Here is a 56738-nt window from a genome sequence, read left to right on the forward strand (position 1 = left end):
GCCACCAGCCGAAACCGAGGTGGCGGTGCGGGACCTGACGGCCTACGACGCCGCGTTCGGAGTCGATCTCGACGGCGGAGCCGCCTGATGGCCACCACCAAAACCAGCACGCCCGGCCGCGATGTCACCGCCGAGCTGGCCTATCTGACCCGCGCCCTGAAAGCACCGACCCTGCGTGACTCGATCGCCCGGCTCGCTGAACGCGCCCGCGCCGAGAACTGGACCCACGAGGAATACCTGGCGGCCTGTCTGCAACGCGAAGTCTCCGCCCGCGAATCCCACGGCGGCGAAGGACGCATCCGCGCAGCCCGCTTCCCGGCCCGCAAGTCGTTGGAGGAGTTCGACTTCGATCACGCCCGCGGACTCAAACGCGACACCATCGCCCACCTCGGAACGCTGGACTTCGTCACCGCCCGAGACAACGTCGTGTTCCTCGGCCCACCCGGCACCGGCAAAACCCACCTGGCCATCGGACTAGCGATGCGAGCGTGTCAGGCCGGCCACCGCGTCCTGTTCGCCACCGCCGCCGAATGGGTCGCCCGGTTAGCCGAAGCACACCACGCCGGACGCATCCACGCCGAACTCACCCGACTCGGGCGCTACCCACTCATCGTCATCGATGAAGTCGGCTACATCCCCTTCGAACCCGAAGCCGCCAACCTGTTCTTCCAACTGGTCTCAGCCCGCTACGAACGCGCCAGCCTCATCGTCACCTCCAACAAAGCCTTCGGCCGCTGGGGCGAAGTATTCGGCGACGACGTCGTCGCCGCCGCCATGATCGACCGCCTCGTCCACCACGCCGAAGTCATCACCCTCAAAGGAGACAGCTACCGACTCAAAGACCGAGACCTCGGCCGCACACCTACCGCGGCCACCACCACTGAGGAATAATCACCAACCACCCCGGCAGGGGGTCAATTTTCACCTGCCGCCAGGGGGTCAAAATTCAGCCGCCGCCGACATGCGGGAGTTGGCGCACCGCGGTGAACTGCCGGGCGTATCGAAATCGAGCTGGTGACGGCGATGGCGAAGAAGAAGACGGTGAGGCGGTCTTCGATACCAGAGGTCAAGCGCGTCAAGCGTAACCCGCTCAAAGCTGCCGGAGTGGAACGCATCGACTACAAGGACATTCACGTGCTCCGGACATTCATTTCGGAGCGAGGAAAAATCCGTTCGCGCCGGGTGACCGGTTTGACCCCACAACAGCAGCGGCAGGTCGCTATTGCAATCAAGAATGCACGCGAAATGGCGCTCCTGCCGTTCGGCACCTCCCGTTGACGGGTGCGCGCGGCATAGGCACCCGGCTTCGACAGCGTCCGCGGCTCGAAGCGGACGGCGCGAGAAGAGTCGGCCAAGAAGTTCTGCCGCTCGTGCGTGGTGCATGCCGAGTGTCTGCGCTACGCGTTGGCATCGTCTGAACCATGGGGAATTTGGGGTGCAACGACGCCGGCTGAGCGGAGAAGGATTGCGAACTGAGGTGGCGACCCTCAAAGAGGCGCTCTGCATGGTCGCGAACACGTGTGGCAGGATCATTTTCGACTGGCGACGGTGACCCGAGGAAGCCGGTGTGAATCCGGTGCGGTCCCGCCACTGTGATCGGTCCGCCCAGGTCCGAGAGCCAGATACTCGACACGGTCGCCTCCTCACGACAACTGGGGCGGATCTCCCCGGCGAGGACGGACTCGGTGTGCCGAGAGGTCTTCCTGCGCTGTGCCCGCCCCCGACAGGAAGGCGAGCCGTTCGATGAGGATCACCGACGAACTCGGCGATGTGGCGAAGCTCGGCGGGTTCTTCGCGATCGGGGTCGGCGAGCCGCCTGGCCGGTGGCAGCCGATCGAACGGTTCTACACAGACGGGTTCGCGGATCTGATCACCCGCACCGCCGAGGGCAGGGGCGCCGGGGCTCTGCGGGTGTCCGCGTCGCTGGTGCAGTTCAGCATCGCCTCGCGGCTGTGGTCACCGGCCCTGGCGTGCGCGGTGATGCACGGTGTGGCACCGGATTTCGTCGGTCTGCAGCGTGCGGGCGATTCCGCGGATCTCGCGATCGTCGAACCGACAGGTGTGCGCGGAAGCGAAAGCGAACTCGTCGAGGTGCTCTACGAGGCGGTGGTGCAGCGCCACCTCGAGCCGCTGGGGGCGGGTTTGGGGGTCAAGCTGGCGCCGGGGCTGCTGTACGGAAACGTGGCGTCGGCGATGGTCGCAGCGACCCGCGCGCTGTACTCGGCCCGGCCACGGCTACGGGACCCCGCGACCCGGCTGGCCCGTGCGCTGTTGGACACCGGCAAGCTCACCGGGACCGGAACGGTCAAATACAACTTGGCGTTTCGTCGCCGCAGCTGTTGCCTGTACTACCGCATCGCCGACGGGGCGAAGTGCGGTGACTGCGGGCTGACCCGACCGGCTAGGTGAACGGCCGGATCTCGACGCCGTCGGCGGTCAGCCGGTCTCGCACCGCGGTGGCGATCTGCACCGCACCGGGCGAATCACCGTGTACGCAAACGGATTCGACCCTGACCACGATCGTGGACCCGTCGACCGCGTCGACCCGGCCGCGGTTGACCATCGAGCTCACCCGCTCGGCGATCTCAGCTGTGTCGTGCAGCAGGGCGTTGCGCTGCCCGCGCGACACGAGCTGACCGTCCGGCCGGTACGCGCGGTCGGCGAACGCCTCGGGTACCGTCTGCAGGCCCAGTTCGGCGGCCTCGCGGAAGAACGCCGAAACCGAGAGTCCGAGCACCGGCAGCCCCGGGTCGACGGCGTGCACCGCCTCGGCGACCGCGCGCGCCTGATCGCGGTGGTTGACAATCGTGTTATACAGCGCGCCATGGGGTTTGACGTACGTGACCGATGTTCCGGCAACCTGCGCGATGGCCTGCAGCGCGCCGATCTGGTAGATGACGTCGGCGGTCAGCTCGTCGGGTGAGATGTCCAGAAAGCGGCGCCCGAACCCGGCGAGGTCGCGGTAGCTCACCTGCGCGCCGATGCGCACACCGCGTTCGGCGGCCGCCCGGCAGGTGCGCAGCAGCAGGGCCGGGTCGCCGGCATGAAACCCGCACGCCATGTTGGCGCTGGTGATGATGTCGAGCATGGCCTCGTCGTCGCCGAGTCGCCACACCCCGAAGCCCTCGCCGAGGTCGGCGTTGAGGTCGACGACGGTCATCAGCGCATCCCCGCCGGCGCCGGCCACCGGTTCTCGCAGACGAACTCGCTCAGCGGCCGCCCCGAGGTCCATTCGTCGATCTCGAGTTGCGGGCGGTCCGGGAACTCGGGCACCGGGCCCAGGCACAGCACCGCGACGGGCTCTGCGCCGTCGGGCATTTCGAGCAGTTCGGCCAGTCCGCGGGGTTCGAAGATCGACACCCAGCCCATGCCGTACCCCTCGGCGCGGGCGGCCAGCCACATGTTCTGGATCGCGCACGACACCGACGCCAGGTCCATCTGGGGCAGGGTGCGGCGGCCGAACACGTGCCGCTGCCGGTCGTCGCCGAGGGCCACCACGAACAGTTCGGCGCAGTCGAGGATGCCTTCGACCTTCAGCGCGAGGAACTCCTGACCGCGTGCGCCCAGCGCCTCGGCGGTGCGGTGCCGCTCGTCGTCGACGAGCCGGTGAATGGCCCGGCGCAACCGAATGTCGGTGATCCGGATGAACCGCCACGGCTGCATCAACCCGACGCTGGGCGCGGCGTGCGCGGCCGCCAGCACCCGCGACAACGCGTCCTCGGGCATGGCGGCGCCCGCGGTGAAACGGCGCATGTCGCGTCGCTCGGCGATGGCGCGGTAGACGGCCCGGCGCTCGGCCGCGCTGAACGCATGCTCGCTCACGCCGCTCAGCTTAAGCGGCGGCCCGGGGACACCCGGATGCGCCGATTAATGGAAACGGTTATCGTTATCGCCATGTTTTACGACCCCAGACTGGTCCGCGTCCTGGCCGCCTGCGCCGTGCTGGCCGTCCCGCTCGCCGGGTGCTCGGACGACGGTGACCGCGCCGCGCCGCAGGGTGCGTGCCCGGTCGCGCCGGTCGATGTCGTGGTCAGCGTCGACCAGTGGGGTGACCTGGTCGAGCGGCTCGGCGGTGACTGTGCGCAGGTCACCACGGTGATCGCGAGCAGCTCGGTCGACCCGCACGACTACGAGCCGACGCCCGCGGACGCGGCGACGTTCGAGGGCGCCCAACTGGTGGTGCTCAATGGCGGTCACTACGACGAGTGGGCGGCCAAGCTGGCGGCCGGCGCTGCGCCGGACGCGCCGGTCGTCGAGGCCCTGGCAGCCGACCACGACCATGACCACGAACATGACCACGACCACGATCACGGTGCCGGCGCCAACCCGCACGCCTGGTACGACCCCGCCGCGGTGACCGCGGTCGCCGACGCCGTGCGCGACCGGCTGAGCGCGCTGGCGCCCGAAGCCGCGGGCTACTTCGCCGAACGTCGCCGGGGGCTGGCCACCGCGCTCACGCCGTACGATGAGCGCATCGAATCCATTCGCGCGGGCGCGTCCCGAAAGACCTACGCGGCCACCGAGACCGTCTTCGACGACATGGCCGCGGCGCTCGGTCTGACCAACCGCACCCCGGCCGGGTACCAGGTCGCCTCGGCCAACGAGTCCGAACCCTCACCCGCGGATCTCGACGCGTTCCTCCGGCTCCTCGAAGACCGCGGCGTCGACGTGTTGATCTACAACGTGCAGACCGAAGGCTCTGTGCCGCAACAGATCCGGGCTGCCGCCGAGCAGGCCGGGGTACCGGTGGTCGAGGTCACCGAAACCGTCCCGCCCGACACCGACTCGTTCGTCACGTGGCAGGTGGACCAGTTGACCGCACTCGCCGAGGCGCTCGGTGTCCGAACCTGACACCGCGGCGCTGAGCTTCGACGACGTCAGCGCGGCGCGCGGCGGCCGGCTCATCTGGTCGGAAGCCACGTTCGACGTGCCCGCGGGCGGCATCGTCGCGGTCATCGGCTCCAACGGCGCGGGCAAGACCACGCTGCTGCAGATCATGCTCGGGCTCATCGCCCCGGCGTCCGGACACGTGAAGGTGTTCGGGCAGCCGCCGGGCGCGCTGAACAAGGCGATCGGCTACGTGCCGCAGAACTACGCGTCGATTTCCGGTGAGGCGATCCGCGCCCGCGACGCCGTGATGCTCGGGCTGACCGGACACCGGTGGGGCTTCGGCCGCCCCAGCCGAGACGACAACCGCCGCGTCGACGAGGCGCTGGCCGCCGTCGACGCGACCGACGTGGCGTGCAAACGGCTTTCGCAACTGTCGGGCGGTCAGCGCCAGCGGGTCGCGCTGGCCGAGGCGCTGGTCTCCAAGCCGCGGATGCTGGTGCTCGACGAACCGCTCGCGGCGCTCGATCTGCGCAGCCAGCGCGAGATCGTCGCGGTGCTGGAGCGGATCAACATCGAGTACGGCGTGACCATCTTCGTCGTCGCCCATGACCTCAACCCGCTGCTGGGCGTGTTGACCAGCGCCATCTACCTTCTCGACGGCCACGCACACTTCGACACCCTCGACGGGGTGGTCGACGAGGAACTGCTCAGCCACCTCTACGGCACCCGCGTGGAGGTCGTGCACACCCCGCAGGGCGAGCTGTACATGCGGAGGACGTGATGACCACCTCCGTCGTCGCGCTGGGCTACCAGGAGAACTGGCTCGACATCCTCACCTCGGCGTTCATGCGCAACGCGCTGATCGGAGGCACGATCGTCGCGCTGGCCGCCGGGCTGATCGGCTACTTCGTCGTCGTGCGCAACACCGCGTTCGCCGCGCACGCGCTGGCCCACATCGGGCTGCCGGGCGCCACCGGCGCTGTGCTGGTCGGCGTGCCCGTGGGGGTGGGGCTCGGCGTGTTCTGCATCGGCGGGGCGCTGGTGATCGGCGCGCTCGGGCGCCGGGCCGCCGACCGTGAGGTCGCGACCGGCACCGTGCTGGCCATGGCGACCGGGCTGGGCCTGTTCTTCAACTCGCTGGCTACCCGCGGCTCGAGCACGATGACCAACGTGCTGTTCGGCAACCTGCTGGCGATCTCCAACCAGCAGATCGCGATGTTCGCGGCGCTGCTGGTGGTATTGGCGCTGTCGATCGGCTTCATCTACCGGCCGCTGCTGTTCAGCTCGGTCAACGCCCAGGTGGCCGACGCCAAAGGGGTTCCGGTGCGGGCGCTGTCGGTGGCGTTCATGGCGCTGCTAGGCCTCGCGGTGACGATGGCGGTTCAGGCCGTCGGCACTCTGCTGCTGTTCGCGCTGGTGGTCACTCCCGCGGCCGCCGCGATCATGCTCACCCCGCGGCCGGCCACGGCGATCGCGCTGTCGACGGGCTTCAGCCTCGCGTCGGTGTGGGCGGGGCTGGGCCTGTCGGCGATGTTCAACGCGCCGCCGAGCTTCGTGATCGTCACCGTCGCCTGCAGCATCTGGGCGGTGGTGTGGGCGGCCGAACGCGGACTGCGGCAAACCGCCGATCAGGTGCTCATCACCTGAGGGCAGCCCCGCGTCCACTACGCTGCGGGAGCATGCCGAGGAGTCCCACGCCCAGACGGCGTGCCACCCTGGCCTCGCTGGCCGCTGAGCTGAAGGTCTCGCGGACCACGATCTCCAACGCCTACAACCGGCCAGACCAGCTGTCGGCCGATCTGCGTGAACGGGTGCTGGCCACCGCCAAGCGACTCGGTTACCCGGGCCCGGACCCGGTCGCGCGCTCGCTGCGGACCCGCAAGGCCGGGGCGGTCGGGCTGATGATCACCGAACCGCTGAACTACTCGTTCAGTGATCCGGCCGCGCTCGATTTCGTTGCCGGGCTTGCGGAGTCGTGCGAGGAGGCCGGCCAGGGCCTGCTGCTGGTGGCCGTCGGACCGAGCCGCGACGTCGGCGACGGCACCGCCGCGGTGCTGGCTGCCGGGGTCGACGGGTTCGTGGTTTACTCGGCCTCCGACGACGACCCGTATCTGGCGGTGGTCCGGCAGCGGCACCTGCCGGTGGTGGTCGTCGACCAGCCGATGGACGTGCCGGGGGCGTCGAGGGTGTGCATCGATGACCGCGCAGCGATGCGGGAGCTCGCCGAATATGTTGTGGGACTGGGCCATCGAGAGATCGGCCTGCTGACGATGCGGCTGGGCCGCGACCGCCCGGCCGGTGAGGTCGGCGCCGCTGTCGCCGATCCGCAGCGGCTGCAGACGCCGCATTTTCACGTGCAGCGCGAACGCATCGCCGGGGTGGTCGACGCGATCACCGCGGCCGGGCTCGCCCGCGACTCGTTGACCGTGGTGGAGAGCTACGAGCACCTACCCACCTCGGGCGGTGCGGCGGCCGAGGTGGCGTTGTCGGCGAACCCGCGGCTGACGGCGCTGATGTGCACGGCCGACGTGCTGGCGCTGTCGGCGATGGACTATCTGCGCGGCCGCGGCATCTACGTGCCGGGGCACATGACGGTCACCGGCTTCGACGGGGTGCCCGAGGCGCTGCGGCGCGGACTGACCACGGTCGCGCAGCCGAGCGTCGAAAAGGGCCGCCGGGCCGGTCGGCTGCTGCACCAGCCGCCGCGCTCGGGCCTGCCGGTGGTCGACGTGCTGGACACCGAGCTGGTCCGTGGCCGCACGTCCGGCCCGCCGGCCTGATCAGAGCCGGGTGATCGGCGGGGCCTCGCGCCAGAGGTCCAGCATCGGCGCGACACCGTCGATCAGCATCGGCAGCTCGGGAGCCATCGCCAACGCCGCGACTATGCCGAGCCGGCCCGCGGCCTCGGTGACTGCCAGCACCCGGGGATCGGTGGGGCGCAACCCCAATCCGACTGCCGCGGCGTCATAGGCGGCGACGGCGTCGGGACCCGTCATCGCCAGGTCGGATTCGACGGCGCCGATCGTCACCAGCTCGAAGTCGGACCACAGCTCGCCGATCATGTTGTGGTACGGCGCGTCGCCGTGAATGGGCTGGACGCCGACGCCGGGAAAAGTCGCCGCGAACACGTCGCGGGAGGTGAGCACCGGCGCGATGACAGCCCATTCTTGTTGCGCGCGTTCGAGATCGGCCGGTGGGAGCACGTCGGGCAGTTCCCGCAGCCGGGTGAGACCCTCGGGGATGTAGGTGCCGAACGGCGCCCAGAAGCCGAGCTCACCGGGGTAATCGCGCAGCGCGGCGTGCAACCGCGCGGTGGCGGCCATGCGGGCGGCCATGTCGGGCTCGGCGGACCGCTGATGCTCGACGTACTGCCAGAACGTCATCGAGAACCCTTCGCGGCGAACAGGTTCGCGCGGCGTCAGCGGACTCGGTGCGACGACGGGGTACCCGCGCTCGGCCAGCCATCCGGTGACGTCGAGTTCGGCGCGCTGCTGCGCGGTCTGCGCCTGCGGGTTTCGCCGGTACGACGGCGGCACGACGGTCGGCACCCGCGCCACGACCGGCGCCGGCCGCAGGTGCACGATGACCGAGAACACGTCGTAGAGCACGCGGGGTTCGTCGACCTGCAGGCCGAGGTCGGTGGCGGCGGCCACGGCGGCGCGGACCGCCCGGTCGGTGCGTGCGGCGAGCTGTTCGGTGCTCAGCATCGCTGGCGACGGGCCTGCAGCAGGTACTGCAGCGCGGCGGCGACGTCCTCGGGGGTGTCGACCCGGTAGCCGGCCAGCGTGTCGCCCGGCCCGACCTTCACACCGACATCGCCGTCGCGCATCCGGCGGAACGCCTTCTCGTCGGTCACGTCGTCACCGAGAAACACGACGGCGGTGGCGTTTTCCTGGTCGCGCAGGATGTCGACGGCCTCACCCTTGTCGGTCTGGATCACGGCGAACTCGAGCACGGCCTTGCCCGCGGTGGCCTGCGCGCCCCACGCGCTCGACGCCTCCTGAGCGGCGGTCAGCGCGGCGTCGCCGTCGGCCGGTGAGGCGTTGCGCACGTGCAGGGCGACGCTGGCGGGTTTGGTCTCCACGGTGACGCCGGGCTTACCGGCCGCGATGGCCTCCAGCTCGGCGGTGATCCGTTGCAGCCGAGCGGTGTCGACGTCGTGTGAGAAGCCGGAGGTGAACTCCGCGCCGTGGCTGCCGACCAGGTGCACGGCCGGCGGCATCCCGGACAGTGCCCGCAGCACCTCCAGCGCGCGCCCGGAGATCAGCGCGCTCGCGGTGTCCGGCAGATCGGCCAGCGCGACCAGGGCGTCGGCGGCGGCGGGCAGCGGTCGCGCGTCGGCCGGGTTGTTCACGATCGGCGCCAGCGTGCCGTCGAAGTCGGAGGTGACCAGCAGTCGCGGCGTCGCAGCGGCCGCGTCCAGCGCCCGCGCCAGGTCGTCCGGTAAGCCCACCGGCTAGATCTTAGGGTGCTCGCCGTCGCCGATGAGCAGACGCACGGCCAGGTCCAGTCGCTTGCTGACGTCGGTGGCCGACGCCCGCCTGGTCAGCCAGGCCAGCAGGTTCGACAGCCAGACATCGGAGATGACGCGGGCGATGTGGTACTGGTCCTCGGTCGGTTCGCCGTCGCTCATCGCGCGGGCGAACATCGAGTCCATCAGCTTGCCGACGTGGTCGACCTCGCCGGCGGCCGAGGCGTCGGCGAACACGAACGCACGGGTCATGGCCTCGGTCAGCAGCGGGTTGCGCTGCATTGCGCGGTTGAGCTTGCCGACCATGATGTTGAGGCGCTGATACGGCGTGCCGCCGGACAGCGACGCGCGGTCGGTCTTGGCGTCGATGCGTTCGAATTCGCGTCCCAGCGCGGAGACCAGCAGGTGCACCTTCGACGGGAAGTAGCGGTAGAGGGTGCCGACCGCGACGTCGGCGCGTTCGGCCACCGCGCGCATCTGGACGGCCTCGTAACCACCCTTGGAGGCGATCGCCAGCGTGGCGTCCAGGATCCGCTTGCGGCGCTCGCGCTGGGCCTCGGAGCCGAGTTCGGACTCCGACAGCACCGCCACGTTCATCACCTGGCGCGGCCGGGATTCCGACTGTGGGTTGGGCGAGGCCGACGGGGACGGGCCAGACATGCGGCAGACAGCTCCTTCATCACGCGTTCTCGCTGAAAACGATACGCATGCCGATCCTTTTTGTGCTCACCTCGGCAGCGGCGACGGCACCGATGTGTCCTGCTGTGACGGCGGTCGACTTGACGGTCGATCGCTGGCACTATTAGAACACGTTCTAGTGGGGAGTACTGCCTTCTCACCCAACGCTAGGAGTGGACGGTGTCGGTCGCATCCCCGGGGACCATTGCTGACGAACAGTTAGCCGTACGCGAGCTGATTCGTGACTGGGCCGCAGCGTCCAACGCCATCGCCGCAGCCCGCGACGTCGAGCAGGGGCAACCCGACGCGTGGCGCGGCCCCTACCGCGGGTTAGCTGAGCTCGGGATCTTCGGCGTTGCGCTGCCCGAGGAACACGGCGGGGCCGACGGCACCGTCGAGGATCTGTGCGCGATGGTCGACGAGGCGGCCGCCGCGCTGGTGCCGGGGCCGGTGGCGACCACCGCGCTGGCCACCCTCGTCATCACCGACCCGGATGTGCTCGCGGCGCTGGCCGCCGGGGACCGGGTCGCCGGTGTGGCGTTGGCCGCGGACCTGCAACTGGCCGACGGGGCGGTCTCGGGCACGGCCGATTACGTGCTGGGCGCCGACGGGGCCGGTGTGCTGGTGCTGCCTGCCGGCGACGGTTTCGTCATGGTCGACGCCACCGCCGCGGGGGTGACGGTCGAACCGCTCGAGCCGACCGACTTCTCCCGGCCGCTGGCGCGCGTCGTGCTGGACTCGGCCCCGGCGCGGCCGATCGACGGTTCGGCGCAGCGGATCGTCGACGTCGCGGCGGCGATGATGGCCGCGGAGGCCGCCGGGCTCGCGCGCTGGGCGCTGCAGACCGCCACCGAGTACGCGAAGGTGCGCGAACAGTTCGGCAAACCGATCGGGAGTTTCCAGGCGATCAAGCACATGTGCGCGGAGATGCTGTTGCGCTCCGAGCAGGCCGCGGTGGCCGCCGGTGACGCGGCGCGCGCGGTGTCCGAGGGCGACGACGCGCAGTTGTCGGTCGCGGCCGCGGTGGCCGCGGCGGTCGGCATCGACGCGGCCAAGAACAACGCCAAAGACTGCATCCAGGTGCTGGGCGGAATCGGGATCACCTGGGAGCACGACGCGCACCTGTACCTGCGCCGGGCCTACGGGTTGGCGCACTTCCTGCGCGGCGAGAAGCACTGGCTGCGCCGGGTGGCGGCGCTGACCCAGCAGGGTGTGCGGCGCGAGCTGAGCATCGACTTGGCCTCGGTGGCCGAGCTGCGGCCCGAAATCGCCTCGGCGGTAGAACAAGTCGCGAAGCTGCCGGTCGAGCAGCGGCAGGCGGCGTTGGCGGACGCCGGGCTGCAGGCGCCGCACTGGCCGAAGCCGCACGGTCGGGGCGCCGGGCCCGCCGAGCAGCTGCTGATCGACCAGGAACTGGCTGCGGCCGGGGTGACGCGCCCGGATCTGGTGATCGGCTGGTGGGCCGCGCCGACGATCCTCGAGCACGGCACCCCCGAACAGATCGAGCGGTTCGTGCCCGCAACGCTGCGCGGTGAGCTGCTGTGGTGTCAGTTGTTCTCCGAGCCGGGAGCCGGTTCGGACCTGGCGGCGCTGCGGACGAAAGCCGTGCGCGCCGAGGGCGGTTGGAAGCTGACCGGCCAGAAGGTGTGGACGTCGGCGGCGCATAAGGCGCAGTGGGGGGTGTGCCTGGCGCGCACGGACCCGGAGGCGCCGAAGCACAAGGGCATCACGTACTTCCTGGTCGACATGTCCTCGCCGGGGATCGACATCCGCCCGCTGCGGGAGATCACCGGCGACAACCTGTTCAACGAGGTCTTCTTCGACGACGTGTTCGTGCCCGACGAGATGGTGGTGGGTCAGGTCAACGACGGCTGGCGGTTGGCCCGCACGACGCTGGCCAACGAGCGGGTCGCGATGGCCGCGGGCACCGCGCTGGGCAATCCGATGGAGGAGTTGCTCAAGCAGGTCGCCACGCTGGACTTCGACGTGGCCGGTCAGGACGAGCTGGGTGCGCTGATCGTGGCCGCGCAGGTCGGCTCGCTGCTGGACCGCAAGATCGCCGAACTGGCTGTGGGAGGACAGGATCCAGGTCCGCAGGCCAGCGTCCGCAAACTCATCGGGGTGCGGTACCGGCAGGCGCTGGCCGAGCTGCGGATGGAACTGTCCGAGGGCGGCGGCGTGGTCGAGAACCAGACGGTGTTCGACTTCCTCAACACCCGCTGCCTGACCATCGCCGGCGGCACCGAGCAGATCCTGCTCACCCTCGCGGGCGAGAGGCTGCTCGGGCTGCCGCGCTAAGCCTCCCCTTCGGGGGTCCCGCCGGATCCGCCCGAGCCGCTGCCGCCGCTGTCGGAGCCGCTGGAGCCCTCATCATCGTCGGTGCCCGACGAGCCGTTGCCGCCGGTCCCGGTACTTCCCGAGCCGCCAGTGCCGCCTGAGCCGCCACCGGCGGCGAGATCGACGATGGTCTGGCCGGTCGACCCCGTGACGGCGTCCGAGGTCAGGACGACTGCCGACGTCCCGTCGAAGCCGCCGACGGAGGCGGTCTCGGCGAAGGTGATGGTGTCGCCGATCCGGGCGCCGCTGTCGAGGTCGACGAATGCGACGTCGTTGAGCATGTTCGACCCGAGCGAGCTCACGAGCGAGGAGATCCCGAGGAAGCGTCCGTCCCCGCTGACGGCGATGCGCGGGGGTTGCCCGGGTTGGGCCGCCAACAGGATCGGGGCACCGACCTGGTTGCCGGCGACGCCGTCGAAGACGGTGATCTGCGACACTGTGCCGTCGTTGTAGGCGACGACGATCCGGTTTCCATTGCCGACCATGAGGACCTGCGACTGGTAGGGAATCGAAGTCGCCGGCAGGACCATCGCGCCAGTGGCGGCGTAGAGCAGCGCATAGTGCTGCGCCGGCGCGGCCCCCGTGGAGTTGGTGATGAACAGCAGTCGGGTGCCGTCGTCGCTGAGCTTCGGGGGATCGTTGCTGAAGCCGCTCAGCGTGACGCCGGTGCCCAGCGTCGCGCCGTCGGTTACGTCGACCAGGACCAGATGCGAGGTTCGCGCGACGTCGTCATAGGTGGCGACGACGGCCCGGGAGCCGTCCTGGTTCATCGTGGTGCTGCGCCAGCGGCCCGGCGCCACCGCCTGTGAGCCGACGAAATCCCCGCTGTAGGTGTCGATGACCGAGACCCGGGTGGTGTTACCGGCCGTGTCCGCGGAGACGACCACGATCGCGCTGCGGTCATCTGTGACGGTGGCGATGCCCTGCATGTCCTGCGGGATCACGAGGCTGTTGCCTGCCACCTGCGTGCCGGTGGCGGTCTCGACGGTGACCACGTGCAGCGTGCCGGTGCCCGACGCGCTGTCGAGCGAACTGGTGACGACGGTCGCACGGGTCTCGTCCGGACTCAGTGCGACTGCGCCTGCGCGCCAACCACTTACCACGATGTCGGCGCCCAGCTGATTGCCGGTGGCCCCGTCGATGACCTTCAACGTCGTGTCGGTGAACGCCGACCCGGTAAAGATTATCCTCGATCCGTCGGCGGTCAGCGCCACCGTCATGTCGCCCGGAACGGCAATGTTGGTGCCGATCTGCTGGCCGCTGGCCGTATCGACGATCGCGACCTCGGTGATGTCCGGGTGCGGGCTACCCGGGCGCGCCGAGATGATCGCACGATTGCCGTTGGCCGAGAAGGTGATCGGCTGCGGATTGCCGCCCAGTGTGACGGTGTCACCGATCTGGCCGCCGTTGATTGTGTCGACGAGCACCGTGGTTGTGGTGCCGTAGCCCACCCCTTCGTCCTCGTCATATGAGTAGGAATAGCCGCTCACTGCCATCCGGGTGCGGTCCGCGTTGAAGTACAACGCGCGTTCCATCGAGCCCTGCACGGCGACGGTCTCGCCCAGTTGCTCACCGGTTTCGGTGTTCACCACGACGATGCGGAGGGTCCGATCGGCACCCGAGTACGAAGTGACGATATAACGGGTTCCGGCGCCGGTGAACCGCTGTGGGTTCGGATCGTAGAAGGGCTGCGGGTCGACCGCAGCACCGGCCACATCTATTGTGGTGCCGAGCTGTTGACCGGTCTCGGTGTCGATGACGGCGACGCTGGTGGTGAGGTTGCCCTGACCCTTGGTCGTGATGACCGCGCGGGTGCCGTCGGCGTTGAGCTGTGCTGGCCGTTGCGCGAACGCATCTGCGTACCCGGCGACCGCGACGGTGTCGCCGATCTGCTGACCGGTGGCCGTGTCGATGACGGTCACCCAGACCGTGTCGGCGTTGTTCGTGGTCGTGATGACCGCGCGAGTGCCGTCCGGGGTGATCTCGATCCCGGGTTTGATCGCGCCGGGGGACGGCGAACCGAAGGTCAGCGTGCCCGGTGTCGTGACCATGCCGCCGATCTGCTGACCGGTCCTGGTGTCGGTCACCGCGATGTTGGTGAAGTCGGTTCCGCCGGAGCGGATCACGCCGGCGAGCACCGAGACATGCCCGGTTTCGGACACCACCGGGTTACCCCGCGGGATTCCGGGGATCTCGGTCTCACCGGCCACACGCGTCGGCGCGATCTCGACGGTCACCTGGGTTTGGACGACTCCGCCGAAGCCGTCGGTGACCGTGACCGTGAAGGTGTCGGTGTCGGCTTGGCCGGTGGTCGCGGCCGCGGACCGGGCGGCTGCGGTCGGGTTGTAGACGAAGACGCCGTCGCCGAGCGCGGTGACGGTGCCTTTGCCGCTGAGCCCGCCCACGGTGTAGCTCAGGGCGTCGCCGTCGGTGTCGGCAGCGTGCAGGTCGATGTGGACGGTGCCGTTGACCGGTTTGGCGACGATCGGCGCGACAGTGGGCGCCGCGTTGACCCGGGAGACCGTGAATACGACGGTGCCCGAACTCTGCGTCACACCGTCGAAGATCACGTAGGTGATGGTGTCCGTGCCGACGAAGTCCGCGAACGGGGTATAGGTCAGGGTGCCGTCGCCGTTGTCGGTGACGACACCGGACGCGCCGTCGGTGTAGGAGACGAGCTGCAGGGGACCACCGTCGGGGTCGACGTCGTTGTCCAGCGGATTGAAGGTGACCGAACCGTTCATGTCGACGCCGAGCGCGTCGTCGGCGGCCACCGGCGCATCGTCGACGGGGACCACGGTGATGTACACGATGCGCATCTCGCCGTCTGCGAGGCCGTCGGTGGGTTGGTAGGCGAACCCGTCGAGTCCGTGGAAATTGGCGTTCGGTGTGTAGGTCAAAGTGCCGTCGTCGTTGACGACCAGGGTTCCGTTGGGCGGTTGGTTGTATCCGATGTAGGTCAGGACGTCGCCGTCGGGATCGCTGTCGTTGGCCAACGGGCTCACGATGATCGACCCGTCTTCGCCGACGGTGTAGTAGTCGTCGGCAGTGACCGGCGCCGCGTTGAACGGATCGATGGCGACGGTCACCGTGACCGGCACGATCTGCCCGCGGCCGTCGTCGACGGCGACGACGAACGTGTCGGCAGGTGAGCCGGTGCCGAACGCGGCGTCGTGGCGGGCCTGCGCGCTCGGCGTGTAGGTGAACGTGCCGTCGCCGTTGTACACCAGCGTGCCGTGCGTCGGAAGGGTCGCGACGGCGTAGGACACGACGTCGCCGTCGGGATCGGTGGCCTCGAACTCGATGACCGTTGCGCCGTCGGTGATGTCGGCTGCGCTGACGGTGTAGACCACGTCCGGCGCCGCGTTGCCGGTGAGCACGATCACGGTCACCGTGTTGTCCCCGCTGTTGGTCACAGTCGCCTGGGTGCCGTCGGCGTTGACCGCGACATCGGTGGGTGCGTCGCCCACGGCGACGAACGTGACCACACCCGTTGTGGTGTCGATGACCGCGACGTTGTCCGACCCGTAGTTGGCGACGTAGAGCCGTCCGTCACCGGTGATGTCGATACCACGCGGGTCGTCGCCGACATCGATGTAGGACACGGAGTTTCCGTTGCTCAGGTCGACGATCGCCACCCGGTCCTCACCGCTGACGGTGACGTAGACGCGGTCATCCGTCGGGCTCACCACCACCCCGGTCGGGGTGTCGCCGACCACGACGGTGGTTTGATCGCCCGTCTCGCGGTCGATGATGGTCAGCCCGCTCTCGTCGGGGTTGGCCAGGTAGACGTAGCGGCCGTCGGAGCTCGTGGCGATTCCGGTCGGGTCGACCTCGATCGATGTCGTGGCGCCGGTCGCCACGTCGATGATGGTCAGGGTGTCGTCGGTGTTGGTCGTGAACACCAGCGAGCCGTCCGGGCTCACCGCGATGCCGGCGGGCTCCGCGCCGATCTCGATCGGCTCGCCGGCCGTCAGCGACGCGGTGTCGATGGCGACAACCGCACCGTCGCCCGCGGTCGCGACGTAGAGCACCGATCCGCCCGGGTTCAGCGCCAGCGCGACCGGGCGGTCACCGACCGGGATCGTCGTGATGGTCGAGTAGTCCGCGGTGTTCAGCACGGTGATCGAATCACCCTCGGCGTTGGCGACATACGCGCGCGAGCCGTCCGGGCTGATCACCACCGCCCGGGGGCCCTCGCCGACCTCAGGGGTGGCGATGACGCTGTTCACCGGCAACTCGGCGACCACGATGCCCGACACCGTCACGGTGACCGGTGCATTGACCCCGTCGCTGACCCGCACGGTGAACGTGTCGGTCTCGTCGACCGCCGTGCTCAGCGCCGCCTGCAGTCGCGCGGCGTCGGTCGGGGTGTAGGTGTACGTCCCGGTGTCGGCGTCGATCTGGACGGTGCCGAGGGTCGGGCCGGACACCATCTGATAGGTCAGCGCGGTGCCGTCGGGGTCGGTGACGCCCAGAGAACCGGTGACGACGCCGTCGCTGTTCGGGCTGCCGACGGTCGGATCGGTTACGAGCGGGGCCCGGTTTGCCGGTGCCACAGTGACTTCCACCGAGATGCTGGTCGTCGCCCCGCGACTGTCGGTGGCGGTGACGACGAACGTGTCGGAATCCGCGCCCGCGGTTGCCTGAGCGTCGGCGCGGGCCTCGTCGGTCGGGGTGTAGGTGAATCTGCCGTCGGCTGCGACGACGACATTGCCTTTCGGAGTCTCACCGCTGCCGCTGTAGGTCACCGGGTCACGGTCGGAATCGCTCGCGGTCACCGACCCGTTCACCACGCCGGTCAGCGGGTTCGGTTGCGGTGCAACGACCATACCGGCGACAGGGGCCCGGTTCGGACTGATGGTCACGGTGACGGGTACGGCCAGGGTGCCGCCGTGGCCGTCGGTGACGGTGACGGTGAAGGTGTCCCTGGCCGCGGCGCCGCCTGCTGCGGCGTTCTCCCGGGCCGGTTGCGTCGGCGTATAGGTGAAGTTGCCGTTGCTGTGGACGACGAGCGTGCCCTTGGTGGTGTCGGTCGGGCCGCTGTAGGTCAGCGTGTCACGGTCGGCGTCGGTGGCCCGCACCGTGCCGGTGACCACGCCGGTGACCGAATCTGGTTTGTCCACAGTCACTTTGGGGGCCTGCGGTGCCTTGTTCGCCGGTGTGACCGTCACCGTGACCGGCACCGCGAGGGTTCCGCCGTGGCCGTCGGTGACCGTGACCGTGAAACTGTCGGTCACTGGCGCGGTGGTGGCCGACGCGGCGTGGCGGGCGGCGGCCGTCGGGGTGTAGGTGAAGGTGCCGTTGCTTGCAACGGTCACCCTGCCCTTGGCGGTTGTCGTGGTGCCCTTGTAGGCCAGTCGGTCGCCGTCGGGGTCGGCCGCCGAGACCACACCTCTGACGATGCCGGTGCCCGGGTTCGTCTGTGTCACGGCGAAACCGCCGTTGATCGGTGCGTCGTTGGCCGGGGTGATCGGGATGTTGCGGACCGTCACCACCCGCACGCCGCCGCGGGCGTCGCGAAGCGTCACCGAGAACGACGCGAAATCGTCACGCGCGGTTGCGCTGGCGGCGTGGGCGGCCGACTCGCTCGGGGTGAACGTGAACTCGCCGGTGTCGCTGACGGTGACCCGGCCGTTGGCCGGCTGCCTGACGGTGTAGGTGATCGCGTCGCCTTCGGCGTCTGTGGCGTTCAGCCGGCCGGTCACCACGCCCGAGGAGGTGTCGACCTGGGTGATCGTCGGTGCGGCGGTCGGCGGCCTGTTCGTCAGCGCGGTCACGACCCCGCGCAGGAAGTTCTCGAGCGCCGACAACGGGTTCGGCGCGGCGGCGCGCGCTGTCGGTCCGACACCGAGGCTGGTGAGCGTCTGGGTCGCAGAGGTGGCGGGCGTCGGTTCGAGCTCGCGGCGCGCGAACGCGAGGACCGCCCACACCAGCGCGGGCGCTGCCGGGGTGCCCGGCGACGGGACAAGCAGCGGGGAGAGCAGCGACGCGAACTGCGACACCACCGTGGTGGCGGGCTCCGGCGCCGGCACTTCGCGGGCGGCGCTGAACGTCTGGATGCTCGAGGTGTCCGCGGGCTGGATGACCGGCCGGTCGACGGATTCGGGCGTGGCCGACGGACTCGCGACGGGCTCCTGCTCGACAGGCGCGGGAGCGGGTTCCGGCGTCGCCGGGGGAGCCGCGGGCTCAGGCGGCTCGACGGACGACGCCGGCGCCGGGTCGTCGTTGCGCGGCCGCGGGTCCGGCGGGTCGGCCGGTGCGGGTTCAGGCGCTTCGGTCGGCTCGACTTCCTCGGTCGGCTCGACCTCTTCGACAGGGGAGCCGTTGATGGTGGTGTTCGCGCCGCCCGATCCGCTCACCGTCACAGTCGGTGCGGTGTCGTCACCGATCGTGTCGGTGGTCTGCGAATCAGCAGGCTCAGGCACCTCTGCCGACGCGGGCGGCTGCGGTTCGTCAGCGGGGGCGTTCGCCTCGGCCGGTGCCGACGTATCGGCGGAGCCGGTCCCGGTGTCCGGGGTGGCCCAGGCCGGACCGGACGCCGCGCCGATCGCGGTACCCACCCCGAGGGCCACCGCCAGCGCGCCGACGCGTCCGACGTAGCGGGCGTAGGTACCGGTGCCGTGCTTTGCCCGCTGATTCATCTGGACCTCTCGTGAGAACGCGTGGGGGTGACTCGTCACCGCCGGATCGGCGTTACGAGGGTCGATCGAAAAAAGACCTCAGCGTATTTGCTGAACTGAATTCAACGTACGGTTTGCGGGGTCGATAGGAATCGGGTGAATCCCTACGATTTGACTGCCCGACCCCTGTATTCGGGGGGCGGAGTCAGCTGAACGCGGCCTGGGCGCAGGCGTCGGGTGAGGTGATGTTGACGCCGGCGTACACCACCTGGATGTGGGTGCACACGATCAGCGGGACGTCGGTGCGCGGGGCGCCGGTGCGGGAGTCGACCGGCCAGCTGTTCCCGCGGAACTGGAACTTCTCCGGTGGGCCGCCCCCGAAGTAGATCGTCGCGAACTCGACGTCGGTCAGCGATTTGAATGCCCTGGTGTTGGGCGCGTCGAACTGGAAGTTCAGGTACACGCTGCGGTCCATGGTGCGCAGCGTGGTGGTCTGCCGGGCCCACAGGTCGCCGGGGAAGCCGAGGACGTCCGGTCCGCGACGCAGGTTGGCGCTGGTGTTGAACAGGCAGTTCGCCTCGGCGGCAATGCAGTTCGCGGTGACGTGCATCTCCAGAGTGGTGCCGGGGTCGACGGGGATGGAGGAGTCGGCGGTGTCGACGGCGGCCGTCGCCGACGGCAGGGACACCGCGAGCGCCAGCCACACCGCCGAAACCGCAGCGGCGATGCGGGTCAACCGCTTAGCCATGTGTTGCCTTCCTGAGCCGTCGTGCGGCGAATGTTAGCCCGCGCGTTATTCGTCGTAGGTGACTTCGACCGAATCCGACCGGGGGGTGGCCTGGCAGCCGAGGATCAGCCCCTCGTCGAGGTCGGACTGTTCGAGCACGTCGTTGACCTCCATGTCGACGTCGCCGCTCTTCTTCAGGACCGCGCAGGCGCCGCAGTGCCCTTCGCGACAGGAGAACGGCGCGTCGAGGCCCTTGTCCAGCAGGACGTCGAGCAGCTTGGCGCTGCGGGGCCACCGGATCTCGTGCGTTTCACCGTCGAGTGTGACGATCGCGGTGGCCGGGCCCTGGTCGCTGTCGTCCTCCTCGATCACCACCGCGGCGAACGGGTCGGAATCCAGCGACTTGAACACCTCGATGTGCAGCCGCTCGGCGGGCAGGCCCGCGCCTTTGAGGGCCTCCTCGGCGGCCGCCATGAACGGGCCGGGGCCACAGATGTAGGCGTCGTGACCGGTGTACGGCGCCGCCAGCCCGGCCAGGGCCGCAGCGCTGGGCAACCCCTGAACCGACACCAGCCAGTGCACGACGGTGAGCCGGTCGGGGTATTTGTTCGCCAACTCCCGTAGCGCCGGGCCGAAGATCACCGAGTTCTCGTCCTGATTCGCGTAGATCAACACCACTTTGCCGCTGCCCTCGGCCAGCGCGGATTTGCAGATCGAGATCATCGGCGTGATCCCCGAGCCGGCGGCCAGCAGCAGGAAGTCGGTGTCGAGCGTCTTGGGCACGAACGTGCCCGACGGCGCGAGCACGTGGACCTTCATCCCGGCGTGCGCGTTGTCACACAGCCAGTTCGACGCGTATCCGTCGGCGGTCCGCTTGACCGTCACGGTGAGCCGGTCGTCGGTGAACGGGGAGCTGCACAGCGAGTAGCAGCGCGCCACCGAACCGGTGCGGTCGCTGGGCACGCGCAGCGTCAGGAACTGGCCGGGCGCGTAGCGCAGCCGCTCGGCCGGTATCTCTGTGCCCGCGGGCACCGCGAACACCAGCGAACGCGCGTCGTCGGTCTCGGTGATGACGTCGGCGATCTCCAACTCGAGGACGTGGCTGCCGAGCGGCTCGTCGGTCACTGTGGTCTTCACCCTTCGTGTCAGCTGGAGGCCGAGAATTAGAACAGGTTACAGAAATGCATGTGTGCAGGTCTAGCCGCTGCAGGAATGCGCTGCTCGACATGAATCGTAACGTGTTCTAATCTCAGAACAAGCGATCTGTGCTTCGCGCAAGCGCTCATCGCCAGGTCCTTATCCTCGGGAGGCACACCAGTGACGTCCATTGAACAGCGTGACGCGCAGTCGGTCCTAGCCGGCATCGATGACCTGCTGCCGCTGATCGCCAAGCGCGCCCAGGCGACGGAGGATCTGCGGCGCCTGCCCGACGAAACCGTCAACGAACTCAACGAGGTCGGTTTCTTCAAGCTGCTGCAGCCCGAACAGTGGGGTGGTCTGCAGTGCGACCCGACGCTGTTCTACGAAGCGGTGCGCCGCCTCGCCAGCGCGTGCGGTTCGACCGGTTGGGTCAGTTCGATCATCGGCGTGCACAACTGGCACCTCGCCTTGTTCGACCAGAAGGCCCAGGACGAGGTCTGGGGTGAGGACCCGTCCGTGCGGATCTCGTCGAGCTACGCGCCGATGGGTGCGGGCACCGTGGTCGACGGCGGCTACATCGTCAACGGCTCGTGGAACTGGTCCTCGGGATGCGACCACGCGACATGGACCTTCGTCGGCGGACCGGTGATCAAGGACGGCAAGCCGGTCGACTTCGGCAGCTTCCTGATCCCGCGCACCGAGTACGACATCGACGACGTCTGGCACGTGGTCGGTCTCAAGGGCACCGGAAGCAACACGCTCAAGGTCAAGGACGTTTTCGTGCCGCGGCACCGCTTCCTGTCCTATAAGGCGATGAACGACCGCACCGCGGGCGGCCTGCAGACCAACACCGCACCGGTGTACAAGATGCCCTGGGGCACAGTGCATCCCACCACCATCTCGGCGCCGATCGTGGGCATGGCCTACGGCGCGTACGACGCGCACGTCGAGCACCAGGGCAAGCGGGTGCGCGCCGCGTTCGCCGGCGAGAAGGCCAAGGACGACCCGTTCGCCAAGATCCGCATCGCCGAGGCGGCCAGCGACATCGACGCGGCGTGGCGCCAGTTGATCGGCAACGTCGGCGACGAGTACGCACTGCTGCAGGCGGGCCAGGAGATCCCGTTCGAGCTGCGCGCCCGCGCCCGTCGCGACCAGGTGCGTGCGACCGGCCGCGCGATCGCCTCGATCGACCGGCTGTTCGAGGCGTCGGGCGCCACCGCGCTGAACAACGACGCTCCGGTGCAACGCTTCTGGCGCGACGCCCACGCCGGACGTGTGCACGCCGCCAACGATCCCGAGCGCGCCTACCTGATCTTCGGCAATAACGAGTTCGGGCTCCCCCCGCAGGACACGATGGTTTAGCCCCCCGATGACCTCCTACATTCAGGAAACCGAGCAACAGGTCGAGATCACCTTCGAGTCGACCTCGCGGTACGCGCAGGTCCGCGAGGACATGCGGCTGCACTACCACGAGGCCGGCGTCGGCCACTCCGAGACCATCGTGCTGCTGCACGGCGGCGGTCCCGGCGCGTCGAGCTGGTCGAACTTCTCGAAGAACATCGGGGTGCTGGCCAAGCACTTCCACGTCATCGCCGTCGACCAGCCCGGCTACGGGCACTCCGACAAGCACACCGAACACGAGCAGTACAACCGCTACAGCGCCACCGCGCTGCTCAACCTGTTCGACCACCTCGGCATCGAACGCGCTGCGCTGGTGGGTAATTCGCTGGGCGGCGGGACCGCTGTGCGCTTCGCGCTGGACAACCCGAAGCGGGCCGGCCGGCTCGTGCTGATGGGTCCGGGCGGGCTTTCGGTGAACCTGTTCGCGCCGGACCCGACCGAGGGCGTCAAGCTCCTCGGCAAGTTCGCCGCCGAGCCGACCCGCGAGAACATCGAGAAGTTCCTGCGCATCATGGTTTTCGATCAGAACCTGATCACCGAGGAGCTGATCGACGAGCGGTTCGAGATCGCCAGCCAGCCCGAGTCGCTGGCCGCGACGCGGGCGATGGGTAAGTCGTTCGCCGGTGCCGACTTCGAGCTCGGCATGATGTGGCGCGAGGTCTACAAGCTGCGCCAGCCGGTGCTGCTCATCTGGGGTCGTGAGGACCGGGTCAACCCGTTGGACGGTGCGCTGGTGGCGCTCAAGCAGATTCCCCGCGTGCAGCTGCACGTGTTCGGGCAGTGCGGGCACTGGGCGCAGCTGGAGAAGTTCGACGAGTTCAACAAGCTCACCATCGATTTCCTGGGAGGCTCGCGATGAGCATCAGATCGCTCGGGTATCTGCGGATCGAGGCCACCGACGTCGCGGCCTGGCGCGAGTACGGGCTCAAGGTGCTCGGCATGGTCGAGGGCTCGGGGCAGACCGACGGCGCGCTCTACCTGCGGATGGACGAGTTCCCCGCGCGGCTGGTCATCGTTCCCGGTGACCATGACCGGCTGCTCCAATCCGGTTGGGAGACAGCCAACGCCGCCGAGCTGCAGGACATCCGCAACCGGCTCGACGTCGAGGGCGTGCCGTACAAGGAGGCGACGGCCGCCGAACTCGCCGAACGCCGCGTCGACGAGATGATCCGCTTCGACGACCCGTCGGGCAACACCCTGGAGGTGTTCCACGGGGTCGCGCTCGAACACCGCCGAGTCGTCAGCCCCTACGGCCACAAGTTCGTCACCGAGGAGCAGGGCCTGGGGCACGTGGTGCTGACCACCCGCGACGACGCCGAGACTCTGCACTTCTACCGCGACGTGCTCGGGTTCTACCTGCGCGACTCGATGCGGCTGCCGCCCCAGTTGGTGGGCAGGCCCGCCGACGGCGCCCCCGCGTGGCTGCGCTTCCTCGGCGTGAACCCCCGCCACCACAGCCTGGCGTTCATGCCCGGCGAGACGCCCAGCGGCATCGTGCATCTGATGGTCGAGGTCGGCGAGGCTGACGACGTCGGGCTGTGCCTGGACCGCGCGCTGCGCCGCAAGGTGCCGATGTCGGCGACGCTGGGCAGGCATGTCAACGACAAGATGCTGTCGTTCTACATGAAGACGCCCGGCGGCTTCGACGTCGAATTCGGTTGTGAGGGACTGCAGGTCGAGGACGACGACTGGGTCGCGCGGGAGAGCACGGCGGTCAGCCTGTGGGGCCACGACTTCAGCGTGGGCTTCAAGTAACGGTGACGGCCGAGCCCATCGACCCGCGCACGTTCCGCAGCGTGCTGGGGCAGTTCTGCACCGGCATCACGGTCATCACCACGGTTCACGAGGATGCGCCGGTCGGGTTCGCGTGCCAGTCGTTCGCCGCGCTGTCGCTGGACCCGCCGCTGGTGTTGTTCTGCCCGACGAAGATGTCGAGATCCTGGCAGGCCATCGAGGCCAGCGGGCATTTCTGCGTCAACGTGCTGCACGAGAAACAGCAGCACGTCTCGGCCCGGTTCGGGTCCCGTGAGCCCGACAAGTTCGCCGGGATCGACTGGCACCTCTCGAAACTGGGCTCCCCGGTGATCGACGGTTCGCTCGCGCACATCGACTGCTCGGTGCATTCGGTGCACGACGGCGGCGACCATTTCGTCGTGTTCGGCGCCGTGCACTCCCTGTCTGATGTGCCGCACCGCAAGCCCCGGCCGCTGCTGTTCTACCGCGGCCAGTACACCGGCATCGAGCCGGACAAGAACACCCCCGCGCAGTGGCGCGACGACCTCGAGGCCTTCCTCACCGCCACCACGGACGACACCTGGTTGTGACGCCGGCGCGCTGGATGGCCTCAGATGCAGCCCATCGCGCACGGGTCGGCCGGGGGCCGCATCTCCGGCAGCGGAGCGTTCGGGTCGGCAGGCGGCTGCTGCTGGGTCAGGTCGATGTCGTGGTCGAGTTCGGGCGCCATCGGGATGTACCTGCACAGGAACGCCAGCGCCAGCTCGCACGGCGGCGGGCCGCCGGGCTGGGCGCCGGCGGGGGCCGCCGTGAACAACGTCGCACCGCAGGCGACGAGCGCCGCGACCGTGAACCGCTTCAACATCACGCCGACCCTAGCGCCTTGGCCCGCACGAAGTCGACGATCGCCGAAGCCACCTCGCGGTGCGCCACGTCGTTGAGGATGTCGTGCCGGCCGCCGGCCACCTCGTAAAGGTCGAGCGCGTCGATCTGGTCGGCGTACGCGCGCACCGCGCCGACGTCGGCGATCGGGTCGGCGCTGCCGTGCACGGCCAGCGTCGGCACGGTCAGCTTCGGCAGTTCGGCGCCGAACCGGTCCCAGGCCCGGTCGAGTTCGCGGACCATCGGGGCGCCGTCGGCGTCGACGAACGACAGCGGGTCGTTGGCGAGCAGGTCAAGGTAGAACGGATCCTCCGACAGCCAGCCCGGATCCAGCGCGATCGAGGTGTCGCTGTCCAGCATCGCCGGGTTCGGCACCAGCGGAGCACCGGAGATCACCCCGGCCCGGTAGCGGTCCGGCTGCTGCAGCAGCCGCACCAGCGTGACGATCGCACCGAACGAGTGTCCCTGCGCGATCAGCGGCTTGCCGTCGCGGCCGGCCATCTCGGTGAGCGCGTCGGCGAGCGCCGAGCTGTCCTCGATCGAACCGAAGTCGCCGCGGTCGCCGGGGCTCAGACCATGGCCGAGCTGGTCGGCCGCCCACAGGTCGATCCCGGCGGCGGTCAGCGCGAAGCCGTAGCGGTGGTAGACGCCGGTGTGCTCACCGAAGCCGTGCAGGAACACCACCGCGGCACGCGGTTCGGCGGCGGCCCAGTGCCGGTAGTAGGCGCGGCCGGTCGGAAGGTCGAGGTACGGCATGCCATGAACTGCAGCAGCGACGGGCCCGTCGCGCAAGATGCTGCCAACCGCCGATCAATTTCTGCCAGCGGAATTAATGCGCTGACCTGCCTGTTTGCACCATCAGACCGGCGCGAAGAACCACCGGCAGGAAGTACGGAAGAGGACAGAAAATGAGGAAGTTCGGTATCGCCGCCATGATCGCCAGCTTTATGACCGCCACCCTCGTCGGCTTTGCAGGACCGGCGCAGGCGGGTGTGGATCACCTCGATTGGTTGGACAAGGTTCACCCGACGGTGAACGTGCCCCAGGTCGACACCACCGTGCGCCACAGTCGCTGAGCGATCACGACACGAACAAGGCACCCCGCAAGGGGTGCCTTGTTCGTTGTCAGGGCCGGCCCAACAGCACGTCCTGTTGATCGCGGACCCGGGCGCGGATCGCGTCGACGACGGCGGCGACTTCGGGCCTGCGCAGGGCTTCCGCGCGGGTGACGAGCCAGTACGTCAGCCGCACCGACACGTCGCCGGGCAGAACGCGGACCAGGTCGTCGTGACGGTCGGCCATGAAGCAGGGCAGCAGCCCGAGCCCCGCCGCCGCTCGCGTCGCCTCCACGTGGACGAAGACGTTGGTGGAGGTGACCGATTCCCGCATGGCGGGCGTGTAACTGGCCGCCACGTCGAGGTCGTCGACCTGCAGCATCGAGTCGATGAAGTACACCAGCGGGTACCGCTCGAGGTCGGCGGTGCTCGACGGGGTGCCCTGTTCGGCCAGATAGGAGCGGGCGCCGTAGAGCCCGAGGCAGTAGTCGCCGAGCCGGATGGCCTCGGCGCGGTGCACCTTGGGTTCGCCGACGACGATCTCCACGTCCAACCCCGATCGCTGCTGGGTGGCGCGGCGGGTGGTGGCGACGATCTCGACAACCACTTTCGGATGCTCGCGCTGCACCTGCGCGGCGGCCGGCGCGGCGATGTAGGCGGAGAATCCGTCGGTCGCCGAGATCCGGACGACGCCCTTGAGGCTGCGGTCGCCCGAGCGCAGTGACCGCACCGCCGATTCCACGGCCTCCGCGGCGGACAGTGCGTCGCGGCCGAGGTCGGTCAGCTCCCATCCGCCGCTGCCGCGGACCAGCACACGCCCACCCATCGCCGCCTCGAGCGCGGCGATGCGGCGCGAGATCGTGGTGTGGTTGAGGCCGAGTTCCTCGGCGGCGAGGTTGTAGCGGCCGGTCCGGCCGACCGCGAGCAGCACCAACAGGTCGTCGGCGCTGGGCCCCCGCTCGGATCCCAGCCCGTCCGGCGGCGGTACATCAGACAGCACGCCTGCATTTTTGCAGAGACGCGGTGCGGTTTTGGCCATTGCACGCAGGGGGTATCTGCATGAATACTCACAGCCGCCTGTGCCCGCCATCACAGCCGAAGGAGTCTTCTGATGAGCGTCACCAACGAGTCGTCAGGTGGGCCGATCACCACCGGTCTCAAGCGCGTCGTGGTCGCGTCGATGGCCGGCACGGTTGTCGAGTGGTACGAGTTCTTCCTCTATGCGACCGCCGCCACGCTGGTGTTCAACAAGGTGTTCTTCGCCGAGGGGACCAGCGAGGCCAGCGGGCTGATCGCCGCGCTGCTGACCTATGCGGTCGGCTTCGTCGCGCGGCCTCTCGGCGGCATCGTGTTCGGCCACTTCGGCGACAAGTACGGCCGAAAGAAGTTGCTGCAGTTCGCAATTCTTCTCGTCGGCGCGGTCACGTTCCTGATGGGCTGTCTGCCCACCTACAACCAGATCGGTGTGTGGGCACCGATTCTGCTGGTGGTGCTGCGGTTCCTGCAGGGCTTCGCCGTCGGCGGTGAGTGGGGCGGCGCGGTGCTGCTGGTCGCCGAGCACAGCCCCAACGACAAGCGGGCGTTCTGGGCGAGTTGGCCGCAGGCGGCGGTGCCGGTGGGCAACATGCTCGCGACCGTGGTCCTGCTGGTGCTCACCGGGGTGCTGCCCGAGGCCGCGTTCATGTCATGGGGTTGGCGCGTGGCGTTCTGGCTGTCGGCGGTCGTCGTGCTGATCGGCTACTACATCCGCACCAAGGTCACCGATGCGCCGATCTTCGTGGCCGCGCAGGAAGAGGTCGAACGCACCAAGGCCGTGTCCTATGGCGTGTTCGAGGTGCTGCGGCGTTATCCCCGTGGCGTTTTCACCGCGATGGGGCTGCGCTTCGCCGAGAACATCATGTACTACCTGGTGGTCACGTTCTCGATCGTGTACCTCAAGACGCACGTCGGCGCCGACACCAGTGACATCCTGTGGTGGCTGTTGGCCGCGCACGCGGTGCACTTCGTGGTCATCCCGCAGGTGGGCCGCCTGTCCGACAAGTTCGGCCGTCGCCCGGTGTACATCGCCGGCGCGGTGCTGGCCGGAACGTGGGGCTTCTTCGCGTTCCCGATGATGAACAGCGGGTCCTATCTGCTGATCATGGCCGCGATCATCCTCGGCCTGATCATCCACGCGCTGATGTACTCGCCGCAGCCGGCGATCATGGCCGAGATGTTCCCGACGCGGATGCGCTACTCCGGTGTGTCGCTCGGCTACCAGGTCACCTCGATCGTCGCCGGGTCGCTGGCGCCCGCGATCGCGACGTGGCTGCTCGACAAGTTCGACTCGGCGATCCCGATCGCCCTGTATCTGGCGGGTGCGGCGGCGATCACGCTGGTGGCGGCGTTGTTCTGCCGCGAGACAAAGGGTCTGGATCTTCAGACCCTCGACGTCGCCGACCGCGAACACCTGGCCAGGACAGGGGCGGTATGAGCGACCTCGCCGGCCGCAGCGCGCTGGTCACCGGTGGGGCCAGCGGTATCGGCGCGGCCTGCGCCAGGACACTGGCCGGACGCGGCGCCGCCGTCACGGTGGCCGATCTCGACGAGGCCGCCGCCGAGAAGGTGGCCGACGAGATCGGCGGAAAGGCCTGGGCGGTCGACCTTTCCGACGTCACGGCGCTCGAGGACCTGCGGCTCGACGTCGACATCCTGGTCAACAACGCCGGCGTTCAGCATGTCAGCCCGATCGCCGACTTCCCGCCCGAACGGTTCCGCTTCATGCTTGCGCTGATGGTGGAGGCGCCGTTCCTGCTGATCCGGGCGGCGCTGCCGCACATGTACGAGCAGGAGTTCGGCCGGGTCATCAACATCTCGTCGGTGCACGGACTGCGGGCGTCGGAGTTCAAGAGCGCCTACGTCGCCGCCAAGCACGCCATCGAGGGGCTGTCGAAGGTGACGGCGCTGGAGGGCGGACCGCACGGGGTCACCAGCAACTGCGTGGACCCCGGCTACGTGCGCACGCCGCTGGTGACGAAGCAGATCGCCGATCAGGCCAGCACGCACGGCATTGCCGAAGATAGGGTGATCGCGGACATCTTGTTGAAGGAGAGTGCGATCAAGCGACTTGTCGAGCCGGACGAGGTTGCCTCGCTGGTGGCGTGGCTGGCGTCGCCGGCCGCCGCGATGGTGACCGGGGCGTCGTACACGATGGATGGCGGCTGGAGCGCCCGGTGACCACCACCGCGCAGTGGACGCCGACCGACGCCGATGTCTCCGACGCCCGGGTGACCGATTTCGCGCAGTTCGTCAGCGGGCGGACCGGGCTGTCGCTGCCCGACTACCGGTCGCTGTGGCAGTGGTCGGTCGACGAACCCGCCGCGTTCTGGGCGGCGCTGTGGGACTACTTCGAGCTCGGCGACCGCCCGGACACCGTGCTGACCTCGATGGAAATGCCCGGCGCACAATGGTTTCCGGGCACTACGCTCAACTATGTCGACCAGGTGGTGCGTAACGCGCGGCCCGACCGCCCCGCGATCCTGAACATCGCCGAGGGTGGCGCGACGACCGAGGTGTCCTGGTCGGAGCTGCTGGGACGCGCCGCGGCGTTCGCCGAGCGGTTGCAGTCGCTCGGGGTGACCGCCGGAGACCGGGTGATCGGTTACCTGCCCAACATCCCCGAAGCGGTGATCGCGTTCCTCGGTGCGGCCAGCATCGGGGCGATCTGGAGCGCCTGCGGTCAGGACTATTCGGCCAAGGCCGCGCTCGACCGGCTCGGACAACTCGAGCCCGTCGTGCTGGTGACCGCGGACGGCTACACCTACGGCGGCAAGTTTCACGACAAGGCGAACGACATCGAGGCGCTGCAGGCCGGGTTGCCCACGCTGCGGGCCACCGTGATGGCCTCCGAACTCGCCGAGTCCAGCGGCGACACGCTTGCGACCACGCCGGTCGATTTCGCGCACCCGCTGTGGATCCTGTTCTCCTCGGGCACCACCGGGCTACCCAAGGGCATCGTGCACGGCCACGGCGGCGTCCTGATCGAACACCTCAAAGCCGTTGCGCTGCAGTGCGACATCGGGCCGGATGACACGTTCTTCTGGTACACCAGCCCGAGCTGGATGATGTGGAACTTCCAGGTCGCCGGCCTGCTGGTCGGGGCGACGATCGTCTGCTACGGCGGCAGCCCCAACGCGCCTCGCCCGGATGCGCTGTGGGACATCGCGGGCCGGATCAAGGCGACCGTTCTGGGCACCAGCCCCGGCTACGTGCTGGGCTGTGCCAAGGCCGGTGCGGTGCCGCGTAAAGAGCACGACCTGTCGGCGCTGCGGACGGTCGGGATCACCGGGTCGTCGCTGCCGCCGTCGTCGTCGCTGTGGTTGCGCGACAACGTCGGCGAGGATGTGCAGGTCGCCTCGATCAGCGGCGGCACCGACGTGGTGTCGGCGTTCATCGGCGGGGTGCGGACCGTCCCGGTGTGGCCGGGCGAGCTGTCGGCGCCCTACCTCGGTTGCGCGCTGGACTCGTGGGACGAATCCGGCAACCCTGTGCGCGACGAGGTCGGCGAGTTGGTGGTGACCAAACCGATGCCGTCGATGCCGGTCTCCTTCTGGAACGACGACGACGGATCACGGTACCGCTCCGCTTATTTCGAGATGTTCGACGGTGTGTGGCGACACGGCGACTGGATCACCATCACCGACCGCGGCAGCGTCGTTGTGCACGGCCGATCGGACTCCACGCTGAACCGCCACGGCATCCGGATGGGCAGCGCCGACATCTACCAGGCCGTCGAACGGCTACCCGAGGTCGCCGAGGCACTGATCATCGGCGCCGAACAGCCCGACGGCGGCTACTGGATGCCGCTGTTCGTGGTGCTCACCGACGGCAACGACCTGACTGACGATCTGCGCGCCCGGATCAACGACACCATCCGCTCGGAGGTGTCGCCGCGGCACGTGCCCGACGAGATCATCGTCGCGCCCGGCGTCCCGCACACCCGCACCGGCAAGAAGCTCGAGGTGCCGATCAAGAAGCTGTTCCAGGGCGCCGACCCCGCCAAGGTGGTCGAACGCAGCGCCGTCGATGATCCCGCGCTGCTCGACTGGTACGTCACGCAGCGTCGAACGTGATCAGGTCGATGCTCAGCCGGCCCTCCAGTCGACTGATGGTGCGCACCGGCGGCCCCGCGACCGGCGGCGCGGTCGAGCGGTAGGTCGCCCTGGTCGGCGTGGTGAACTCCGCCTCGTGCACCCCGTCGCGCTCGACGGTGGTCACCGACCAGCCCGGCGCTTCCTTCGCGTAATTGCAGGCCTCGCACGCGCCGAGACCGTTGAGCCCGCTGGTCGGCCCGCCACGGTGCTTCGGAACCGCATGGTCGCGGTGCCGGATCGGCGCATTGCAGTACGGCGTGCGACAGGTCTGGTCCCGCAATCCGATGAACGCCGCCAAGCCTTTCGGGAACACCCGCGCGCGTGACTCCATTGCGACCAGCTGGCCGCTTCGCGGGTGCCGGTACAGCCGGCGCAGCATCGCCTTCGCCTCCGCGTCGGCCACCGCGTCACCGGTCAACCCCCGTGCGATCGCGCTCGGCAGCGGACCGTAGTCGTCGAGCCACGCGGGCGCGTCGTCATCGCCCATCAGCGTCGTATCGGCCATCACCAGGTTCAGGTGGACGTCCACCGGTTGTGCGGCCGGTCGACCGGTCACCCGCTCCACCATGGTGTCGGCCATGACCTGGCCGCGCGACCGGTCGTCGAAAGTGGTGTCGGCGCTGCGTTTCAGCGCCGCGTACACGCCGACTCCCTGCGCCACCGGCAGCAGCGCGGTCACATACGTCATCGAGTCCGCCGCCGGGCGGATCGTGACAGTGCGGTCCTCGGCGGCCTTGGCGCTGCGGTCCACCACCGCGGCGACATCGAGTTCACAGGCGATCCGCTTGGCCTCCGCGGCGATCCGCTTGTCACCCCAACCCTCGAGACGCGAGACGTCACCGCACATCTGGGCGTCCAGCCGGCGCCGGTGCTCGACGCTCAGACACGCCGACTCCCGCACGATCAGGGTGGCGCGCCACTCGGACAGCGCACCGCATTCCAAAGCCGCCAGCGTGCACGGCATTTCGTCGACCAGCGCCGTCGCGAAGCCCAGATGGCGGCCGCCCTGCACCGGCGCCTCCCGGCGGGCCAGCGCCACCTCCGTCGCCAACCCCCGCCCCCGCTTGCTCGCCGGGATTCCGGCCGCCCGCTCGGCGGCGTCGCGTTTGGCCTTCCACGCCGCGGTCGCGCGGGCCTGAGCCGCGGCCGCCTGCGCCTTGACCGTCTCGAGGTGTTCGACCTGCGCCCGCAGGCAAGCTTCACTCGCCTCGGGGTCGATTTCGAACACGTGTGCGACCATATTCCGACCATACGCCGGGACTCCGACAAGTTCTTCAGAACCGGCCGGGATCGGCCAGCACCTGCGCAAACGCCATCTCGGCCGCCCCGATCACCAGGGTCTCGGCGCCCAGTGTGGCGGGCACGATGCGCACCAGCGCGCGCGGTGCGGCCATGCAGTGGCGCGCCAGCTCCTCGCGCAGCACCGCCGCCGCGAAGGCCGGAAACGCCCGCAGGAATCCGCCGAGCACGATGAGGCCAGGGTTGAGCATGTTCACGGCATTACCGAGTGCGATCGCCAAGGCGCGCGCCTGGCTGGCGAGCATGTCGGCTTCGGCGGGATCCGGCTCCGGGCGGCCGGAGTCGGACAGCAGTCGGGTCAACGGTGCCTGGATGACCACGGTCTCGAGGCAACCCACGCTTCCGCAGTGGCACTGGTCGCTTCCGCCCACGTAGGTGTGCCCGAGCTCGCCCGCATAGCCGGAGGCGCCCTCGAGGAGACCACCCGCGACCACGAAACCCGCGCCGATACCGCTGGGGCCGCCGTTGACGTAGATCAGGTGGTCGGCATCTTCGTGCTGACCGAACAGGTGCTCGGCGATGGCTCCGGCGTTGGCGTCGTTGGTGGCGACAACCGGCAGATCGATTGCATCGCTGAGCATCTGGCCGATAGCGACGTCGTGCCAGCCGAGGTTCGGTGCCAGTTGCACCGCCGAATCCGGACCGCACACCAACCCGGGCACCGCCAGGCCGACGGCAATCACCGTCTGGTCGTCGCGCAGGGTGCGCCGCAGATCGCCGATCGCGTCCGCGGCCAGCGTGACTGTTTGCTCGGGGCTCGGCAGATCGACAGGGTGGCGGACGACGTGGCGAACGGACCCGCCGAGCGAAACCAGGCCGACGGTGACCGCGTCGACCTCGGGAGTGACGGCCACCGTCAGCGCCCGATCACCCGGGCGCACAATCGGACTCGGCCGGCCGACCTGTGTTGCCGCCAGCGCGGGCGATTCCTCGACCAGGCCGCGGGCGACCAACTCCTCGACGAGGTCCTTCGTGGTCGACCGCGACAACCCGGTGTGACGGGTGAGGTCGGCGCGACTCGCCGCGCGCTGGCGGTGCACCAGCGTCAGCACGCTGGACAGATTCCGCCGCCGGACATCGTCGCTGCTGGTGCCGATACGGCCCTGCGTCGCCCTCATTGGGCCACCATCCCCCTCACATCGGGCCTTGACAGTGTCGCAGACCACATTTTATGTTCGCTCGGAGAACAAAACCCTAGCATCGCTGTTTGGAGCCCCGATGACCGTGCTGGAGTCCAGCATCCCTGTATCCGATGCGCTCACCCCGAAACGCGAAGACCGGTTCTCGTTCGGGTTGTGGACCGTCGGCTGGACCGGCGCCGACCCGTTCGGTGTGGCGACCCGGCCCGCGCTCGATCCGGTCGAAGCGGTCGACCGGCTCGCCGAGCTCGGCGCCTACGGCGTGACGTTCCACGACGACGACCTGTTCGCATTCGGGAGCTCGGAGGCCGAACGCCGCCGCGCCATCGACCGGTTGACCTCAGCCCTCGACGCGTCCGGGCTGGTGGTGCCGATGGTGACCACCAACCTGTTCACCCAGCCGGTGTTCAAGGACGGCGGTTTCACCAGCAACGACCGTGCCGTGCGGCGGTTCGCGCTGCGCAAGGTGCTCAACAATCTCGATCTGGCCATCGACCTCGACGCGCAGACCTTCGTGCTGTGGGGCGGGCGCGAGGGCAGCGAGTACGATTCGGCCAAGGATGTGCGGGCCGCGCTGGAGCGCTACCGCGAAGCGCTGGACGTGTTGTGCCAGTACGCAATCGACCAGGGCAGCAGTATCCGGTTCGCGATCGAACCGAAACCCAACGAACCGCGCGGCGACATCCTGCTGCCGACCGTCGGGCACGCGCTGGCCTTCATCGAGACCCTCGCCCACCCCGAGCGCGTCGGCGTCAACCCCGAGACCGGCCACGAGCAGATGTCGGGCCTGAACTTCATGCACGGCATCGCCCAGGCCCTCGACCGCGGCAAGCTCTTCCACATCGACCTCAACGGCCAGCGCGGCATCAAGTTCGACCAGGACCTGGTGTTCGGCCACGGCGACCTCATCAACGCCTTCTCGTTGGTCGACCTGCTCGAACACGGCGGCCCGGACAGCACGCCGGCCTATGACGGGCCGCGGCACTTCGATTACAAACCAAGCCGCACAGAGGATTTCACCGGGGTGTGGGCTTCGGCGGCGGCGAACATGCGGATGTACCTGCTCCTGCGCCAGCGCGCAGCGGCGTTCCGTGCGGACCCCGCCGTCCAGGAGGCGATGGCTGCGGCCAGAGTCGCCGAGTTACGGCACCCGACGCTCTTCGACGGGGAGACCTACACCGATCTGCTTGCCGACACCAGCGCGTACGAGGACTTCGACACCGGCTCGTACTTCGGCGGAAACGGCTGCGGTTTCGTGGCTTTGCATCAACTCGCCGTCGAGCACCTGATGGGAGCCCGGTGACCAGCCATCCGATCACAGAGGAGAATCCGTGAAGCGAACCAGCACCCTGATCTTCACCACCGTCGTCGCGGTCGGAATGACCCTGACGGCGTGCGGATCAGACACCGAAACGGGCGCGCAGTCCGGTGCCGGGAAGGTCGGCGTCATCCTGCCGGACACGAAATCCTCGGTGCGCTGGGAAACCAAGGACCGCCCCGCGCTCGAGCAGGCGTTCGGCAACGCCGGCGTCGAGTACACGATCCAGAACGCCGAGGGGTCGGCCGACACGATGGCGACCATCGCCGACGGCATGATCGCCGACGGGGTCACGGTGCTGGCGATCGTCAACCTCGACTCCGACAGCGGCGCCTCCATCCAGCAGAAGGCCGCCGCCCAGGGCGTCAAGACCATCGACTACGACCGCCTCACGCTGGGCGGCTCGGCCGATGTCTACGTGTCGTTCGACAACACCAAGGTCGGCGAACTGCAGGGGCAGGGGCTGGTCGACTGCCTCGGCGGCCGTCCCGCGAATGTGGTGTTCCTCAACGGATCTCCGACCGACAACAACGCCACGCTGTTCAGCACGGGCGCGCACTCGGTGGTCGACGCGACACCGTCGGTCACGATCGTCGGTGAGCAGGCGGTGCCCGACTGGGACACCGACAAGGCGGTCACCATCTTCGAGCAGCTCTACACCGCAGCCGACGGTCGCGTCGACGGTGTGTACGCCGCCAACGACGGACTCGCCGGTTCGGTCGTCTCGATCCTGGAGAAGAACAAGCGCGCGGGTCAGGTTCCCGTCACCGGCCAGGACGCGACGGTCGAAGGCTGCAGAACATCCTCGCCGGCACCCAGTGCATGACGGTCTACAAGTCGGCCACCGAGGAAGCCAACGCGCTCGCCGAGGTGGCCATCGCGCTTGCCAACGGTGAGCAGCCGACGACCACCGCCACCTCACGCGACGACACCGGCGGGCGCGACGTGCCCTCGGTGCTGCTGACGCCGAAGTCGATCACCAAGGACAACGTCGACATCGTGTTCGACGACGGCGGCCAGTCCAAGGACGAGGTGTGCACGGGCCAGTTCGCGCCGATGTGCTCGGCGGCAGGAGCCTGATGGACGACCGCGCGCCCATCCTCGAACTCCAAGGCGTCAACAAGAGTTTCGGGGTCGTGCACGTGCTGCACGACGTCGACTTCCGCGTGTACCCGGGCCAGGTGACCGCGCTGGTCGGCGACAACGGCGCGGGAAAGTCGACGCTGGTCAAGGCGATCGCCGGCATCCATTCGATCGACAGCGGCCGCTACCTGTTCGAAGGCGAACCGGTGACGGTGCGCAGCCCCAACGACGTCTCCGCGCTCGGCGTCGAGGTGGTCTACCAGGACCTGGCGCTGTGCGACAACCTCGACATCGTCGAGAACATGTTCCTGGGCCGTGAACTCAAGACCCGCGGCGTGCTGGACGAGGCGCGGATGGAGACGATGGCTCGGCAGGCGCTGAGCTCACTGTCGGTGCGCACGGTGAAGTCGGTGCGCCAACCGGTTTCGAGCCTGTCCGGCGGACAGCGCCAGACCGTGGCGATCGCGAAGTCCGTGCTGTGGAACAGCAAGGTCGTCCTGCTCGACGAGCCGACCGCCGCGCTCGGCGTCGCGCAGACCCGGCAGGTGATCGAGTTGGTGCGCGGGCTGGCCCGCCGCGGCCTGGGGGTGGTGCTGATCTCGCACAACATGAACGACGTGTTCGAGGTCGCCGACCGGATCTGCGCGCTGTATCTGGGCCGGGTCGCCGCCGACGTCAAAGCCTCCGACGTCACCCACGGGCAGGTGGTCGAACTCATCACCGCGGGCCGCTCGGGAAGCCTCGGGCTGGTGCAGGCCGCCGAATCGATGTGACCCCCGCACCGTGACACCGGCCGAAGAGGACCTCGAAATGACCGCTGTGCGAACCGAACCCGCGCTCGACCCGGGCTTCTCTGCCGACACGCGCGCCGACGAGACCTTCGGCGATGCGGTGCGCGGCTACCTGCGTCGGGTGCGCGGCGGCGACATGGGGTCACTTCCCGCGGTGCTCGGGCTGATCGTGTTGTTCATCGTCTTCGGTCTGGCCAACGACCGGTTCCTGTCCGCGCTGAATCTGGCCAACCTGATCACCCAGGCCGGCGCGATCTGTGTGCTGGCGATGGGACTGGTCTTCGTGCTCCTGGTCGGCGACATCGATCTGTCCGCCGGGGTCGCGGGCGGTGTGGCGGCCTGCACGATGGGCCTGGCGGTCGTCAACATGAACTGGCCGTGGTGGAGTGCGCTGCTGGCCGGAATCGCCTGCGGCGCAGTCATCGGGCTGGCGATCGGACTGCTGCGCGCGAAGCTCGGGATCCCGTCGTTCGTGGTTACGCTCGCGTTCTTCCTCGGCCTGCAGGGCGTCACGCTCAAGCTCATCGGCGAGGGCGGCTCGGTGCGCGTCGACGATCCGGTGATCCGCGGGCTGACGATCAGCAACCTGCCCGTCACCGCCGGCTGGGCGGTCGCGGCGGTCGTCGTGATCGGCTATGCGGCTCTGGAATTCGGCCAGCATCGGCGCAAGAAGACGCTGCAGCTGTCACACTCGCCGGTGGGCGTCGTCGCCGCGCGGGTGGCCGCGGTGGCCGCGGTGGTCCTCGGCGTCACCTACGTGCTCAGCGTCAACCGCAGCGTCAGCGCGGCCACCGAGATCCGCGGCATCCCGTACGTGCTGCCGCTGATCCTCGTGCTGCTGATCGCGATGACCGTGGTCCTCAAACGCACGTCGTACGGCAGGCACATCTACGCGGTCGGCGGCAACGCCGAAGCGGCACGGCGCGCCGGGATCTCGGTGAACCGGATCCGGGTGTCGGTGTTCGTGGTCTGTTCGTCGCTGGCGGCGTTGAGCGGCATCATCGCCGCCTCCTACGCGGGCAAGGTGTCGGCGTCCTCCGGTGGGGGCAACACGCTGCTGTACGCCGTCGGGGCCGCCGTCATCGGCGGCACCAGCCTGTTCGGCGGGAAGGGCCGGGCCGTCGACGCGGTGATCGGCGGTGTGGTGGTCGCGACCATCGCCAACGGCCTGGGCCTGCTCAACCAGTCGTCGTACATCAACTTCCTGGTCACCGGTGCCGTGCTGCTGCTCGCGGCCAGTGTGGACGCGATCTCCCGGCGCAGGCGCTCGACAACTGGGCTCGGCTAGGGACCCAGCCAGCCGCCGATCCGGCGCAACGCCTCCTCGATGTCGCCGGTCGGCCCGGCGAACGACAGGCGCACGAACGAACCGCCGCGCGCCGGGTCGAAGTCGATCCCCGGTGCGATCGCGACCCCTGTGTCGTTCAACAGCTTCGAGCAGAACGCCAGTGAATCGGTGGTGAGGTGGGAGACGTCGGCGTAGACGTAGAACGCGCCGTCGGCCGGGGCCAGTCGCTCGATACCCAGGCCGCGCAGCCCGTCGAGCAGAAGAAGCCGGTTCGCGGCGTAGTGGTGCAGCAGCGCATCGGACTCGGCGATCGAGTCGGGGTGAAACGCCGCCACCGCCGCGAGTTGCGGCAGCGTCGGCGGGCAGATGGTGAAGTTGCCGGTCAGCCGGTCCACCGCGCGGTGCAGCTCCTTCGGCACCAGAAGCCAGCCCAGCCGCCAGCCCGTCATCGCGAAGTACTTCGAGAAACTGTTCACCACAACGGAATCCCGCGAGGTGGCCCACGCGCAGCTGGTGGCCGGCGCGCCGTCGTAGACCAGGCCGTGGTACACCTCGTCGCTGATCAGCCGCGCACCGGTGGATTCACACCACCGGGCGATCGCGGCGAGTTCCTGCGGCGGAATGACCGTGCCGGTCGGGTTGGCCGGACTGGCGACGATGACACCCTGCACCGGCGGGTCGAGCGCCTCGAGCATCTGCACCGTCGGTTGAAACCGGGTCTGAAGACCGCAGGGGATCTCGACAACCTCACACCCCAACGCGGACAGGATGTTCCGGTAACACGGGTATCCGGGACTCGCGATCGCCACCCGGTCCCCGACGTCGAAGCAGGCGAGAAACGCGAGCAGGAAGCCGCCGGAGGAGCCGGTCGTGATGACCACGTCGTCCGGGTCGACGGTCAACCCGTGCCGGTCGAGGTACTGGCCGGCGATCGCGGTCCGCAGCTCCGGGATGCCCAGCGCCACGGTGTAGCCCAGCACGGTGGTGTCCAAGGCTTCCTTGGCGGCCGCCCGCACCGCGGCTGGGGCGCCCGCGCTGGGTTGCCCGGCCGACAGGTTGACCAGGTCACCGTGGCTGCGCTGCCGCTCGGCGGCGGCCAGCCACACGTCCATCACGTAGAACGGCGGTATCCCGGACCGCAGCGAGACGCTCACGCCTCCAACGCTAGAGCACCTCGGATTCGAGCCGGCGCAGATGCTCCCGCGGCGGCCCGAGCAGCTGCGCGCTGCCGTGCGCGCGCTTGAAGTACAACTGGATGTCGTGCTCCCAGGTGATCGCGATGCCGCCGTGCATCTGCACCGCTTCGCCGGCCACCCGGGTGAACGCCTCGGTGGCGGTGAACAGGGCCAACGAGGCCGCTGTCGGCGACGGAGCCGCGACCACCTCGTCGACCACCGCGCGGGCGGACTGCACCGCGACGTACAGATCGGCCATCCGGTGCTTGAGCGCCTGGAAACTGCCGATCGGCCTGCCGAACTGCACCCGGTCCTTGGTGTACTGCACCGTCAGGTCCAGGCAGCGTGACGCGGCGCCGATCTGCTCGGCGGCCAGCAGCAGCGCGGCCGCGTCGGCGAGCCCCGGGTCCGCGCCGATGTCGGTGCTCTGCCGGCCTTCGACGCGGGCCAACCGGCGCGTCAGGTCCATCGCGTCCAGGCGGGTTGCGGTGAACTCGGTCCACCGGGTCAGCCGGTCACCGTCGGCGGCGATCACGACGTCGGCGACGTCGCCGTTGACCACGTAGCCGGGGTCGAAGACCACGGTGCCGACGCGGCTGCCCTCGGCGAGTCCCTCGAGTGCCTCGGCGTCGGGTTGGTCGGCCGCCAGCAGGGCGACCTCGGCGAGCGTGGTGCCCAGCAGCGGGGTCGGGACCAGCGCCTTGCCGAGTTCTTCGAGGACGACGGCCGCGTCGGCGAGCTCACCACCCGCGCCGCCGAGGTCTTCGGGCACCACCAGCGCCGCGGCGCCGACCTGCTCGCACAGCAGCGTCCACAGCGACTCGTCGTATCCGCGTTCGGACGCCATGGCCTCGCGCACCGCCGCCGGCGGGGCGTGCTTGTCGACGAGCGCGGCCACGGTTTCGCGCAGCAGTTGCCGTTCTTCGCTCACAACGCCTCCAAAACGCGCCGACGATGGATGGTCGGATCACCCCACGCCGACCGCAGCGCCTGCACGCGCAACAGCCACAGCGACAGATCGTGCTCCTGGGTGAACCCGATCGCACCGTGTGTCTGCAGCGATGCGCGTGCGGCCAGCAGCGCGGCGTCGGACGCGGCCGCCTTGGCTGCGCTGACGTCGCGCGCGGTGTCGGAGGGACTACCGGCCCCCTGATCTGCCAGGGCCAGCGCCGCACCGTAGACCAGCGGACGGGCCAACTCGACGGCGATGTGCACGTCGGCGAGCTTGTGCTTGATCGCCTGGTAGGTGCCGATCACCTTGCCGAACTGACTGCGCTGTTTGGCGTATTCGACCGACATGTCCAGCATCGCCTGGCCGGCGCCGACCAGTTGCGCGGCCGTCGCCAGCGCCCCGAACTCGTAGGCGCGCGCGACATCGGCCGGTCGGCCATCACCGGAGGTGTTGACGTCGAACAGCTTTCGGCTGGGGTCGACGGACTCGTGCTGGGCGCCGACCGCGGCCTCGCTCACCGCGCCGTCGCCGGCCAGCAGGATCAGCCCGGCGAAGTCGGCGTCGACGGCGCGCGGCACCTGCGGCGGCAGCGCGACGGTGGCGATGAGATCCCCGGCGGCCAGCGCGGCGCTGCGGTCGTCGTCGGCCAGCAGAATCGGTGCCACCGCGATGGATTCGGCGACGGGTCCGGGTACGCACCAGCGGCCCAGTCGTTCCAGAGCGACCGCCAGGTCGACGGGGTGCGCGTCGATGCCGTCGTACTTCTCGGGCACCAGGAGCGCGGTCACGCCGAGATCGGCCAACTGTCCCCACACCTTGCGGCCCGGCGCGGTGTCCCCGGCGGCCCAGGCCCGGACCGCGCCGGGCAGATCGGCGGCGCCGAGTGCGGCGTCGATGCTGGCGGCGAAGTCGCGCTGCTGTTCGTCCAGTTCGAAGTTCATGTGTCTACTTTCGGGGGAGCCCCAGTAGGCGCTCGGCGATGATATTGCGCTGAATTTCGTTGGTGCCCGCATAGATCGGGCCGCCCAGGGCGAACAGCAGGCCATCGGTCCAGTGGTCGGCGAGCTCGGCGTCCGCGCCGCGCAGGTCCAGCGCGGTCTGGTGGATCGCCACGTCGAGGTCGGACCAGAACACTTTGGTCACGCTCGACTCGGCGCCGAGTTCACCGCCGCCGGCCACCCGGGTCACCGTGCCGAACGTGTGCAGGCGGTAGGCCTGCGCCTTGATCCAGGCGTCGGCGACCCGGTCGGCGTAGGCGGGGTCGGGGTTCTCTTTCCACTGCGCGACAAGGCGTTCGGCTGGCGCGAGGAAGCGGGCCGGGCTGCGCAGCGACATGCCGCGTTCGTTGCTCGACGTGCTCATCGCCGCGCGCCACCCCTCGTGCACGTCGCCGATCACGTCGTTGTCGGGGACGAACACGTCGTCGAGGAAGATCTCCCCGAAGCCGGTGTCACCGCCGAGTTGCGCGATCGGCCGCACCGTGACGCCGTCGGCCTTGAGGTCGAACATGAAGTACGTCAGACCGCGGTGACGTTCGGCCTCGGGGTCGGAGCGGAAAAGGCCGAACGCGCGTTCCCCGAACGGGGCGCGGGAACTCCAGATCTTCTGCCCGTTGAGCAGCCACCCGCCGTCGGTCCTCGCGGCCGTGGACCGCAGCGACGCCAGGTCGCTGCCCGACTCCGGCTCCGACCACGCCTGGGCCCAGATCTCCTCGCCGCTGGCCATTTTCAGCAGGACGCGGTCGAGCTGTTCCTCGGTGCCGTGCGCGAACAACGTGGGGGCAAGCATCGAGGTGCCGTTGGCGCTCGCGCGGCCGGGTGCGCCGGCGCGGAAGTACTCCTCCTCGTACACCACCCATTGCAGCAGGCTGGCGTCGCGGCCACCGTACTTCTCGGGCCAGGTGATCACCGACAGGCCGGCGTCGAACAGCACCTTGTCCCAGCGGCGGTGCTGCTCGAACCCCTCGGCGGTGTCGTAGGACTTGGTGGGGAAGTTGTCCTTGTTCGCGGCAAGGAACTCGCGCACCTCGGCCTGGAAGTCGCGGGTGGCGTCGTCGAAACTCAGGTCCATCAGGAAGATCCAGCCCTCTCGCGCAGTATCGGTTTGACCACCTTGCCCCCGGGGTTCCGCGGCAGGACGTCGAGGAACTCGACCGAACGTGGCACCTTGAAGTTCGCCAGATGCTCCCGGGTGTAGGCGATCACGTCGTCTTCGTTGAGTTGGGCGCCGGGCTTGACCACGATGTAGGCCTTGCCGACCTCGCCGAGCCGCTCGTCGGGCACTCCGATCACCGCGGACTCCGCGACACCGTCGAGGCGGGCCAGCACCTGCTCGATCTCGGCCGGATACACGTTGAACCCGCCGCAGATGTACATGTCTTTGAGCCGGTCGGTGATGCGCAGGTTGCCGTCGGCGTCGACCGCGCCGACGTCACCGGTGTGCAGCCAGCCGTCGGAGTCGATCGCCGCCGCGGTGGCTTCGGGGTCGTCGAGGTAGCCCAGCATCACGTTCGGGCCGCGCAGCAGCACCTCACCTGTGCCGTCATCGCTCGGATTGGCAATGCGCAGTTCGAAATCCGCGATCGGTCGGCCCGAGGTGGTGGCGACGGTGACGGCGTCGTCGTCGGCTCGGCACATCGTGCCGAACCCGTTCGCTTCGGTCAGGCCGTAGGCGGTCAGCACGATGTCGATGTCGAGTTCGGTCTGCATTCGCTCGATCAGTACGACGGGGATGGTCGCCGCGCCGGTGACGGCGAACCGCAGCGAGGTCAGGTCGTAGTCGGCGCGCCTGGGATGGTCCAGCAGGGTCTGGTAGATGGTCGGCGGACCGGGCAGCACGGTGATGCGGTGCTCCTGCACGGCGGCCATCGTCTTCTCGGGATCGAACGTCAGCTGCGGGATCAGGGTGGCGCCGGTCTGCAGGCACGCCAGGATGCCCGCCTTGTATCCGAAGTTGTGGAAGAACGGGTTGATGCACAGATAGCGGTCGTCGCTGGTGAGTTGTCCGCATTCGGCCCAGGCGGACGGGGCGGCCAGCGACTGGCGGTGCGCGCACAGCGCGCCCTTGCTGCGGCCGGTGGTGCCGGAGGTGAACAGGATGTCGGACACGTCGTCGGGCCGCACCGCGGCGGCGCGTCGGTCGACGGCGGCCAGATCGGTTCCGGTCGCGATGAACTCGTCCCAGGTGCCGTCGGCCTTCTCGACCGGCACCCGCACCACGTCCCGCAGCTTCGGCAGGGCGGTGCGGTCGACGGAGGCCGCCTTGTCGGCACCGAGGAACTCGCCCGACGCGAACAGCAGCGGGGCTTCGGTGCGGGCCAGGATGTCGGTGGCCTCGCTGGCGGTGTAGCGGGTGTTGAGCGGGACGACGACGCCGCCCGCGTGGTGGACGCCCAGGCAGGCGACCACCCAGTGCCACGTGTTGGGGGACCAGATCGCGATTCGATCGCCGGCTTCGATACCCGAAGCGACCATCGCGGCCGCAGCGCGGCGGACCTCGTCGCGCAGCTGGGCGTAGGTGAACGTGCGGTCGTCGGTGACCAGGGCCGGATGGTCGGCGAATCGGTCGGCGACGTCATCCAAGACCTGGGGAATGGTCCTTGGATCCGAAGTCATCGACGCTCCCTTAACAAAGCAAGTGCTTGGTAGGTTAGCCTACAAGGGTGATTGAGGTCGAGGAGTTCCGGGCCGAGGTCCGTGACTGGCTCGCCGACAACCTCGTCGGCGAATACGCGGCGCTCAAGGGGCTCGGCGGGCCCGGGCGCGAACACGAGGCGTTCGAGGAACGACGGGCGTGGAACCAGCACCTGGCGGCGGCGGGGCTGACGTGCCTGGGCTGGCCCGAAGAGCACGGCGGCCGTGGGTTGACGGTCGCGCACCGGGTGGCGTTCTACGAGGAGTACGCGATCGCGAACGCTCCGGCGAAGGTCAACCACTTCGGCGAGGAACTGCTCGGCCCGACGCTGATCGCCTACGGCACGCCCGAACAGCAGAAGCGGTTCCTGCCGAAGATCCTCGACGTCACCGAGTTGTGGTGTCAGGGCTACTCCGAGCCGGGGGCGGGCAGCGACCTGGCGAACGTCGCGACGACCGCAGAGTTGGACGGCGATCAGTGGGTCATCAACGGGCAGAAGGTGTGGACGTCGCTGGCGCACTGGGCGCAGTGGTGCTTCGTCGTCGCGCGCACCGAGAAGGGTTCCAAGCGGCACGCCGGTCTGTCGTATCTGCTGGTGCCGCTGGAGCAGCCGGGTGTGGAGATCCGCCCGATCGTGCAGTTGACCGGCGATTCGGAGTTCAACGAGGTGTTCTTCGACGACGCCCGCACTGAGGCGTCTCTGGTGGTGGGGGAGCCGGGCGACGGGTGGCGGGTCGCGATGGGCACGCTGACATTCGAGCGCGGGGTGTCGACGCTCGGGCAGCAGATCGAGTACGCGCGTGAGCTGTCCGGGGTGGCGGAATTGGCGAAACGCACGGGTGCGGCGGATGATCCGTTGATCCGCGAGCGGTTGACCCGGTCGTGGGCGGGGTTGCGGACAATGCGGTCGTATGCGCTGGCGACCATGGACGTCGAGCAACCCGGGCAGGACAACGTGTCGAAGTTGTTGTGGGCCAACTGGCATCGTGAGCTCGGTGAGATCGCGATGGACGTGCTCGGCCGCGAGGGGTTGACCCTGACCGACGGCGATTTCGACGAATGGCAGAGGCTGTACCTGTTCTCCCGGGCCGACACCATCTACGGCGGCTCGAACGAGGTGCAGCGCAACATCATCGCCGAGCGGGTGCTCGGCCTACCGAGGGAGGCCAGGCCGTCGTGAACCTGTCAGAAGCTCCGAAAGAGATCGAGGGACACGGCCTTCTGGCCGGCAAGGTCGTCGTGGTGACGGCCGCGGCGGGAACCGGTATCGGGTCGTCGGTGGCGCGCCGGGCGCTGGCCGAAGGCGCCGACGTCGTCGTCTCCGACCACCATGAGCGTCGCCTGGGTGAAACCCGCGACCAGTTGAGCGAACTCGGTATGGGCCGGGTCGAGAGCGTCGTGTGCGACGTCACGTCGACCGCGCAGGTGGATGCGCTGATCGCGTCGACGACCGCGCGGATGGGGCGGCTGGACGTGTTGGTGAACAACGCCGGCCTGGGCGGGCAGACACCCGTCGTCGACATGACCGACGAGGAGTGGGACCGCGTCCTCAACGTCACACTCACTTCGGTGATGCGTGCGACGCGGGCCGCGCTGCGGTACTTCCGTGACGCCGGCCATGGCGGAGTGATCGTCAACAACGCCAGCGTGTTGGGTTGGCGCGCACAGCATTCGCAGTCGCACTACGCCGCAGCCAAGGCCGGGGTGATGGCGCTGACGCGGTGCAGTGCGATCGAGGCGGTCGAGTACGGCGTGCGGATCAACGCGGTCTCGCCGAGCATCGCGCGCCACAAGTTCCTGGAGAAGACCAGCAGCTCGGACCTGCTGGACCGGCTGTCCGAAGGCGAGGCGTTCGGGCGCGCGGCCGAGCCGTGGGAGGTCGCCGCCACGATCGCGTTCCTGGCCAGCGAGTACTCCAGTTACCTGACCGGAGAGGTGATTTCGGTTTCCAGTCAGCGGGCCTGACGGTCAGGGCTTTTGCCGCTGATGGCGCCCATATGCTTGGCGCGGTACCACCCACCGCTTGCTTGCGGTGTACGCGGCGAAGTAAAAGGCAGTGAATACGCCGACGGTTCCTATAGACAGTATTCCGAACTGTAACCGTTGGCCCGCCCCAACGGGCTGTGACATAACCGCATCGCGGTACCCGAAAGAGCCAGCCGCAAGTATCACGACAGCAGCCGCAATCACCGCGACCCGGCACCGCTGCAGCCGCTGCGAGGATGATGATCTTCGTCCGCCGCGAGAGTCGCCGCCGGGGGTGTGGCTCTTCGGTCACCGCTCATGTGTACCGATTGCTGGATGTTCCCGGTAGCGGCATTGTACTGAGCAAGCGCTTGGTTGCTACCCTGTATCGGTGAGCGAGGCGGCCCGGACCAATCCGGTGAGCAGACGCGACGAGCTACTCGAGCTCGCCGCGACGATGTTCGCCGAGCGCGGGCTGCGCGCCACCACGGTCCGTGACATCGCCGACTCGGCGGGCATCCTGTCGGGCAGCCTGTATCACCACTTCTCCTCCAAGGAGCAGATGGTCGACGAGGTGCTGCGCAACTTCCTGGACTGGCTGTTCGGCCGCTACCAGGAGATCGTCGACACCGAGCCCAATCCGCTCGAACGGCTCAAAGGCCTGTTCATGGCGTCGTTCGAGGCGATCGAACACCGGCACGCCCAAGTCGTCATCTACCAGGACGAGGCCAAGCGGCTGTCGGGTCAGGACCGGTTCTCCTACGTCGACGAGCGCAACCGCCAGCAGCGCAAGATGTGGCTGGATCTGCTCAACCAGGGCGTCGAGGAGGGGTACTTCCGGCCCGACATCGACGTCGACCTGGTGTACCGCTTCATCCGCGACACCACCTGGGTTTCGGTCCGCTGGTATCAGCCGGGCGGACCGCTCACGGCTGAGGAAGTCGGCCGTCAGTACCTCGCTATCGTTCTTGGTGGCATCACTAGAGAGAAGGACCCCAATGCCTGAGGCTTATGTCATCGACGCCGTGCGCACCGCCGTCGGCAAACGCAACGGATCACTGGCCGGAGTTCACCCGGTCGACCTCGGCGCGACCGGGTGGCGCGGGCTGTTCGAACGCAACGACGTCGACCCCGGCGCCGTTGACGACGTCATCGCCGGCTGCCTCGACACGATCGGACCGCAGGCCGGCAACATCGCCCGGTTGTCGTGGCTGGCGGCGGGCTTCCCCGAAGAGGTCCCCGGCGTCACCGTCGACCGGCAGTGCGGCTCCAGCCAGCAGGCGATTTCCTTTGGCGCACAGGCGATCATGTCCGGAACCGCCGGTCTGATCGTTGCGGGCGGCATGCAGAACATGAGCCAGATCCCGATCAGCTCGGCGATGACGGTGGCCGAACAGTTCGGATTCACCTCGCCGACCAACGAGTCGAAGAGCTGGCTGCACCGCTACGGCGACCAGGAGATCTCGCAGTTCCGCGGCGCGGAGCTGATCGCCGAGAAGTGGGGGATCTCCCGGGAGGAGATGGAGCAGTTCTCGCTGACCAGCCACCAGCGCGCGCAGGAAGCGATCCGCTCCGGCTACTTCGAGAACGAGATCATCCCGGTCGAGGTCGACGGCGGCACCTTCGTCACCGACGAGGGCCCGCGCGACACCTCGCTGGAGAAGATGGCCGGGCTCAAGACGCTGTCCGAAGGCGGCCGCCTGACCGCGGCGATGGCCAGCCAGATCTCCGATGGCGCCAGCGCGGTGCTGCTCGCGTCCGAGCACGCCGTCAAGGAGCACGGCCTCAAGCCACGCGCCCGCATCCACCACATCAGCGCCCGCGGCGCCGACCCCGTGTTCATGCTCACCGGGCCGATCCCGGCCACCGAGTACGCGCTCAAGAAGACCGGCCTGTCGATCGACGACATCGACACCGTCGAGATCAACGAGGCGTTCGCGCCGGTGGTGATGGCGTGGCTCAAGGAGACCGGCGCCGACCCCGCGAAGGTCAACCCCAGCGGTGGCGCGATCGCGCTCGGTCACCCGCTCGGCGCGACCGGTGCCAAGCTGTTTGCGACGATGCTGAACACGTTGGAGCGCACCGGCGGTCGCTACGGACTGCAGACGATGTGTGAGGGCGGCGGCACCGCCAACGTCACCATCATCGAGCGCCTCTGATCCAGTCAGTGGACCCACAGAACGCGGCACCGGTACGGCCTGCGGCGACAGCGGTCCTGGCCCGCGACGGCAGCTCTGGTCTAGAGGTTCTGCTACTCAAGCGTGCCGGAACGATGTCCTTCGGTGCCGACGCCTGGGTGTTCCCGGGCGGCCGGGTTGATGACGACGACGCCGGCGCGGATGACCTGTTCAGCATCGAGGCTGCCCGGCGGGCCGCGGTACGGGAGACCCGGGAAGAGGCGGGCATCGCGGTCGACGGCGCGGCACTGCGGGTGCTGTCGCGGTGGGTGCCGGGACCCGAAGCGCCGAAACGGTTCCAAACCTGGTTGCTGTTCGGCCGGGCCGAGACCACCGACGTATGTGTCGACGGGACCGAGATCGTCGACCACTGCTGGATCACTCCGGCCGCTGCACTCTCAGAGCATGGTCAGCGGCGCATGGGCCTACTCCCGCCCACGTGGGTCACCCTCCACCAATTGTCTGGGCACCGGTCGGTCGACGACGCCGCCGCGGCCATCGATGCGGCCGAACCCGAGTACTACGAAAGCCACTTCGTCAACACCGACACCCATCCCGTGATTCTCTGGCACGGCGACGCCGGCTATGAGACCCGCGATTTCGACGCGGTCGGCCCGCGGCACCGGCTGCACATGGGGCGCGGACCCTGGCGCTACGAACGCGGCAACTGATCGCCGTACCGTCAGGAGTGGTCGTGGATGATCACGCCGCGGATGTTGCGCCCGGCGAGCATGTCGTCGTAGCCCTCGTTGATGTCGTCGAGTTTGTATTCGGCGGTGACGGTCTCGTCGAGTAGCAGCTTGCCGTCGCGGTAGAGGTTGAGCAGCCGCGGGATGTCGGCGCGCGGATTGGCCTCGCCGTAGAGGCTGCCGAGCAGTCGCTTCTGGAACAGCGTCATCATCGCCATCGACAGCGTCGGCGTCACATCGGCCATCGACGCGATCGCGGTCATCACCACCGCGCCGCCCTTGCGGATGATGTTGAGCGCCTCGTCGATCATCCGCCCCTCCAGCACGCCCATCGTCAACAGCGCGGAGTCGGCCATCACGCCGCGGGTCAGTTCGCCGACCAACTCCATCCCCTCCGCCATCGAGGTGACGAAGTGGGTGGCGCCGAATTCGAAAGCCTTGTCGCGCTTGCTTTCGAGGATGTCGATGACCACGATGTGCTCGGCCCCGGCCAGGCGCGCGCCCTGGATCGCGCCGCTGCCGATGCCGCCACATCCGATGATCACCACGGTGTCGCCGGGGCTGACGTCGGCGGAGTTCACCGCCGACCCCCAGCCGGTCATCACGCCGCAGCCCAGCAGGCAGGCCCGGGCCAGCGGAAGGTCGTCGTCGATCTTGACGACCGACGCCTCCGACAGCGTGCCCAACTGCGCGAAGCTACCGACGCCCGACAGCACGCCGACATCCTGGCCGCGCACCTTGCGTCGATACGTGCCGTCGGCCTGCAGCCCGACGAGGATCAGCGCGCCGAGGTCGCAGAGATTCTGGTGGCCGCTGGCGCACCACCGGCAGCGGCCGCACGCCGGGAGGAACGAGGTGACGACGTGATCGCCGACCTTGAGGTCGCGCACGCCGGGGCCCACGTCGGCGACGACGCCCGCGCCCTCGTGTCCGCCGATGATCGGCAGCGGTACACCGGCGAAATCACCGGTCACCACATGGTGATCCGAATGGCACAGGCCGGTGGCCTCGAACGAGATCAGCACCTCGCCTTCCTTGGGCCCGTCGAGGTCGATCTCCTCGATGCTCCACGGTTCGTTGAGTCCCCACAGGACGGCGGCATTGGTCTTCATGGCCGGAGTGTAGAAAACCGACGGGGCGCGCACGGGCGAATCGGACGGCCCGCCGTCAGTGCGCGAGGGCGAGTCCGCCGAGCGCGACGATCCAGCTGGCGAAGCTGCCGACCAGGAAGTACTCGGTGACCTCGTCGATGCCGATGCCGCCGTTCTCGCGGGCCTTCTGCGCGTTGATCTCCGGGAATCGGATGATGCTCTTGGCCGCGACCACAGCGGTGGCTGCGGCCAGTTGTCCGGCCAGCCCCAGTCCGAGGATCAGTACCCGCTCCATCGGGCCGAGCAGTCTGCCGCCCTTCAGCCGGTCCGACGCCTGCGGCTGACCCGCCGGCTTTACCGCGCCGACGGAGCCAAGTATCAAGCGCACCAACTGATTTCCGGTCACCAACTGCATCAGCGTCACGCCGACGATCATCAGCAGCCGGTCGGCGGACACGCTGATCCCCACCCAGCCCGGCCAGCGCCCCGCCACGCCGGCGACTTCCGAGCTCCAGCCCGAACACAGCACCAGTAGTGCGACCGCACCGCCGAACACGAGCAGCGGGGCCAGTTGGCGTCGGCCGTGGCGCTCGGCGCGCGCACCCGAAACCACCCAGGCGACGCTCGCCGCCGCCGCGGCGCTCAACAGCAGGATGTCTCCCAGGCGCCACAGCCCGGCCAGCGCCGCGCAGCCGATGACAACGACAGGCGCTGCGAGCGCGGGCAGCCAGATCCGGTCGGTCATCCGCCGGAGGATGTCGGCGACGCCCATCGCGATCAGCATCACCGCCAGCGAGCTCACGGCACGCTCCGCAGATGACGCGAGGCCACCACGATCAGGTCGAGCCCGTCGCGGCCCGCGCGCTGGGATACCGCCGACGCGCTGATGCCCTCGGCGGCCGCGATGTCCTTCTTGGTCTGGTCGGTCAACAGTCCCTTCACAATCCGCAGTGATCGGTCATCGAGCGATCCAAGCAGATGGTCCCGACACATCAAGGCGGCGTTGATCGCGTCGGTGTCGCCGCGAGCACTCCGGAACGACGTGCGCACCAGCGCCAGCCCCGGCTGCTGCTGTGCGGCGGCGGTCCACTCGATGGCCTCGCGGGCCGCCCACCAACCCGGCCCGTCCTGGATGCCGGTCGCTGCGTCCAGCACGGTCACCTCGCCCCAACCCAGCCCGAAGCGGATGTCGAGGTCGGGTGCGACGGCCAGGCGAATGGTCAGCGCCGCGTCGAGGGCCACGCCCACGGACGGATAGCTGCCCTGGAACTCGTCGCCGACGGTGAACGCCGGCGCATCGATCGCATCGGTGGATACGCGCGCCAACGCGTCGCTGAGGAGGCGGTGCGCAGCGGCCCGATCGGCGACGTGCCGGGATGCGACGACGTCGCCGATCAGCGTCGCACACGCTCCTGATGAAGCACCACGCTTCATCTCCGACATATGAAGAGTATAGCTTCACTCTCCCGAAATGAAGGAATCGGCTTCACGCCAGGTAGGAGTGGGCCTGCCGCAGGTGTTCGACCGCGTCAGCCACGATCGTGTCGATCAATTCGGCACACGAGGGAAGATCCTCAAGGATGCCGGCGACCTGCCCCGATGCCAGCACGCCCGCGTCGGTGTTGCCCTCGACCAAACCGGCCTTCAGCAGCATCGGGGTGTTGGCCGCCATGACGACCTGCGACCAGGTCAGCTCCTTGCCGTGCCGCATCTCGAGGCCGTCGCGGATCATCGACCGCCAGGTCATACCCGACATCTTCTTGAACTTCTGCGCGTTGCGGACCGCGGCGGTGAACCCGCGCAGCCGCGAACCGCTCTCGAGCTTTTCCACCAGCCCCGTGCGCAACACGCGGTGCGGCATCCCGTCGACGCGCGTGGAGACCACCGTGCCGTCCAGCGCGGACTCCAGGTAGCGGCGCTTGACGGCGTCGGGCACCGTCGAGTCCGAGGTCAACAGGAAGCGCGTGCCCATCGCGACCCCGGCCGCGCCGTAGGACAGCGCAGCCGCCAGACCGCGCCCGTCGAAGAACCCTCCCGCGGCCACCACCGGGATGTCGACCGCGTCCAACACCGAGGGCAGCAGCAGCGTGGTCGCGATCGGGCCGGTGTGCCCACCGCCCTCGCCACCCTGGACGATCACGGCGTCCGCGCCCCAGCCGGCCACCTTCTTGGCGTGCTTGGCCAGCCCGACCGACGGGATCACCACCACGCCTGCCTCTTTGAGCCTCGCGATCAGGTCCGGTTTGGGCGCCAGCGCGAACGATGCGACCTTGACACCCTCGCGGATGAGCAGGTCGATGCGCTCGCCCGCGTCACCGGCGTCGGCGCGGATGTTGATCCCGAACGGTTTGTCGGTGGCGCTCTTGACCTTGGCGACCGCGGTCTGCAGCTCGTCGAGCGTCATCGTCGCCGACGCCAGAATCCCGAGGCCACCGGCGTTGGACGTGGCCGACACCAACCGCGCACCGGCCACCCAGCCCATCCCGGTCTGGACCACCGGATGTTCGATGCCGATCAGCTCGGTCAGCGGGGTCTTCAGGTGCGCAGCCATTTAAGCCCGCACTTCCTTGTCCCGCAGCGACTTCGGGTCGATCGTCTCGCGCAGCAGCGTGAGTTCCTCCATCGACGGCAGACGCGTCGTGTCGGCTTCACCCAGCCCGTGCACCTCGAACGCCGTGTTCTCGGCGACTTGTTCGGCCTCGACACCGGGATGCAGCGACAACGCGCGCATCTGATGGTCGGGACCGTTGAAGTCGAACACACCGAGGTTGGTGACCACCCGGAACACGTTGACGAACCGGTACGCCGGGTTGGCCGGATCGATCTTGTCCCAACCGATACCGGACACGATGTCGACGGATTCCTCGAACACCCGCTTGGAGTGGTTGCCCACCCAGTAGCTCGTCGCGTGGTTGATGGTGTTGCCGGGCGCACCGCGCACACCGAACATCTGTCGGGTCGGATGCTGCAGCGGCCCGAATGCCGAGAGGTTCTGGTTGCCGTAGCGGTCGATCTGGTTGGCGCCCATCACCACATGGCGACGACCCCAGGCCAGCGTCTCGAATACCCGGCCGAACGGCATCCATCCTTCGATCGCCCCGGCGGCACCGAGCGCGGGGGTGTCGGCCAGCAGCCGGGCTTCGCCGTCGGTGAGCAGGATGTCGGGGGAAAAGGTCAGGCGGGCCAGTCGGGCGCCGATCGACACCATGGTCGTCATCGGGCTGACCATGATCTCGCCTGCGTCGCGGAACAATTCGGCGCACGCGACGGCGCACACCTCAGCACGGGTCACGGACATCACTGCTCCTCCTGGAACTTCCGTACGGCCGCTTGGTAATCGGCCTCGCTACCCGACAGGTAGGTCGAGACGAACTGCTGCCAGGTCTCGTCGGAGCCGGCCGCTTCGGCGTAGTGGCGCTGGAACTTCTCGTCGCGGCGGTAGTCGGGTTCGGCGGTGGTGAAGTGCGCGCCGTCGGGTGCCTCGACCACGGCGTCGACCATCATCCGGTTGACCAGAAGTGCCTGCGGTGGAACCGCTTTGACCAGCTCCTCGGTCGAGACCACCCGTTCGACGGACAGGAACCGCCGCTCGGCGGCCATCAGGTACAGGTCGTCGAAGTACGGGTCGATACCGGTGTAGGCCGCGTTGCCCTTCTCGTCGCCGAGGTTCATGTGCACGAATGCGGCGTCCAGGTTCAGCGCCGGCATCGCGATCAGCTCCTCGAAGCCGGACCCGGTGGGGTAGGGGGACGTGACGGTCTTGAGTTCGTCGCCCCAGAACGTGCGCACGTCGCTGCCCAGTCCGGCGCGGATCGGCAGGAACGGCAGCCGCTGGGCGGCGGCCTGCAGACCGCACCGCAGCATGCCCTCGTCCATCTCGCGGGCCTCGATCGCACCGCTGGTGCGGGCCTTGGCGAACCACGGATCGTAGAACGGCGGCGAATCCAGCGATACGAAGCCGTAGTACACCCGCTTGACCTTGCCCGCCGAGCACAGCAGTCCGAGATCGGGCCCACCGTAGGTGACGACCGTGAGGTCGGTGACGTCGGTGCGCAGCAACGCCCGGATGAACGCCATCGGCTTGCGTCGCGAGCCCCACCCCCCGATCCCGATGGTCATCCCGCTCTCGATCGCGGCGACCGCGTCGTCGAGAGTTGTTCTCTTATCGCTCATTTGGACCCCTTGTCGGTGCCGGCGAACGCGTCGCGGTGCTCGTCGGAGACGCCCGCGAGGTTGAGCTCGAAGGTAAAGCCCTGTTCCATGCGGTACCGCGCGTTGACCGGCTGGATGTCGATGAAGTTGAGCGCCTCTTTGGCCGCACGGATCACCCGGGTGTCCTTGGCGGCGATGTCACGGGCGACGCGCAGCGCGGCCTCGTCGAGTTCGGCGCGGGGCACCACCTCGTGCACCGAGCCGAAGTGATGCAGGGTGTCGGCCGAGACGGTGGCGGCGGTGAAGAACAGCCGCCGCATCATGTGCTGGGGCACGAGCCGGGACAGGTGGGTGGCGGCACCGAGCGCGCCCCGCTCCACCTCGGGCAGGCCGAATTTCGCGTCGTCGGAGGCGACGATCACGTCAGCGTTGCCGACCAGGCCGATCCCGCCGCCGACGCAGAAGCCGTTCACCGCGGCGACGACCGGCACCGCGCACTCGTACACCGCGCGGAAGGCCTCGAAGCAGCCGCGGTTGGCGTCGATGAGCGCGGTGAACCCCTCGGTGTTCTGCATCTCCTTGATGTCGACGCCGGCGTTGAAGCCGCGCCCCTCGGCGCGCAGGATCACCACGTGGGTGCTCTGGTCACGCCCGGCGGCGGTGATGGTGTCGGCCAGTTCGAACCAGCCCCGCGACGGAATCGCGTTGACCGGCGGGTAGTCGACGGTGACCGAGACGATGCCCGGTTCAGTGACGGTGGAGGTAATGGTCATGGCACTTCCTGGGGCTCGATAGGAAAGCAAGCACTTGCTTGGTACGCTAGCACAGTGACCGACACCCAAGACATCAACCTCGCGCTCAAGGATCGGGTGGTCCTGGTGACCGGCGGAGTCCGCGGCGTCGGCGCGGGGATCAGCGCGGTGTTCGCCGATCAGGGCGCCACCGTGGTGACCTGTGCGCGCAGGCCCGTCGAAGGGCTGCCGTACGAGTTCCACTCCTGCGATGTCCGCGATGACGACGCGGTGGCCGCGTTGATCAACGCCATCGTCGAACGGCACGGCCGACTCGACGTCGTGGTCAACAACGCCGGTGGATCGCCGTACGTGCGGGCCGACGAAGCCTCGGCCAAATTCAGCCGCAAGATCATCGAACTGAATCTGCTTGGCCCGCTGTCGGTGTCGACGCACGCCAACGCGGTGATGCAGCAGCAGCCGACCGGCGGGTCGATCGTCAACATCGCCAGCGTCAGCGGGCGCAGGCCCACGCCGGGCACGGGACCCTACGGCGCGGCGAAGGCGGGGGTCGAAAGCCTCACCTCGACGCTGGCCGTCGAGTGGGCGCCGAAGGTGCGGATCAACTCGGTGGTCGTCGGCATGGTCGAGACCGAGCAGGCCGACCTGTTCTACGGTGACGCCGACTCGATCGCGGCGATCTCGAAGAACGTGCCGCTGGGCCGACTCGCCACCCCGGCCGACGTCGGTTGGGCGGCGGCGTTCCTGGCTTCCGATGCGGCGTCCTACATCAGCGGGGCGTCGCTGGAAGTGCACGGCGGCGGGGAACCCCCGCACTACCTGGCCACCACCACCGCAGACATCAAGTAGCGAATACACAAGGAGACAACGGATATGGGACTGCTCGACGGCCGCGTGGTCATCGTGACGGGATCGGGCGGCGGCATCGGACGCGCCCACGCGCTGGCGTTCGCGGCCGAGGGCGCCCGAGTGGTCGTCAACGACATCGGCGTCGGCCTGGACGGCTCGCCCGCCGGTGGCGGTAGCGCCGCGCAGAGCGTCGTCGACGAGATCGTTGCGGCCGGAGGGGAAGCCGTCGCCAACGGTGCCAACGTCGCCGACTGGGCGCAGGCCGAAGGTCTGATCCAGGCCGCGGTCGACACGTTCGGCGGACTCGACGTCCTGGTGAACAACGCCGGCATCGTGCGTGACCGGATGTTCGCCAACACCAGCGAAGAGGAGTTCGACGCCGTCATCGCCGTCCACCTCAAAGGACACTTCGCGACCATGCGGCACGCCGCGGCTTACTGGCGGGCGCAGTCCAAGGCGGGCAACACGGTGGACGCACGCATCATCAACACCAGTTCCGGTGCGGGCCTGCAAGGCAGTGTGGGACAGGCCAATTACAGCGCGGCCAAAGCCGGTATCGCGGCGATGACGTTGGTGGCCGCCGCGGAGATGGGCCGCTACGGCGTCACGGTCAATGCGATCGCCCCGTCGGCGCGGACCCGGATGACCGAGACCGTCTTCGCCGAGATGATGTCGACCCAGGACCAGGAGTTCGACGCGATGGCACCGGAGAACATCTCGCCGCTGGTGGTCTGGCTGGGCAGCGCCCAATCGCGCGACGTGACCGGTCGCGTGTTCGAGGTCGAAGGCGGCGTCATCCGGGTCGCCGAGGGCTGGGCCCGTGGCGCCGAGGCGGACAAGGGTGCGCGCTGGGATCCGGCCGAACTCGGCCCCGTGGTCACCGGTCTGCTGGAGAAGTCCCGAACGCCGATGCCGGTTTTCGGGGCCTGATCACTCGCGGTGTCTGCGGGCGGAGATCTGGGTGGCCGAGTTTAGGCCGCCTGCTGCTCGGACTGCTGCTCGGACGAGGCGTCGGCGTCTTCGCCGTCAGTCGATTCGTCATCATCGGTTGTGGGTGCTTCGTTGTCGGCGTCCTCGGTCTCGTCGACCACCTCGAGCTCGTCTTTCGCCTCGACCTCGTCCGTAAGAGTCTGCGTGTCGACCTTGTCGCCGGGAGCGACCTTGTTCCCGCCCGTCAGATCGGTTGCGCCGTTCGTCTTTTGACGCTTGTCGAGGCGCGTGACCGAGACTTCGGCGGTGTCATCGTCGGTGTCCTTGTCCGTCATCGCAGCTGGTGCCTCGGGTTGCGGCGCGCGCTGATCGGAGGTGGGCGCCGGCGCGGGCCTGAACTCGTCGACGATGTCGCGGACCGTATCCGGGATGAACCGCACCACCG

The 56738-nt window shown here is 68.8% G+C and carries 52 protein-coding genes, 2 pseudogenes and 1 riboswitch (1 of these 55 running past the window's edge); of the genes and pseudogenes, 28 read left to right on the forward strand and 26 right to left on the reverse strand.

What is annotated here, in order from left to right:
* Window positions 1-87 precede the first annotated feature (87 nt).
* The 4 genes and pseudogenes from istB to BHQ18_RS25940 all read left to right on the forward strand — a co-directional run bounded on the left by istB (window position 88) and on the right by BHQ18_RS25940 (window position 2409).
* Window positions 88-891, forward strand: a complete 804-nt coding sequence (gene istB, locus BHQ18_RS25930; protein WP_069416531.1) for an IS21-like element helper ATPase IstB — start codon at window positions 88-90, stop codon at window positions 889-891.
* Window positions 892-1023: 132 nt separating this feature from the next.
* Complete coding sequence (rpsR, locus tag BHQ18_RS25935; RefSeq protein WP_069416576.1) at window positions 1024-1278, forward strand: 30S ribosomal protein S18; 255 nt, start codon at window positions 1024-1026, stop codon at window positions 1276-1278.
* Window positions 1279-1344: 66 nt separating this feature from the next.
* Window positions 1345-1476, forward strand: a pseudogene (locus BHQ18_RS30340) (WhiB family transcriptional regulator); the annotation flags it as partial.
* A 56-nt stretch (window positions 1477-1532) separates the two neighbouring features.
* A riboswitch (cobalamin riboswitch) is annotated at window positions 1533-1648 on the forward strand.
* 95 nt (window positions 1649-1743) lie between these two features.
* Entirely contained in the window at window positions 1744-2409 is a 666-nt protein-coding gene (locus BHQ18_RS25940; protein ID WP_069416532.1) for a (2Fe-2S)-binding protein, read from the forward strand.
* Here the strand turns inward: BHQ18_RS25940 and BHQ18_RS25945 are convergent.
* Together BHQ18_RS25945 and bluB are read right to left on the reverse strand one after the other, a co-directional pair.
* Window positions 2402-3160 (reverse strand): LamB/YcsF family protein, encoded by a 759-nt coding sequence (locus BHQ18_RS25945; RefSeq protein WP_069416577.1) that lies wholly within the window; start codon window positions 3158-3160, stop codon window positions 2402-2404. The two genes, BHQ18_RS25940 and BHQ18_RS25945, sit on opposite strands and share 8 nt — an antisense overlap.
* Window positions 3160-3822: a 5,6-dimethylbenzimidazole synthase gene (bluB, locus tag BHQ18_RS25950; RefSeq protein ID WP_205866192.1), complete on the reverse strand. Its 663-nt coding sequence runs from the start codon at window positions 3820-3822 to the stop codon at window positions 3160-3162. Before bluB ends, BHQ18_RS25945 begins: the two co-directional genes overlap by 1 nt.
* A 72-nt stretch (window positions 3823-3894) precedes the next feature.
* Between bluB and BHQ18_RS25955 the strand changes: the two genes are divergently transcribed.
* Genes BHQ18_RS25955 through BHQ18_RS25970 form a run of 4 tightly spaced genes read left to right on the forward strand, consistent with a single transcriptional unit; the run spans window position 3895 to window position 7610 of the window.
* Window positions 3895-4851 carry a metal ABC transporter solute-binding protein, Zn/Mn family gene (locus tag BHQ18_RS25955; RefSeq protein WP_234794318.1) on the forward strand — a complete coding sequence of 319 codons (957 nt, stop codon included), beginning with the start codon at window positions 3895-3897 and terminating at the stop codon, window positions 4849-4851.
* Window positions 4838-5611: a metal ABC transporter ATP-binding protein gene (locus BHQ18_RS25960; RefSeq protein WP_069416535.1), complete on the forward strand. Its 774-nt coding sequence runs from the start codon at window positions 4838-4840 to the stop codon at window positions 5609-5611. The genes BHQ18_RS25955 and BHQ18_RS25960 overlap by 14 nt, the downstream gene beginning before the upstream one ends.
* Window positions 5611-6477 (forward strand): metal ABC transporter permease, encoded by an 867-nt coding sequence (locus BHQ18_RS25965; RefSeq protein WP_069416536.1) that lies wholly within the window; start codon window positions 5611-5613, stop codon window positions 6475-6477. Before BHQ18_RS25960 ends, BHQ18_RS25965 begins: the two co-directional genes overlap by 1 nt.
* Window positions 6478-6509: 32 nt before the next feature.
* Entirely contained in the window at window positions 6510-7610 is a 1101-nt protein-coding gene (locus BHQ18_RS25970) for an Rv3575c family transcriptional regulator (RefSeq protein WP_069416537.1), read from the forward strand.
* On the opposite strand, the gene BHQ18_RS25975 is transcribed toward BHQ18_RS25970, so the two are convergent.
* The 3 genes from BHQ18_RS25975 to kstR are packed head-to-tail and all read right to left on the reverse strand — an operon-like array spanning window position 7611 to window position 9961.
* Window positions 7611-8537 (reverse strand): aminoglycoside phosphotransferase family protein, encoded by a 927-nt coding sequence (locus BHQ18_RS25975; RefSeq protein ID WP_069416538.1) that lies wholly within the window; start codon window positions 8535-8537, stop codon window positions 7611-7613. It lies immediately after the preceding gene.
* The gene (gene otsB, locus BHQ18_RS25980; RefSeq protein ID WP_069416539.1) at window positions 8531-9283 is read right to left on the reverse strand and encodes a trehalose-phosphatase; all 753 of its coding nucleotides are present in this window, start codon (window positions 9281-9283) and stop codon (window positions 8531-8533) included. The genes BHQ18_RS25975 and otsB overlap by 7 nt, the downstream gene beginning before the upstream one ends.
* A gap of 3 nt (window positions 9284-9286) precedes the next feature.
* Window positions 9287-9961, reverse strand: a complete 675-nt coding sequence (gene kstR / locus BHQ18_RS25985) for a cholesterol catabolism transcriptional regulator KstR (protein ID WP_069416540.1) — start codon at window positions 9959-9961, stop codon at window positions 9287-9289.
* A 198-nt stretch (window positions 9962-10159) separates the two neighbouring features.
* Between kstR and BHQ18_RS25990 the strand changes: the two genes are divergently transcribed.
* Complete coding sequence (locus BHQ18_RS25990) at window positions 10160-12277, forward strand: acyl-CoA dehydrogenase family protein (protein WP_069416541.1); 2118 nt, start codon at window positions 10160-10162, stop codon at window positions 12275-12277.
* Here BHQ18_RS25990 and BHQ18_RS25995 read toward each other — a convergent pair.
* The 3 genes from BHQ18_RS25995 to BHQ18_RS26005 all read right to left on the reverse strand — a co-directional run bounded on the left by BHQ18_RS25995 (window position 12274) and on the right by BHQ18_RS26005 (window position 20791).
* Window positions 12274-18960, reverse strand: coding sequence for a cadherin-like domain-containing protein (locus BHQ18_RS25995; protein ID WP_069416542.1), 6687 nt, complete (start codon window positions 18958-18960; stop codon window positions 12274-12276). The genes BHQ18_RS25990 and BHQ18_RS25995 overlap by 4 nt on opposite strands.
* Window positions 18961-19144: 184 nt before the next feature.
* Window positions 19145-19687 carry a hypothetical protein gene (locus BHQ18_RS26000; protein ID WP_069416543.1) on the reverse strand — a complete coding sequence of 181 codons (543 nt, stop codon included), beginning with the start codon at window positions 19685-19687 and terminating at the stop codon, window positions 19145-19147.
* 45 nt (window positions 19688-19732) lie between these two features.
* Window positions 19733-20791 (reverse strand): ferredoxin--NADP reductase, encoded by a 1059-nt coding sequence (locus tag BHQ18_RS26005; protein WP_069416544.1) that lies wholly within the window; start codon window positions 20789-20791, stop codon window positions 19733-19735.
* A 192-nt stretch (window positions 20792-20983) separates the two neighbouring features.
* Here BHQ18_RS26005 and hsaA point away from each other — a divergent pair, with 192 nt between their 5' ends.
* Genes hsaA through hsaB form a run of 4 tightly spaced genes read left to right on the forward strand, consistent with a single transcriptional unit; the run spans window position 20984 to window position 24531 of the window.
* Window positions 20984-22168: a 3-hydroxy-9,10-secoandrosta-1,3,5(10)-triene-9,17-dione monooxygenase oxygenase subunit gene (gene hsaA, locus BHQ18_RS26010; protein WP_069416545.1), complete on the forward strand. Its 1185-nt coding sequence runs from the start codon at window positions 20984-20986 to the stop codon at window positions 22166-22168.
* Between the two features lie 7 nt (window positions 22169-22175).
* Window positions 22176-23066, forward strand: a complete 891-nt coding sequence (gene hsaD / locus BHQ18_RS26015; protein WP_069416546.1) for a 4,5:9,10-diseco-3-hydroxy-5,9,17-trioxoandrosta-1(10),2-diene-4-oate hydrolase — start codon at window positions 22176-22178, stop codon at window positions 23064-23066.
* Complete coding sequence (gene hsaC / locus BHQ18_RS26020; protein ID WP_069416547.1) at window positions 23063-23962, forward strand: iron-dependent extradiol dioxygenase HsaC; 900 nt, start codon at window positions 23063-23065, stop codon at window positions 23960-23962. Before hsaD ends, hsaC begins: the two co-directional genes overlap by 4 nt.
* 2 nt (window positions 23963-23964) lie before the next feature.
* Window positions 23965-24531 carry a 3-hydroxy-9,10-secoandrosta-1,3,5(10)-triene-9,17-dione monooxygenase reductase subunit gene (gene hsaB / locus BHQ18_RS26025; RefSeq protein WP_069416548.1) on the forward strand — a complete coding sequence of 189 codons (567 nt, stop codon included), beginning with the start codon at window positions 23965-23967 and terminating at the stop codon, window positions 24529-24531.
* Between the two features lie 20 nt (window positions 24532-24551).
* Here hsaB and BHQ18_RS26030 read toward each other — a convergent pair whose 3' ends face one another.
* Together BHQ18_RS26030 and BHQ18_RS26035 are read right to left on the reverse strand one after the other, a co-directional pair.
* Window positions 24552-24806, reverse strand: coding sequence for a fibronectin-binding protein (locus tag BHQ18_RS26030; protein WP_109789417.1), 255 nt, complete (start codon window positions 24804-24806; stop codon window positions 24552-24554).
* Complete coding sequence (locus BHQ18_RS26035; protein ID WP_069416550.1) at window positions 24806-25579, reverse strand: alpha/beta fold hydrolase; 774 nt, start codon at window positions 25577-25579, stop codon at window positions 24806-24808. The genes BHQ18_RS26030 and BHQ18_RS26035 overlap by 1 nt, the downstream gene beginning before the upstream one ends.
* Before the next feature lie 152 nt (window positions 25580-25731).
* Between BHQ18_RS26035 and BHQ18_RS30215 the strand changes: the two genes are divergently transcribed.
* Complete coding sequence (locus BHQ18_RS30215) at window positions 25732-25899, forward strand: hypothetical protein (RefSeq protein WP_165614601.1); 168 nt, start codon at window positions 25732-25734, stop codon at window positions 25897-25899.
* 49 nt (window positions 25900-25948) lie between these two features.
* Here BHQ18_RS30215 and BHQ18_RS26040 read toward each other — a convergent pair whose 3' ends face one another.
* Entirely contained in the window at window positions 25949-26917 is a 969-nt protein-coding gene (locus tag BHQ18_RS26040) for a LysR family transcriptional regulator (protein WP_069416551.1), read from the reverse strand.
* Window positions 26918-26989: 72 nt separating this feature from the next.
* Between BHQ18_RS26040 and BHQ18_RS26045 the strand changes: the two genes are divergently transcribed.
* Genes BHQ18_RS26045 through BHQ18_RS26055 form a run of 3 tightly spaced genes read left to right on the forward strand, consistent with a single transcriptional unit; the run spans window position 26990 to window position 30989 of the window.
* Window positions 26990-28351, forward strand: a complete 1362-nt coding sequence (locus tag BHQ18_RS26045) for an MFS transporter (RefSeq protein ID WP_069416552.1) — start codon at window positions 26990-26992, stop codon at window positions 28349-28351.
* Window positions 28348-29094 (forward strand): 3-hydroxybutyrate dehydrogenase, encoded by a 747-nt coding sequence (locus BHQ18_RS26050; RefSeq protein WP_069416553.1) that lies wholly within the window; start codon window positions 28348-28350, stop codon window positions 29092-29094. Before BHQ18_RS26045 ends, BHQ18_RS26050 begins: the two co-directional genes overlap by 4 nt.
* A complete protein-coding gene (locus BHQ18_RS26055) occupies window positions 29091-30989 on the forward strand; it encodes an acetoacetate--CoA ligase (RefSeq protein WP_069416554.1) in 1899 nt (632 codons plus the stop codon). Before BHQ18_RS26050 ends, BHQ18_RS26055 begins: the two co-directional genes overlap by 4 nt.
* On the opposite strand, the gene BHQ18_RS26060 is transcribed toward BHQ18_RS26055, so the two are convergent.
* Both BHQ18_RS26060 and BHQ18_RS26065 read right to left on the reverse strand, forming a co-directional pair.
* Window positions 30970-32250: an HNH endonuclease gene (locus BHQ18_RS26060; protein WP_069416555.1), complete on the reverse strand. Its 1281-nt coding sequence runs from the start codon at window positions 32248-32250 to the stop codon at window positions 30970-30972. The two genes, BHQ18_RS26055 and BHQ18_RS26060, sit on opposite strands and share 20 nt — an antisense overlap.
* Window positions 32251-32284: 34 nt before the next feature.
* Window positions 32285-33427, reverse strand: coding sequence for an ROK family transcriptional regulator (locus BHQ18_RS26065; RefSeq protein WP_069416556.1), 1143 nt, complete (start codon window positions 33425-33427; stop codon window positions 32285-32287).
* 100 nt (window positions 33428-33527) lie between these two features.
* Here BHQ18_RS26065 and xylA point away from each other — a divergent pair, with 100 nt between their 5' ends.
* The 4 genes and pseudogenes from xylA (at window position 33528) to BHQ18_RS26085 (ending at window position 37928) form a co-directional block, all read left to right on the forward strand.
* Entirely contained in the window at window positions 33528-34751 is a 1224-nt protein-coding gene (gene xylA / locus BHQ18_RS26070) for a xylose isomerase (RefSeq protein ID WP_069416557.1), read from the forward strand.
* 28 nt (window positions 34752-34779) lie between these two features.
* Window positions 34780-35846, forward strand: a pseudogene (locus BHQ18_RS26075) (sugar ABC transporter substrate-binding protein).
* Entirely contained in the window at window positions 35846-36622 is a 777-nt protein-coding gene (locus BHQ18_RS26080) for an ATP-binding cassette domain-containing protein (RefSeq protein ID WP_069416579.1), read from the forward strand. Before BHQ18_RS26075 ends, BHQ18_RS26080 begins: the two are co-directional and overlap by 1 nt.
* Before the next feature lie 37 nt (window positions 36623-36659).
* The gene (locus BHQ18_RS26085) at window positions 36660-37928 is read left to right on the forward strand and encodes a sugar ABC transporter permease (RefSeq protein WP_069416578.1); all 1269 of its coding nucleotides are present in this window, start codon (window positions 36660-36662) and stop codon (window positions 37926-37928) included.
* On the opposite strand, the gene BHQ18_RS26090 is transcribed toward BHQ18_RS26085, so the two are convergent.
* From BHQ18_RS26090 to fadD3, 5 genes are read right to left on the reverse strand one after another with little or no spacing between them, the layout of a single operon-like run.
* A complete protein-coding gene (locus BHQ18_RS26090) occupies window positions 37925-39082 on the reverse strand; it encodes a pyridoxal phosphate-dependent aminotransferase (protein WP_069416558.1) in 1158 nt (385 codons plus the stop codon). The two genes, BHQ18_RS26085 and BHQ18_RS26090, sit on opposite strands and share 4 nt — an antisense overlap.
* Before the next feature lie 10 nt (window positions 39083-39092).
* On the reverse strand, window positions 39093-40034 hold the full coding sequence (gene ipdE2 / locus BHQ18_RS26095) for an acyl-CoA dehydrogenase IpdE2 (protein WP_069416559.1): 942 nt from the start codon (window positions 40032-40034) through the stop codon (window positions 39093-39095).
* Window positions 40031-40996 (reverse strand): acyl-CoA dehydrogenase family protein, encoded by a 966-nt coding sequence (locus tag BHQ18_RS26100; RefSeq protein WP_069416560.1) that lies wholly within the window; start codon window positions 40994-40996, stop codon window positions 40031-40033. The genes ipdE2 and BHQ18_RS26100 overlap by 4 nt, the downstream gene beginning before the upstream one ends.
* A gap of 4 nt (window positions 40997-41000) precedes the next feature.
* Window positions 41001-42125, reverse strand: a complete 1125-nt coding sequence (locus tag BHQ18_RS26105) for an acyl-CoA dehydrogenase family protein (protein ID WP_069416561.1) — start codon at window positions 42123-42125, stop codon at window positions 41001-41003.
* A complete protein-coding gene (fadD3, locus tag BHQ18_RS26110) occupies window positions 42125-43669 on the reverse strand; it encodes a 3-((3aS,4S,7aS)-7a-methyl-1,5-dioxo-octahydro-1H-inden-4-yl)propanoate--CoA ligase FadD3 (protein ID WP_069416562.1) in 1545 nt (514 codons plus the stop codon). Before fadD3 ends, BHQ18_RS26105 begins: the two co-directional genes overlap by 1 nt.
* A gap of 47 nt (window positions 43670-43716) precedes the next feature.
* Here fadD3 and ipdE1 point away from each other — a divergent pair, with 47 nt between their 5' ends.
* From ipdE1 to BHQ18_RS26135, 5 genes are all read left to right on the forward strand, one after another.
* Window positions 43717-44868, forward strand: coding sequence for an acyl-CoA dehydrogenase IpdE1 (ipdE1, locus tag BHQ18_RS26115; protein ID WP_069416563.1), 1152 nt, complete (start codon window positions 43717-43719; stop codon window positions 44866-44868).
* Window positions 44865-45653 (forward strand): (5R,7aS)-5-hydroxy-7a-methyl-1-oxo-2,3,5,6,7,7a-hexahydro-1H-indene-carboxyl-CoA reductase, encoded by a 789-nt coding sequence (ipdF, locus tag BHQ18_RS26120; protein ID WP_069416564.1) that lies wholly within the window; start codon window positions 44865-44867, stop codon window positions 45651-45653. Before ipdE1 ends, ipdF begins: the two co-directional genes overlap by 4 nt.
* 391 nt (window positions 45654-46044) lie before the next feature.
* A complete protein-coding gene (kstR2, locus tag BHQ18_RS26125) occupies window positions 46045-46659 on the forward strand; it encodes a TetR family transcriptional regulator KstR2 (RefSeq protein WP_084294395.1) in 615 nt (204 codons plus the stop codon).
* Entirely contained in the window at window positions 46652-47812 is a 1161-nt protein-coding gene (gene fadA6 / locus BHQ18_RS26130) for a steroid 3-ketoacyl-CoA thiolase FadA6 (protein ID WP_069416565.1), read from the forward strand. Before kstR2 ends, fadA6 begins: the two co-directional genes overlap by 8 nt.
* Window positions 47813-47820: 8 nt before the next feature.
* On the forward strand, window positions 47821-48501 hold the full coding sequence (locus BHQ18_RS26135) for an NUDIX hydrolase (RefSeq protein WP_234794321.1): 681 nt from the start codon (window positions 47821-47823) through the stop codon (window positions 48499-48501).
* 11 nt (window positions 48502-48512) lie between these two features.
* Here BHQ18_RS26135 and BHQ18_RS26140 read toward each other — a convergent pair whose 3' ends face one another.
* From BHQ18_RS26140 to echA20, 7 genes are read right to left on the reverse strand one after another with little or no spacing between them, the layout of a single operon-like run.
* Window positions 48513-49631, reverse strand: coding sequence for an NDMA-dependent alcohol dehydrogenase (locus tag BHQ18_RS26140; protein WP_069416567.1), 1119 nt, complete (start codon window positions 49629-49631; stop codon window positions 48513-48515).
* A 55-nt stretch (window positions 49632-49686) separates the two neighbouring features.
* Entirely contained in the window at window positions 49687-50412 is a 726-nt protein-coding gene (locus BHQ18_RS26145) for a hypothetical protein (protein ID WP_069416568.1), read from the reverse strand.
* Complete coding sequence (locus tag BHQ18_RS26150) at window positions 50409-51053, reverse strand: SatD family protein (protein WP_069416569.1); 645 nt, start codon at window positions 51051-51053, stop codon at window positions 50409-50411. Before BHQ18_RS26150 ends, BHQ18_RS26145 begins: the two co-directional genes overlap by 4 nt.
* A gap of 43 nt (window positions 51054-51096) precedes the next feature.
* Window positions 51097-52161: a (3aS,4S,5R,7aS)-5-hydroxy-7a-methyl-1-oxo-octahydro-1H-indene-4-carboxyl-CoA dehydrogenase gene (gene ipdC, locus BHQ18_RS26155; protein WP_069416570.1), complete on the reverse strand. Its 1065-nt coding sequence runs from the start codon at window positions 52159-52161 to the stop codon at window positions 51097-51099.
* Entirely contained in the window at window positions 52162-52911 is a 750-nt protein-coding gene (gene ipdB / locus BHQ18_RS26160) for a cholesterol ring-cleaving hydrolase subunit IpdB (protein ID WP_069416571.1), read from the reverse strand.
* Window positions 52908-53783, reverse strand: coding sequence for a cholesterol ring-cleaving hydrolase subunit IpdA (gene ipdA, locus BHQ18_RS26165; RefSeq protein WP_069416572.1), 876 nt, complete (start codon window positions 53781-53783; stop codon window positions 52908-52910). The genes ipdB and ipdA overlap by 4 nt, the downstream gene beginning before the upstream one ends.
* Window positions 53780-54535 (reverse strand): (7aS)-7a-methyl-1,5-dioxo-2,3,5,6,7,7a-hexahydro-1H-indene-carboxyl-CoA hydrolase, encoded by a 756-nt coding sequence (gene echA20, locus BHQ18_RS26170; protein WP_069416573.1) that lies wholly within the window; start codon window positions 54533-54535, stop codon window positions 53780-53782. Before echA20 ends, ipdA begins: the two co-directional genes overlap by 4 nt.
* Before the next feature lie 54 nt (window positions 54536-54589).
* Here echA20 and BHQ18_RS26175 point away from each other — a divergent pair, with 54 nt between their 5' ends.
* Window positions 54590-55363, forward strand: coding sequence for an SDR family oxidoreductase (locus BHQ18_RS26175; protein ID WP_069416574.1), 774 nt, complete (start codon window positions 54590-54592; stop codon window positions 55361-55363).
* Between the two features lie 24 nt (window positions 55364-55387).
* Window positions 55388-56293, forward strand: a complete 906-nt coding sequence (locus BHQ18_RS26180; RefSeq protein WP_069416575.1) for an SDR family oxidoreductase — start codon at window positions 55388-55390, stop codon at window positions 56291-56293.
* A 41-nt stretch (window positions 56294-56334) separates the two neighbouring features.
* Here the strand turns inward: BHQ18_RS26180 and BHQ18_RS26185 are convergent, their stop codons facing one another.
* Window positions 56335-56738: the 3' portion of a histidine phosphatase family protein gene (locus tag BHQ18_RS26185; RefSeq protein WP_084294401.1), read on the reverse strand. 865 nt of this gene lie beyond the right edge of the window; only the last 404 of its 1269 coding nucleotides appear in the window; the start codon falls outside the window, past its right edge; the stop codon is at window positions 56335-56337.

Origin of the sequence: Mycolicibacterium flavescens, from assembly GCF_001722335.1 — a bacterium.
GTDB classification, from domain to species: domain Bacteria; phylum Actinomycetota; class Actinomycetes; order Mycobacteriales; family Mycobacteriaceae; genus Mycobacterium; species Mycobacterium flavescens.

Bases quoted from the DNA above. Each gene is read 5' to 3' on its own strand.
- istB (WP_069416531.1), top strand. From the start codon at position 88: ATGGCCACCACCAAAACCAGCACGCCCGGCCGCGATGTCACCGCCGAG.
- rpsR (WP_069416576.1), top strand. From the start codon at position 1,024: ATGGCGAAGAAGAAGACGGTGAGGCGGTCTTCGATACCAGAGGTCAAG.
- BHQ18_RS25940 (WP_069416532.1), top strand. From the start codon at position 1,744: ATGAGGATCACCGACGAACTCGGCGATGTGGCGAAGCTCGGCGGGTTC.
- BHQ18_RS25945 (WP_069416577.1), bottom strand. From the start codon at position 3,160: ATGACCGTCGTCGACCTCAACGCCGACCTCGGCGAGGGCTTCGGGGTG.
- BHQ18_RS25955 (WP_234794318.1), top strand. From the start codon at position 3,895: ATGTTTTACGACCCCAGACTGGTCCGCGTCCTGGCCGCCTGCGCCGTG.
- BHQ18_RS25965 (WP_069416536.1), top strand. From the start codon at position 5,611: ATGACCACCTCCGTCGTCGCGCTGGGCTACCAGGAGAACTGGCTCGAC.
- BHQ18_RS25970 (WP_069416537.1), top strand. From the start codon at position 6,510: ATGCCGAGGAGTCCCACGCCCAGACGGCGTGCCACCCTGGCCTCGCTG.
- BHQ18_RS25975 (WP_069416538.1), bottom strand. From the start codon at position 8,537: ATGCTGAGCACCGAACAGCTCGCCGCACGCACCGACCGGGCGGTCCGC.
- kstR (WP_069416540.1), bottom strand. From the start codon at position 9,961: ATGTCTGGCCCGTCCCCGTCGGCCTCGCCCAACCCACAGTCGGAATCC.
- BHQ18_RS25995 (WP_069416542.1), bottom strand. From the start codon at position 18,960: ATGAATCAGCGGGCAAAGCACGGCACCGGTACCTACGCCCGCTACGTC.
- BHQ18_RS26000 (WP_069416543.1), bottom strand. From the start codon at position 19,687: ATGGCTAAGCGGTTGACCCGCATCGCCGCTGCGGTTTCGGCGGTGTGG.
- hsaD (WP_069416546.1), top strand. From the start codon at position 22,176: ATGACCTCCTACATTCAGGAAACCGAGCAACAGGTCGAGATCACCTTC.
- hsaC (WP_069416547.1), top strand. From the start codon at position 23,063: ATGAGCATCAGATCGCTCGGGTATCTGCGGATCGAGGCCACCGACGTC.
- BHQ18_RS26030 (WP_109789417.1), bottom strand. From the start codon at position 24,806: ATGTTGAAGCGGTTCACGGTCGCGGCGCTCGTCGCCTGCGGTGCGACG.
- BHQ18_RS26035 (WP_069416550.1), bottom strand. From the start codon at position 25,579: ATGCCGTACCTCGACCTTCCGACCGGCCGCGCCTACTACCGGCACTGG.
- BHQ18_RS30215 (WP_165614601.1), top strand. From the start codon at position 25,732: ATGAGGAAGTTCGGTATCGCCGCCATGATCGCCAGCTTTATGACCGCC.
- BHQ18_RS26040 (WP_069416551.1), bottom strand. From the start codon at position 26,917: ATGGCCAAAACCGCACCGCGTCTCTGCAAAAATGCAGGCGTGCTGTCT.
- BHQ18_RS26045 (WP_069416552.1), top strand. From the start codon at position 26,990: ATGAGCGTCACCAACGAGTCGTCAGGTGGGCCGATCACCACCGGTCTC.
- BHQ18_RS26050 (WP_069416553.1), top strand. From the start codon at position 28,348: ATGAGCGACCTCGCCGGCCGCAGCGCGCTGGTCACCGGTGGGGCCAGC.
- BHQ18_RS26060 (WP_069416555.1), bottom strand. From the start codon at position 32,250: ATGGTCGCACACGTGTTCGAAATCGACCCCGAGGCGAGTGAAGCTTGC.
- BHQ18_RS26065 (WP_069416556.1), bottom strand. From the start codon at position 33,427: ATGAGGGCGACGCAGGGCCGTATCGGCACCAGCAGCGACGATGTCCGG.
- xylA (WP_069416557.1), top strand. From the start codon at position 33,528: ATGACCGTGCTGGAGTCCAGCATCCCTGTATCCGATGCGCTCACCCCG.
- BHQ18_RS26080 (WP_069416579.1), top strand. From the start codon at position 35,846: ATGGACGACCGCGCGCCCATCCTCGAACTCCAAGGCGTCAACAAGAGT.
- BHQ18_RS26085 (WP_069416578.1), top strand. From the start codon at position 36,660: ATGACCGCTGTGCGAACCGAACCCGCGCTCGACCCGGGCTTCTCTGCC.
- BHQ18_RS26100 (WP_069416560.1), bottom strand. From the start codon at position 40,996: ATGAACTTCGAACTGGACGAACAGCAGCGCGACTTCGCCGCCAGCATC.
- BHQ18_RS26105 (WP_069416561.1), bottom strand. From the start codon at position 42,125: ATGGACCTGAGTTTCGACGACGCCACCCGCGACTTCCAGGCCGAGGTG.
- fadD3 (WP_069416562.1), bottom strand. From the start codon at position 43,669: ATGACTTCGGATCCAAGGACCATTCCCCAGGTCTTGGATGACGTCGCC.
- fadA6 (WP_069416565.1), top strand. From the start codon at position 46,652: ATGCCTGAGGCTTATGTCATCGACGCCGTGCGCACCGCCGTCGGCAAA.
- BHQ18_RS26140 (WP_069416567.1), bottom strand. From the start codon at position 49,631: ATGAAGACCAATGCCGCCGTCCTGTGGGGACTCAACGAACCGTGGAGC.
- BHQ18_RS26150 (WP_069416569.1), bottom strand. From the start codon at position 51,053: ATGTCGGAGATGAAGCGTGGTGCTTCATCAGGAGCGTGTGCGACGCTG.
- ipdC (WP_069416570.1), bottom strand. From the start codon at position 52,161: ATGGCTGCGCACCTGAAGACCCCGCTGACCGAGCTGATCGGCATCGAA.
- ipdA (WP_069416572.1), bottom strand. From the start codon at position 53,783: ATGAGCGATAAGAGAACAACTCTCGACGACGCGGTCGCCGCGATCGAG.
- echA20 (WP_069416573.1), bottom strand. From the start codon at position 54,535: ATGACCATTACCTCCACCGTCACTGAACCGGGCATCGTCTCGGTCACC.
- BHQ18_RS26180 (WP_069416575.1), top strand. From the start codon at position 55,388: ATGGGACTGCTCGACGGCCGCGTGGTCATCGTGACGGGATCGGGCGGC.